Below are 57,671 nucleotides of genomic sequence, written 5' to 3'. Positions count from 1 at the left end.
CGCAGCGCCAGCGCCAGCCGCCGGCTGAAGCCGATGCCCGGCCGGCCGCCGCGCCAGTCGGCCCGGTCGAGCAGGTCGGTCTGGGTGACGATGCCGAGAATGCGCGCCTGATCGTCGGTGACCGGCAGCGCCTTGATGTGGTGGGCCCGCATCAGCGCATGTGCCTCGGACAGCGCCGTATCCGGCGCCACGGCGATGACATCGCGCGACATCACCTGGCCGCAGAGGATCTGCCCGCCGCGCCGGCGCAGCGCCTTCAGCTCCGTGCGGCGGAGGATGTTTTCCAGATCCTCGCGGTTGACGTCGAGGAACTGGCCGTAATCCTTCAGCGCCTGATCGAGATCGGCCGAGGTGAAGCCGACGCGGTCGAAGGCAGGCGGGTCTTCCGTGCGGTGCAGGCTGCGCGGCGCATGGGGATAGAGCCGGCCGGCCAGCCGGTTATAGGCAAGGGCTGCGCCTAGCAGCAGAAGCGAATTGCCCATGACCGGCCAGAGGACGAAGCCATAGCCGAGCCCGTGAACGGCCGGGCCGCCGAGCACGGCGGTGAGCGCCACCGCGCCGCTCGGCGGATGCAGGCAGCGCAGCACCATCATCGCCGCGATCGCCAGACCAATGGCGATTGCGGCCGCGGGGACGGGCGCGGGCAGCAGCGCGGCGAGGCTGACCCCGATCAGCGCCGCGACGAGATTGCCGGCCATGAGGTTCCACGGCTGGGCGAGCGGACTGGAAGGCACGGCGAAGAGCAGCACGGCCGAGGCGCCCATCGGCGGGATCAGCGCCGGTGGCAGCGGCGCCGGCAGAAGCCCGCCCAGCCCCTGCGCGAGGAGACCCGTCAAACCGATGCCGACGAGCGCGCCGAGGCCGGAGCGCAGAATTTCCGCACGCGCCGGCATGGCCCCGGCCGGGCCGAAGCCATGGAAAATCGTCCGGATGCCCTGTCGATCGCTCATGCCGCCTGATCCCGTGCTGATGGCCGGCGCAGGGAGTGGAAGCCTAAATTTTGCGCGACCTGCCCGGTTCTTGAGCGACTAGACCGGAAGACCTGAGTGCGCAAGGCGAAATGCTGCGCCTCACCGGAGCGATCGGGATGATCCTTTCTTGACAGGCGCGGCTTACCTTACCGCCTGCAGCGCGACCGCATCGGACCGACAGGCGGCTCCCGCGTTTCGGCTCGATGCTCCGGCGCGGGGGTCAGCCCATGCGCTCGGAGGCGTAGGAGCCCGGCGAGGCCGGGAAGACCACCGTGCGGTTGCCGTTGATGAAGGTGCGGCGATGGATATGGGCGTGGATGGCGCGCGCCAGCACCTGCGCCTCGACATCGCGACCGATCGAGACATAGTCATCAGCCGATTGCGCATGGGTGATGCGCGCCACGTCCTGCTCGATGATCGGACCCTCATCGAGATCCATCGTCACATAATGGGCCGTGGCGCCGATCAGCTTCACACCGCGCTCAAACGCCTGCTTGTAGGGGTTGGCGCCCTTGAAGCTCGGCAGGAAGGAATGGTGGATGTTGATGATGCGGCCCGACATGGCCCCGCAGAGCTTTTCCGAGAGCACCTGCATGTAGCGGGCGAGAACGATCAGCTCGGCCCCGCTCTGCTCCACCACCTCCATCAGCCGCGCTTCCGCCTCCGGCTTGTTCTCCTTGGTCACCTTGATGTGGTGGAAGGGGATGTCGTGATTGACCACCAGCTTCTGGTACTCATGATGGTTGGAGACAACGCCGACGATGTCGATCGGCAGCGCGCCGATCTTCCAGCGGTAGAGCAGGTCGTTCAGGCAATGGCCGAAGCGCGACACCATCAGCAGCACCTTCATGCGCCGGTCGGCATCGTGCAGCGCCCAGTCCATCGAGAACTCCTTGGCGATCGGCGCGAATCCGGCTTTCAGCGCCGCCTCGTCCGCCCCGTCTTCCGAGAGAACGCTGACGCGCATGAAGAAGGTGCCGGTGTCGAGATCGTCGAACTGCGAGCTGTCGACGATGTTGCAGCCCTGCCCCGCCAGATAGCCGGAGATCGAGGCGACGATGCCGCGCCGGGATGGACAGGATACTGTCAGCACATAGCTCTTGATGCTGGAATGGGTCTCGGTCTTCATCATCGTCATCGGTCGCCCTCGCCGTCTCCTCGGGCCTCTGCCCTGGTGTCGCGCAAGCTAGCCGGCTTGCCGTGTCCGCGTCATCCGGTTCGCGACATCCGCTTGCCCGCGCGTCACGCCACGTCAACGCCGATGATGGGCCATGCCGGCAAAGGACCTGGCAACGGCCATGCGCAGATGCCCGGAACGGTTCGCCGGCTTTTATGCTGGCGCAAAGCCATGCGGCAAAGCGTGGCCCGCACGCAAAACCATCCCGAAAGGCAGGCCCTGGCGGAATGCCATGCCTTGTTTGCCGTCGCCGGCCCCGGCATCATCCGTCCTGCTTGCGCCGCGCGCGCTTTTCCCGGCACGCAGCTCGCCAAAGAGGAACGGGTCGGGATTGACGCCGGAAACGCGCAAGGAGCAGCAGGAAACGATCTCAGGGGCTTGACCCCTCGGGCTCGGCATCACCAAGTCAGCCCGCAGGGGTGGTCCCGGAAAGAGACCGGCCATCCCGCCTTCAAAAAGACCTTTCGGCCATCGGCCACACACCCAGGGACCCCACCATGAGCCTTCGCATCAACGACATCGCCCCCGACTTCACCGCCGAGACGACGCAAGGCCCCTTGAGCTTCCATGACTGGATCGGCGACGGCTGGGCCGTGCTGTTCTCGCATCCGAAGAATTTCACGCCGGTCTGCACCACCGAACTGGGCGCCATGGCCGGGCTGCAGCACGAATTCGCCAATCGCGGCGTCAAGATCATCGGCATCTCGGTCGATCCCGTCGACAGCCACGCCAAGTGGAAGAACGACATCAAGACCGCGACCGGCTATGAGGTCGATTATCCCCTGATCGGCGACAAGAATCTCGAGGTCGCCAAGCTCTATGACATGCTGCCGGCCGGCGCCGGCGAGACCTCGGAAGGTCGCACGCCCGCCGACAATGCCACGGTCCGCTCGGTCTACATCATCGGGCCGGACAAGAAGATCAAGCTGATCCTCACCTACCCCATGACGACGGGCCGCAATTTCAACGAGATCCTGCGGGCGATCGACTCGATCCAGCTCACCGCCAGACACCAGGTGGCCACGCCCGCCAACTGGCAGCAGGGCGACGACGTCATCATCACCGCCGCCGTCTCCAACGAGGACGCCATCACCCGCTTCGGCTCCTTCGACACCGTGCTGCCCTATCTGCGCAAGACCAAGCAGCCGACCGCTTGAAAACAGAGCCACGAAGGCGCAAAGATCGACGCCCCGGCAGGTGCTGCCGGGGCGTTTTCTTTTGCGCATCGCCCGGCAATGGCCCCGGCAGGTCGCCATCGGTTTGAGCCACCAGGTAACCTGCCCATTTTTCAGCCTTTATGAAAATGAATTTCATTCAGCGACTTTTTTAAGCGATTGCTGTTGACTGACGTGAAAATTTGTCTCAGTCTCAAGAAAATAAATTACGTAAGTGGGAACATATCAGCCATGAAAGTGGGGATTATCGGGCTTGGATTCCGGCTCGGCTATCTGGGCTATGTCTTCAAGACCCTGAATGAAGATTTCGACATCGTCGGCTATTGCGATCCCGCGCCGGCCGGCCTGCCTGGACTGCAGGAGAAGGGCATTTCGGCCGGCAAGGCCTATGCTACGCCGCAGGACCTGATCGCGGGCGAAAAGCTCGATCTCCTGATGATCGGCTCGCCCAACCATTTCCATCTCGACCATATCCGCCTGGGCCTGGAAGCCGGTCTCAAGGTTTTCTGCGAAAAGCCGATTGTCACGACGATCGCCGACAGCATCGAACTGGCGCGTCTCATGGCGAAATTCGGCCATGAGCGGCTGATGGTCGGCCTCGTGCTGCGCTATTCCCCGCTTTACAAGGATCTCCTGGCCGCGCAGGCCAAGGGCACGCTGGGCAATGTCGTCTCGATCGAAGCGGCCGAGCACATCTATCCCTATCACGGCGCCTTTTTCATGCGCGACTGGCGCCGCTACGAGAAATATGCCGGCAGCTTCATGCTGGAGAAATGCTGCCACGACCTCGACCTCTATAATGGCGTGGTCGGCGCGCGGCCCGAGCGCGTGGCGAGCTTCGGCGGCCGGCGCACCTTCATTCCACAGAACGATCCACGCCTGTCCGGCGTCAACGACATGTCGATGTTCCACTCCAAGCCGTCGGGCTGGATGGGTACGGACAAGGTGTTCGACAGTGATGCCGACATCATCGACTATCAGGTCGCCATCGTCGAATATGCCAATGGCGTCGGCATGAACTTCCACACCAATCTCAACGTGCCGGACCAGTTCCGCCGCTTCGCCATCATGGGCACGCGGGCGACCGCCGAGGGCGATTTCGTCCGCGGCTATCTCGACGTGACGGAAGTCCTGTCCAACGAGAAGGTGATCGCCACGAAATACGAGGCGACCGAACTGTCGCAGCATTACGGCGCCGACGAGCAGATGGCCGCCGACATCATGGAGCATGTGAGGGGCGGCGTGCATCTGCCCGTCTCCACGCTCAATGCGCTGGAGGCCGGCATTCTCGCTCTGTCGATGGACGAGGCGCGCATCAAGAAGACCGTGGTCGATCTCCGGCCGATCTGGGACCGCTTCGACGAAGCGCTCCACGCCGCCAAGGCGGCTTGAGGGGGAGCGCGCAGATGAGTGTTCAGCGCAACGCCATCATCTTCGCCTGGATCCTCCTCCTGCCGGCCCTGCTCTATGTCACCGCCATCGTCGCCTATCCGCTGGTCGACACCTTCATCCTCTCCTTCACCGATGCCTCGCTGAAGAAGACGACGAACTGGGTCGGCTGGGCCAATTACGAGAAGATCTTCAACGAGACCTTCGCCGAGGTGATCATCCGCACCTTCGTGTGGACCTTCTTCTCGGTCTCGATCAAGATGATCATCGGCACCTTCGGCGCGGCCATGCTGAATGCCGCCGTGCCGGGCCGGGCGCTGTTCCGCGTGCTGACCATGCCGCCATGGATCGTGCCCATGGCCATCGGCATCTTCATGTGGGGCTGGATGTATAACGGCCAGTTCGGCATGATCTCGGGCATGCTCCAGCGCTTCGGCGTGGTGGATGGGCCAATCGCCTTCCTGGCGCAGGGCTCCACCGCCTTCTGGGCAACCGTGATCACCGATGTGTGGATCGGCGTTCCCATGGTGACGCTCTACATGCTGGCCGCCATGCAGGCGATCCCGCAGGATCTCTACGAGGCCGCCTGGACGGACGGGGCCGGACGCTTCTACCGCTTCCGCCGCATCACCCTGCCGCTCCTGGTGCCCTCGATGGTGACCATGTCGATGCTGTCGCTGATCTCGACCTTCAACTCGTTCGACATCATCTGGATCCTCACGCGCGGCGGCCCCTCGGGCGAAACCACCACGATGATCATCGACACCTACAAGACCGCGATCGGCTCCAACAAATATGGCGAGGGCGCCGCCCGCGCCGTGCTGATCTGCATCTTCCTGTCGATCTTCTGCCTTTGCTACTTCCGCGTCACCAGCCGCCTGTCCGGCGGCGACAAGCGATAGGGAGCCCGTGAGACCCATGAGAGAACCGCCGCAGCTGATCAACCGCTACAAGTGGTATGAAATCCTCGGGATCTATGCCGGCATCGCCGTGTTCCTGACCTTCGTGCTGGCACCCTTCGTCGAGGGCTTCCTGGTCTCGCTGAAGCCCCTGTCGCAGCTCTTCTCCTCGCCCTACCGCTTCATTCCGGAAAACGGTTCCTTCGAGGCCTATTACACGATGTGGGACCATGTGCCGGGCTTTGCCCGCTACATCGTCAATTCCTTCGTCATCTCGGGCGCTGCCACCGTCATCGTGCTGATCCTGGTGGTGCCGGCCGCCTATGCCTTCGCCCGCTTCGAATTTCGCGGGGCCGGCCTGCTGCTGGGTGCCTTCCTGGCGGTCAACATGTTCTCGGGCGCCGTGCTCCTGATCCCGCTGTTCCGGCTGATGCGCTCGCTCGGCGTGCTCAACACCTATTTCGCCATGATCGTGCCGGGCGTCGCCTTCCTGATCCCCTCGGCCATCTGGCTCCTGCGCACCTATATGATGCGCATCCCGCGCGAGCTGGACGAGGCGGCCTTCGTCGATGGCGCCAGCCATTTCTACACGCTGCGCCGGGTGATCCTGCCGATCGCCAAGCCGGGCATCGTCGTGGTGGCCATCACCACCTTCATCGGCGCCTATGCCCAGCAGTTCATCTATGCGCTCACCTTCAATTCCAAGACCGAATATGCGCCGCTGCCCGTCGGCCTCTTCGCCTATTTCGGTCGTCAGGAAGTGGTCTGGAACGAGCTGATGGCGGCCGCCTTCGTCGGCATAGCCCCCGCCATGATCGTGATCTTCTTCCTGCAACGCTATCTCGTCAGCGGCCTGACCGCCGGCGCGGTGAAACAATAAATAACCACCAGAGAATGGGAGTTTCTTCAGTGACCATCACCGTCAAGACCGGGCTTGCCGCGCTCGCCCTGCTGGGTACCACCGCGCTCGCCACCATGACTGCCGTGACGACGGCCCAGGCCGCCGACAAGGAAATCAGCTGGATCTATTGCGGCGACAAGATCGACCCGATCCACGAGAAGTACATCAAGGAATGGGAAGGCAAGAACGCCGGCTGGACGATCAAGCCCGAAGTGGTCGGCTGGGAGCAGTGCCAGGACAAGGCCACGACGCTGGCCGCCGCCGGCACGCCGGTCGGCATGGCCTATGTCGGCTCGCGCACGCTAAAGGAATTCGCCGAAAACGACCTCATCGTTCCGGTCCCGATGACCGACGAGGAGAAGAAGAGCTACTATCCCCACATCGTCGACACCGTCACCTTCGACGACAACCAGTGGGGCGTTCCGATCGCCTTCTCCACCAAGGCGCTCTACTGGAACAAGGACCTGTTCAAGCAGGCCGGCCTCGACCCGGAAACCCCGCCGAAGACCTGGGCTGAAGAAATCGCCTTCGCCAAGCAGATCAAGGAAAAGACCGGGATTGCCGGCTACGGCCTGCCCGCCAAGACCTTCGACAACACCATGCATCAGTTCATGCACTGGGTGTACACCAACAACGGCAAGATCATCGACGGCGACAAGGTCACGGCCGACAGCCCGGAAGTGCTGGCAGCCCTCCAGGCCTACAAGGACATCACGCCCTATTCCGTCGAAGGCGCAACCGCCTACGAACAGAACGAAATCCGCGCCATCTTCCTCGATGGCAAGGTCGGCATGATCCAGGCCGGCTCGGGCGCGGCCTCGCGCCTGAAGAAGACCAACATCCACTGGGGCATCACCACCCTGCCGCTCGGCCCCTCGGCCAAGGGCCCGGGCACGCTGCTCATCACCGACAGCCTGGCGATCTTCAAGGGCACGGGCGTGGAAGACAAGGCGATCGAATTCGCCAAGTTCATCACCTCGCCGGGTCCGCAGGGCGAATATGAGCTGCAGGGCGATGCCGGCCTGACGCCGCTGCGCCCCTCGCCGAAGGTCGACGAATTCGTCAAGGCCGACCCGTCCTGGAAGCCGCTGATCGACGGCATCGCCTATGGCGGTCCGGAGCCCCTGTTCAAGGATTACAAAGGCTTCCAGAACGTCATGATCGAAATGGTCCAGTCGGTCGTCACCGGCAAGGCCGAGCCGAAGGCAGCGCTGACCAAGGCCGCCGGCGAGCTGGAACAGTACAAGTAAGCCACGGCTTCAAACTGGGACCCGCGGGCCTTGTCCGGCCCGCGGCCTCCCGTTCCGATCCAAAGCCCGCGGCCCTTTCCGCCCCTGGCCTTCGCGCCTGCCGATATCCCGATCCCCGCATGGTCCTTCCGGGCAATGCATGTCCTCGATGGACGGGATCGCGCAAGGATGCCGGAAATGGGGTAACGTCCTGCCACGCTGACTGCGCCGCATCGACAGGCGCGCCGGCAGGCAAAGACACCAACGGGCCGCACCACCTGACGCCGCCGACCTTTCGCGGCCGGAGACTGATTTTGGGACAGCTTTATCTCAACAAGGTTCAGAAGTTCTACGGCGACTTCGAGGTCATCAAGGGCGTGCAGCTCGACGTGAAGGATGGCGAGTTCATCGTCTTCGTCGGCCCGTCCGGCTGTGGCAAGTCGACCCTTCTGCGCATGATCGCAGGCCTTGACGCCACCTCGGGCGGCGACATCGTCATCGACGGCATCAGGGTCAACGACCTGCCGCCGGTCAAGCGCGGCATCGCCATGGTGTTCCAGTCCTACGCGCTCTATCCGCATATGAGCGTGTTCGAGAACATCGCCTTCCCGCTGCGCGTGGAAAAGATGGCCGAGGACAAGATCAAGGCCAAGGTCGAGCATGCCGCCCGCATCCTGCATCTGGAGCAGCGGCTCGAGCAGAAGCCGGGCATGCTTTCCGGCGGCCAGCGCCAGCGCGTGGCCATCGGCCGGGCGATCGTGCGCGAACCGAAGATCTTCCTGTTCGACGAGCCGCTTTCCAACCTCGACGCCGCGCTGCGCGCCGACATGCGCATCGAGCTGGCCAAGCTACACCGTCAGCTCAAGGCCACGATGATCTATGTCACCCACGACCAGGTGGAGGCCATGACCATGGCCGACCGGATCGTGGTGCTCAATGGCGGCCATATCGCCCAGTGCGGCGCGCCGCTCGAGCTCTATCACAAGCCCGCCAACCTCTTCGTCGCCGGCTTCATCGGCAATCCGAAGATGAACATGCTGCCCGTGACCTGCAAGGGAACGAGCGCGGAGGGCGTGCTCATCGACTATCAGGGCCAGACCGCGACCCTGCCGGTCGATGGAACGCGCGCGAAGGCGGGTGAGACGCTGACGCTCGGCATCCGTCCCGAGCACCTGCTGCTCGACACCGGCGATCTCAACGTCACAGTCGTGCCGACCGTGATCGAGCGCCTCGGCGCGCAGACGGTGGCCTATGCCTCGCTTGACGGCAAGGCGGAGAACTTCTGCGCCATGCTGCCGGGCACCATCGGCATCCGCCCGGAACAGCCTCTGCCGCTCGGCATTAAGGCGGCCGACTGCCATCTGTTCGATGCTGACGGCCAGGCCTTCGAGCGCCGCGTCTCGCTGACCGACATCGACCTGAACCTGCTGGGCACCACGGCGGCCTGACGGACGACGGCTGCCGACTCCAGTTCATAGGAAAGGCCCGGATTTCAAAAGAGATCCGGGCCTTCTTGATGTCGGCGGCGACAATCGGAAATCTGGACGCGCTCATCCGCAAGGGGTGACGGACGACGTCGAGCCTGCCTTGTTTCCTCATCCTCGGCTCTGAGCCGAGAACCCATCTTTTCAAAGACTTCTGGCAGGAGCATGGATCGGGCCAGGCCAGACCATGGCTGCAGAAAGGTTTTCGCCCTGCCCTCTGCACTCTCTCCAGCGACGTTCTACGCCACGTCAGGCATGCCGTGCGGATTGTCCACCATCGGCCAGATGTCGCGCCGGGCGCGGCGGTAAGGCGTGCGGGCCGGATTGTTTGGATAGGGCGTGCCGGCCGAGCAATAGAGGATTTCGGCGGCGATCTTCGAGAAGGAAGCGTAGAAGTGGTTGGTCGACTTGATGACCAGGATCTTCTTCTGCGTGGGATCAATGCCCATGACCGAGAACAGGCTGGGATCGAAACTCTGCGCCCGGGTAGAGTTCAGGATGATGTCGATACCGTCGAGCACGATATGCGCGGCATCACCGAAGGGCGCGAAGCTCTCGCCGAAGCGCATCTCGGCATTCGCCACGAGCTTCACCACCTTGACGAAGCCGTCGATCGGCTGGCCCGTTCCCGGCGCGGATTTCGCACCGAAGCGCAAGGGGATTTCCGCGCCCTCACCGGCCGCCATGCAGATCTGCACCGCCATCGGGTCCCAGATCGTGCCCACGGCCGCGTCGCGCACCCCGCGCGCCAGAAGCTCGGAGAGCAGGACGGTGGCGTCGCCGGCCGTGCCGCCGCCGGGATTGTCCCACATGTCGGCGATTACCACCGGGCCATGCTCGGCAGCAATGGCGCGGTCCACCGCCTCGCGCTCGTCGATCTGCGGCATCAGGAAGGTGCCGCGCCGGGAAAACAGCTCCATGCCCAGCCGTCGGGCAAGCTCCGTGCCCTTCTCGGGCGCATTGTCCGTCACCACGACGATCTTCGTGCCCATGTCGGGCACATCGCCGGCCATGAAGCCGTGGACGACCGAGATCGACAGGATCTCTGCCTCCTGCGCCTCGATCGCCATGAGACGATCGACGAAGCTGCGCATCGGATCGCGCGAGGTCGGGAAGACGTCGATCATCCGGCAGTCGAACATCGACATGACGGGCCTGACCCGGCCTTCCAGCGTGTCCACGACGATGCGCCAGAGATCCTCGGCGCGATCGACGAAGTCCGTATGCGGGAACTCCTTGAAATAGACGAGGATGTCGGCGGCCGTGAAGCGCTTCTCCGTCAGATGGCTGTGCGGATCGAGCTCGGCGGCCACCAGCACGTCAGGGCCGACCAGCGCGCGCACGCGCGCCAGAAGGTCGCCCTCGGTATCCTCATAGCCATCGGCAACCATGGCGCCATGCAGGCCGAGCACCACGGCCTCGACCGGCATCGCCGCCTTGAGCTGATCGAGAATCTCGTCGCGCAGGCCCTCATAGGTCGCGCGCGAGACGAGACCCGCAGGGTCCGCCCAGCTGGCCGTCCCTTCGATAAGCGTCCAGCCCTTCTCGCGCGCCACGCGCCGCCCCACGGTGATCGGCGCGGTGCACAGCGTCGGCGTTTCCGGATGCGTGCCCGGCGGGGCATAGAGCGAGGCTTCGAAGGCCCGCTTGTCGATGCAGATCGGGGAGAAGGTGTTGGTCTCGGTGGCCAGCGCGGCCGTGAAGATACGCAAGGTTTCGCCTCTGCTGTTCAATGGCGCCGGACGGCCACGGCGCGCCCGGCGCCCGTTCGCCGAAGCTTAAACCTCCGGCGCATATAAGTAACGACCATCAGCCCATGGGATTGGGCAGATAGCCGGTGAAGCCGCTGATCTTCCACCGGCCCTGGTGCAGCCTGCAATAGTAAAGTGTCTGCCACTTCAGCACGTCGCGGCTGCCATCGGCCTTGAGGATCGAGCCGTCGAACATCTTGCGCGCCAGCGCGGTCTCGCCTGCGATTTCGATATCCTCGAGCGTCGTGGTGGTGAAGATCGCCGTGCGCGGATCCTCGGCGAATTGTTCGCCGGCAAAGTCCTGCGCCTGGCGCAGCCATTCCGCGCGGTAGGCCGCCAGATCCGGGAAGGTCAGCCGCCAGTCGGACGGGCTCGCCAGCTTGCGCCCGTCGATGCCGATGAAGCCATCCTCGACGAAGTCGTGCTCGACCATCGACCAGTCGGCGGCGAGGAAAGCGGTGATATCGCGCGCGACCAGCATCTCCCAGATGGCATGGCGGGCGGCGTCGGTGGCGGGGAAGGGATTGCGGAAAGGATCGCGAGAAAGCGTCATATTGAAATTCTTTTCATGAGGCGCGTTTTTCTCTGGTCAAAATCCGCCCAATATGATGACTTGTCAACGCATAACGAAAATAATTTGCAAGGACGCGACAATGTCGATCAAGCGTTATGGCACAGTCCAGACAGGTGCGGGCGGCAAGCCGCTGCCCTTCGCCCGGGCCGTGGAGGCCGATGGCTGGCTCTACGTCTCCGGCCAGGTCGCCATGGAAAATGGCGAGATCATCGAGGGCAACATCGTCGCCCAGACGCACAAAACCATCGCGAACATTATCGCCATTCTCGAGGAAGCCGGATACGGTCTCGAACATGTCGTGCGCTGTGGCGTGTGGCTTGATGATCCGCGTGATTTCTGGAGCTTCAACGCGGTCTATCAGAGCTATTTCGGCGAGCATCCGCCGGCGCGCGCCTGTGTGCAATCGTCGATGATGGTCGATTGCAAGGTCGAGATCGATTGCGTCGCCTACAAGCCGAAGCAAGGCTGAGAACCTCATGGCGATGCTGACATTGCAGGATGAGGGGGCAGACAAGGTGGATATGGACATTTTTGCCAATCTGCAGGACGAGAAGGCCAAGCTTTCGCAGTCCGAGGTCCGCATCGCCGACATCATCCTCAGCGATTTCGAATTCGCCGTGAATGCCTCGATCATCGAGCTGGCCGAGCGAGCCGAAGTGTCGCCGCCCACCGTCACGCGCTTCTGCCGAAGGCTCGGCTGCGACAGCTTTTCCGATTTCAAGATCCGGCTGGCGCGCACGGCCTATGTCGGCATGCGCTACCTTAAGCCCGAGCCCAAGAGCAGCGACGCCGCCGACGTGGCGCAGGATATCGTCGCCAAGGCGCAGAATGCGCTGTTCCTCCTGCACAGCCAGCTCGACATGCCGGCGCTCGAGCGGGCGGTGGACCGCATCACGGCCGGCGAGATGATCTATGCCTTCGGCTCCGGCGGCAATTCCTCGATGATCGCCAACGAGCTGCAGAACCGGCTTTTCCGCTTCGGCCTGAGGGTCACGGCCAGCTGCGATCATTCCATGCAGCTGATGCTGGCGGCCGCCTGCGGCCCGCGCGACGTGATCATCGGCTCATCGCTGTCGGGGCGCAACACCGAGCTCGTGCGCACGCTGAAGCTCGCGCGCGAACAGGAGGTGCCGACCATCGTGCTGACGCAGAGCGGCAGTCCGGTGGCCGCCGCGGCCGAGATCGTCCTGCCGGTCGATCTGGCGGAAGGCGTCAACATCTTCCGCCCCACCTCCACCCGCATCGCCTATCTGGCGCTCGTCGACATTCTCGCCAGCCTCGTCGCCTATCGCGTCCAGGGCCAGGCGGTGACGACGCTTCGGCGCATCAAGCAGCAGCTCGTCAAGCACCGAGACGGCGACGACCGCCAGCCGCTCGGCGACTGACCCGATCAACCGACAAGAGGACCAGACCCCGTGACCACCCTCGCCATCGTGACCGGTGCCGCCGGCGATATCGGGCGCGCGATCGCCGAAAGGCTCGCCGACAGCCATGACCTGATCCTGATGGTCGATATCGATGCCGCCGCCGCCGAAAAGGCCGCCGCCCTGCTGGGCGCTCCTGACCGTTTCATCGCGCATGCCGCCGATGTGACGGACGAAGCCTCGGTCGAAGCCATGGCTGAGGTCGCCGCCGGCCTCGGCGCGGTCAAGACGCTGGTCAACAATGCCGGCGCGGCGCGCGCGGTCAGCCTGCAGGCCACCAGCGCCGAGGACTGGCGAAAGGACATGGCGCTGAACTGCGAAGCCGCCTTTCTGACGCTGAAGGCATTGACCGAGCCGCTGAAGGCTGCGCGCGGCGCGATCGTCAACATCGCCTCGGTCAACGGCATGCAGATCTTCGGCCATCCGGCCTATAGCGCCGCCAAGGCGGCACTCTTGCATTTCACCCGCGCGACCGCGGTCGAATATGGCAAGTTCGGCATTCGCGCCAATGCGATCGCGCCCGGCACGGTGCGCACCCAGGCCTGGAATGCGCGGGCCGACGCCAATCCCAATGTCTTCGAGGAGGCCAAGCGCTGGTATCCGCTGCGCCGGGTGGTGGACCCTGCCGACGTGGCCCATGCCGTGGCCTTTCTGGCAAGCCCGATGGCAGCCGCGATCACTGGCGTCTGCCTGCCGGTCGATTGCGGCCTGACCGCCGGCCAGGCCGAGCTCGCCCGCACCTTTTCGCAATCCGACGACTACTGATCACGAGCCCCGGAACATCGCCGGGGCGCGACGGACGGCGTAATCGTGCGGACATAGGAAATGACGCCATCCGCCCGCAAGAGGCGGAGGCGCAGACAGGCTGCGGCAGCCAAGCGCGCCCAGGCCTGCGGCCTTTTCGGCCGACACAGCAAGCAGCACGAGAGGAACAGTCATGGCATCCGCACCCTATCGTCTCGACGCCAGCTGGAGTGCCGAGGGCGGCACCCACGGCGCCTTCACCTTTACTTTCACCAACCTGTCGGACGCCCCGCTCTCGGGCTTCAAACTGGCCTATACCTCGCTCTACCGGGTCATAGAGCCAGAGGCCTGCGACAATGCCGTCTTCCTGCGCCGCAACGCCAATTTCCATCAATATGCGCCACCGGAAGGTCTGACGCTGGCGCCGGGCGACAGCTGGCGCTTCACCGTCTCGGGCATTCACCGCCCGGCCCGCCACTGCACCGATGGCGCCAAGTCCGCCTATCTCACCCATGCCGACGGCACCCATGCCGATGTCGCCGTCTCCGACCTGCTGCTCTCGGGCCGGGTGAGCGAGCCGCCACCTGTGCTGTTGCCCGAGGGCAAGCTGGATCTGCCCTTCGCGCTGCAGCCCTGGCCCGCCCAGATCGATGCCGCCCCGGGCGAAGGCTTCCCGGTCGTGCTCTATCCGGCCGAAGGCACCAGCCTTGAGGAGATCCGCGCGGTCTCCGAGGTCACCGCGCTCACGCGCCGGCTGATGGAAAGCGCGCATGCGCCCTTCGCGCTGACGGCCGACCCGCAGGGCCGAGCGCTGCATTTCTCCGCCGAAGAGAGCCTCGGCGCGGAAGCCTATCGCCTTACCTTCTCCGCCGATGCCGTGCAGCTTGCCTATGGCGGTGCCGCCGGCCGGCAATATGGCCTGACCTCGCTCGCCCAGCTGCTGGAAGGCGCGCGCGTGCGGCCGCAGAGCTTCCGCTTTCCCGCCTCCGGCACGATCGAGGACGCGCCGCGCTATGGCTGGCGCGGCTGCCATCTCGACGTGTCGCGCCAGTTCTTTCCGGTGGCCGATGTCACCCGCCTCCTCGACATCATGGCCTGGCTGAAGCTCAATATCTTCCACTGGCACCTGACCGACGACGAAGCCTGGCGGCTGGAGATCAAGGCCTATCCGGCGCTCACCACCACGGGCGTCCTGCGCGGGCCGGACGAACCGCTGCTGCCGCAGCTCGGCAATGGCGCCGCCCCGGTCGGCGGCTTCTACGCCCAAGAAGATGTGCGCGCGATCGTCGCCCATGCGGCGGCGCTGTCGATCGACGTCGTGCCTGAAATCGACATTCCCGGCCACAATGCCGCGACGCTGGTCGCCCTTCCCGATCTGGTCGACGGTCAGGAGGCGCCCGACAGCTACCATTCGGTCCAGGGCTATCCCAACAATGCGCTGAACCCGGCGATCGAGGCGACCTATGGCTTCCTGGAGGCCGTGATCGACGAGATGGTCACGCTGTTTCCAAGCGATTACATCCATATCGGCGGCGACGAGGTGGCTCATGGCGCCTGGATGGCCTCGCCGCTGGCCAAGGCGCTGATGGAGAAGGAAGGCCTTGACGGCACCTTCGCGCTGCAGAGCTACTTCCTCAAGCGCGTCAAGGCGATGCTGGATGCGCGCGGCAAGAAGCTCGCCGGCTGGAACGAGGTCGCCCATGGCGGCGGCGTCGCGCCGGAAAATTCGCTGCTGATGGCCTGGGAAAATCCCGCCGTCGGCATCAAGCTGGCCGAGGAAGGCTATGACGTGGTGATGACGCCGGGCCAGGCCTATTATCTCGACATGGTCCAGGCCGAGGCCTTCCAGGAGCCCGGCGCCAGCTGGGCCGGCACCGTGCCGCCCGCCCATACCTATGCTTACGAGGCGGAGGGTGAGTTCCCGCAAGCGCTGAAGGACAGGATGAAGGGCGTGCAGGCCTGCATCTGGACCGAGCACTTCCTCTCGCGCGGCTATTTCAACCGGCTGGTCTTCCCGCGTCTGCCGGCGATCGCCGAAGCCGCCTGGACGCCGAAGGCCCAGAAGAACTGGGACCGCTTCGCCGCCATCGTTTCCCTCTGCCCGCAATTGTGAAGGACCAGACCCCATGAAACGGGTTGCCGTTGGCGGTATCCATACCGAATGCTCCACCTATTCCCCTGTGCTGATGCAGCCGGAGGATTTCAGGGTCATGCGGGGCGAGGACCTGCTCGCCGCCGATTATTTCAGCTTCCTGGCGACCGAGGGCATTGCCGCGCTGCCGCTGCTCCATGCCCGCGCCGTGCCGGGCGGCCCGGTGGCGCGCGCCACCTATGAGGGCTTCAAGGCGGAGTTTCTGGAGCGGCTGAAGGCCGCCCTGCCGCTGGACGGGCTCTATCTCGCCATGCATGGCGCGATGAATGTCGAGGGCATGGACGATGCCGAGGGCGACTGGATCTCGGCCGCCTGCGCGCTCGTCGGCCCGGACTGCGTGGTGGCGACGAGCTACGACCTGCACGGCAATGTCAGCCAGAGGATCATCGACCAGATCGACATCTTCGCCGCCTATCGCACGGCCCCGCATATCGACACGCATGAGACGCGCCTACGCGCCTGGTCCATGCTGGTCGAGGCCCTGAAGACGGGCGTGAAGCCGGGCGTCGCCTGGGCGAAGGTGCCAGTGCTGCTGCCGGGCGAGCGCACCTCCACGGAGGACGAGCCGACCGCGAGCCTCTATGCCGCCCTGCCGGGCTACGATGCCCGGCCCGGCATTCTCGATGCCAATCTGATGATCGGCTATGTCTGGGCCGACGAGCCGCGCGCCACCGCCTGCGCCGTCGTCACTGCCAGCGACAAGGCAGCGGCCGAAGCGGTCGCCCGGGAGATCGCCGAAAGCTACTGGAACGCCCGCGAGGATTTCCGCTTCGGCCCCGTAACCGGCCCGCTCGCAGAGATGCTCGACATTGCCGAGAAGACCGAGACGCGGCCGATCATTCTGGCCGACTCAGGCGACAACCCGACCGGCGGTGGGGTGGGAGACCGGGCGGATGTGCTCGCCGCCCTGATCGAACGCGGCTTTCGCGATGTGATCATGGCCGGCATCACCGACCGGCCGGCGGTCGAGGCCTGCTTTACCGCGGGCGAAGGGGCCGAGATCTCGCTTTCGATCGGCGCCACGCTCGATCCGGCAAGCCGCCCGGTCTCCGTCTCGGCCAAGGTGATCCGGCTGCAAAAAGGCGCGACGCCGGCGGACCATCAGGCCGTGGTCGCCATCGGCGGCATCACGCTCGTGCTCGCGGCCAAGCGCCGGCCCTATCACGATATCGCCGATTTCACGCTGCTCGGGCTGGATCCGAAGGTGGCGCGGCTCGTCGTGGTCAAGTCGGGCTATCTCTCGCCGGAGCTGGCGCCGATCGCCAATCCCAATCTGATGGCGCTCACCGATGGCGTGGTGAACCAGGACATTCCCGCCCTTTCCAGCCATCGCCGGCAACGTCCCGCCTTCCCCTTCGACCGGGATTTCGGCTATAGTCCCGACGTCGCCTTCTCAGCCCGCTGGGCATAACAGGAAGGCGTCCCCTTTTCGCTTCAACCCTTCAGCGGCGTGCTCTTCTCAAGCCCCTCCGCACGCCGCGAGGTCTTATCCTATGTCATTGCGCATTCCTGACGCCTACCGCAATCCGACGGTGCGCACCACCATGCTCGCCATCTTCGCCTTCGGCTTTTCCGGCGCGGCCACCGGGCCCTATATGTCCGTGGTCGGCATTCGTGAGCTAAGGCTGACGGATACGCAATTCTCCCTGCTGATGGGGACAGCCTCGGCGGTCAATGTCGTCATCAGCATCCTGGTCGGCAATATTGCCGACCGGCTGGGCGACTACAGGCGGATGATGCTGTCCGTTGGCCTGTTCGGCATTGCCGGCTATGGCGCGATCTATCTCCTGCCGGCCAAGAGCACCTTCATCCTCTCCGGCCTCCTGCTGCTGCCGGCCTATGGCGCGCTGAATTCCCTGCTCTTCGCCAATGCGCGGGCGGCGACCAACCGGATGAAGCGCGAGGATGTGGCCAGCGTCAATGCCGGCGTCAGGGCGATGATCTCGCTCTCCTGGGTGCTGGTTCCCGGCATTACCGGCGTGCTGCTCACGGGCTCGGCCAGCATGCTGCCGGCCTATCTCTTCTCCACCCTTGCGGCCATCGCCTGCCTGGGCCTCATCATCGCCTTCCTGCCCAAGGTGGCGCCCAATGACGCCCTCGTCATCAACCATTTGAGCTACTGGGCGGCGCTGGCCCATGTCGCCACGCCGCGCATTCTCCTGCGCGTCCTCGGCGTCTCGCTCGTCACCTCCATGCTGCATGTGAACGGGGCCGTGCTCTCGCTGATCGTCACCGGCCCGGTCAAGGGCGGCGTGGCCGATATCGGCATCGTCATCGGCATCGTCGCGCTGCTGGAGGTGGTCTTCATCATCGCGCTTGCGCCCCTTATCCGCCGCATCGGCGCCATGGCGACGCTGGCGCTCGGCACCGGCCTCTATGTCGCCTATCTCGCGCTGCTCGGCCTGTCGAATGCGGTCTGGCAGGTCTATGCGCTCAGCCTGATCTCGGGCGCGGGCGCCGCCGCGCTGATCAGCATTCCCATCACCTATCTGCAGGACCTGATCGCCGACCGGCCGGGCCTCGGCAGCGCGCTGATCTCGGTCAACATGTTCCTGGGCGCGGGCCTCGGCGCGCTGATCTTCGGTGTGGGAACCTCCCTCTCGGGCTATTCCGGCACGGCGATCCTCAGCGCCGTTGCCGGCGGTGGCGGCATCCTGCTGCTTCTCGCGCTGGACGGGCTGAAAAGCCGGACACCCGCGCATCAGGCCTCCTGAGCGCGCCGGCTGCCTTGCGGACCACGCAGGCACATGATCTTTCCGCAGATCAACCCGCTCTGCGCAGGCGTGGCGGTGGAGAAAAGGCTCTCGCGCCCGAAGATTGCAGGCTGGCCGGAACAAGGCACCGGCCAGCCAGGCCGTATCATACGGTTTCCGGTTGATCAGACCGCTTCTTCGGTCGAGGGCTTTTCCCAGAGATTGACGCCGCCTTCGACGGCATGGACGTCGATCGCCTTCAGCTCTTCCTCCGAGAAGGAGAGATTGGAGAAGGCGCCGAGATTTTCGGCCACCTGCTCCGGCGAGCTGGCGCCGATCAGTGCGGAGGTCACGCGCTTGTCGCGCAGCACCCAGGCGATCGCCATCTGGGCGAGGCTCTGGCCGCGCGCCTTGGCGATCTCGTTCAGGGCGCGGGCGCGCGCGATGTTCTCGTCCTTCAGATGCTCCGGCCGCAGGAAGTCGCCGCCCGGCCGGTTGACGCGCGCGTCCTCGGGGATGCCGTTCAGATACTTGCCCGTCAGGAGCCCCTGGGCGAGCGGGGTGAAGGCGATGACGCCGGCGCCGACCTCGTCGCAGGCGGCGAGCAGGTCGCCTTCCACCCAGCGGTTGAAGAGGTTGTAGGAGGGCTGGTTCAGCAACAGCGGCACGCGGCGCTCGGCCAGAAGGGCTGCGATTTCCCGGGTCTTGCGGCCGGAATAGGAGGAAATGCCGACATACAGCGCCTTGCCCTGCTGCACGGCGCTGGCCAGCGCATCGGCGGTTTCTTCCAAGGGCGTCGTCGCGTCATAGCGGTGCGAGTAGAAGATATCGACATAGTCGAGACCCATGCGCGACAGGCTCTGGTCGAGGCTGGACAGGAGCGCCTTGCGCCCGCCGCCGCCGCGTCCGTAAGGACCGGGCCACATATCCCAGCCGGCCTTGGTTGAGATGATCAGCTCGTCGCGATAGGCCTTGAGATCCTCCTTCAGCACGCGGCCGAAATTGATCTCGGCGCTGCCGGCGGGCGGGCCGTAATTGTTGGCGAGATCGAAATGGGTGATGCCCAGATCGAAGGCCTTGAACAGAATCTGGCGCTGGCGATCGAGCGTCGTCGTATCGCCGAAATTGTGCCAGAGGCCGAAGGAGATCAGCGGCAGGTCCAGACCGCTGCGGCCGGCGCGGCGAAATTGCCCGACCTCGTAGCGGTCGGCGGCAGGCGTATAATGCGTCATGCGGAAACATTCCCGTGAAAACTGTCGACGCCGCCTTTGTCGGCATTTTCTCCGCGGGCATCAACGCAGGATTTTTCGCCTTTCCCGGGTTTCGCGGAATGGCGATCCTTCCGGGCGGCGATCAGCCCTTGGCGTAACAGATGATCGAGAGATAGCGCGCCGGCAGCGTCACCAGTTCCTCTGGCCCATGCGGCGCATCGGCATCGAAGAACAACGCGTCGCCGGCCTCCATCCGGTAGAGGCTGTCTCCATGCCGGTAGACCACCTCGCCCTCCAGCATATAGAGGAACTCCATGCCCTCGTGCTGGAAGGTCGGAAACACGTCGGATTCGGCATTGAGCGTGATCAGATAGGGCTCCACCTCCACGCCGGTGGAATTGTTGGCGATGTGGCCGAGCAGGCTGTACTGATGGCCCGCCCGCGTTCCGCGCCGCTCGATGTTCACCCCCTGCCCCGCCTTGACGAAGCTGGCGCTGTGCGGCTCCTCATAGCCGCGAAAGAAGGCCGTGATCGGCATGGCCAGCGCCTCGGAGAGCGACTGCAGCGTGCCGAGCGAGGCCGAGATATTGCCGTTCTCGATCTTGGAGAGCATGCCGACCGAGATCCCCGTGGCGGCCGAAAGATCGGCGACGGTAATCCCGAGCTTCTTGCGCTGGGTGCGCACCTCATGGCCGATTGCAAGCTCCAGGTTCTTGGCGCGCGGCTCGCGCACGGCATGCGGATTCTGCGTCAGCGCCGCCTTGGCCGCCTTGGTCTTTGCCGGCTCCTCAGCCATGGTTTCACGCCCTCCGTTTGTCGCTTATCCCATCCGTTCCGACGCATAGGAGCCGGGGCTAGGCGGGAAGACGACGGTGCGGTTGCCATTGATGAAGGTGCGGTGATGGATATGGGCGTGGATGGCGCGCGCCAGCACCTGCGCCTCGACATCGCGACCGATCGAGACGTAATCTTCGGCCGACTGTGCATGGGTGATGCGCGCCACGTCCTGCTCGATGATCGGCCCTTCGTCGAGATCGGCGGTGACGTAATGCGCCGTCGCGCCGATCAGCTTCACCCCGCGCTCATAGGCCTGCTTGTAGGGATTGGCGCCCTTGAAGCTCGGCAGGAAGGAATGGTGGATGTTGATGATGCGGCCCGACATGGTCCGGCACATCGCGTCGGAGAGCACCTGCATGTAGCGCGCCAGCACCACCAGCTCCGTGCCGGTGGCCTGGACGATGTCCATCAGCTGCGCTTCCGCCTTCGGCTTGTTCTCCTTGGTTACCTTGATGTGGTGGAAGGGAATATCGTGGTTCACCACCAGCTTCTGGTAATCGAAATGGTTGGAGACGACGCCGACGATGTCGATCGGCAGCGCGCCGATCTTCCAGCGATAGAGCAGATCGTTCAGGCAATGGCCGAAGCGCGAGACCATCAGCAGCACCTTGGTGCGGTCGCTGCCGTGATAGAGATGCGCCTCCATGGCGAACTGGCTGGCGACCTCCGCCATAAACCCCTCGCGGATCGCAGCGGCGCCTGCCCCCTCTTCGGAGAGAAACGAGACGCGCATGAAGAAGCGGCCGGTCTGGAGATCGTCGAATTGGGCGCTGTCGACGATGTTGCAACCCATCTTGGCCAGGTAACCGGAAATGGCGGCCACGATGCCGCGGGTCGACTGGCAGGCAACGGTCAAGACGAAGTGCGACATGCGGCACATTCCTTCAATTTTCGTCAGGTGTCAGCAGGGAAACCCCGGCAAGCCCATAGGCTGCGGACAGGCTGTACGCAACCGCTTTTCAAATGCGGTCCGCACCGGCTCTGCGCCACGCCAAAGGACCCCGCGCCGAAGCGCGAGGGAAGCGGCCGCCCTGGACACGGCCGGGGAAAGGATCAGATGTCGAGCGTGGTCTGGCGTTCCCACTCGGTGAACTGGGCGCAATGCGCGTTCCACTCGTCATGCTTGAGCTTGAGATAGGCGGCGGAAAACTCCGTGCCGAGGGCTTCCTGCAGCACGGTGTCGCGCTCATATTCGCGCAGCGCGTCGAGCAGGTTCAAAGGCAGGCGCGGCGCGTCGGTGACCGTGTGGCCCTCGCGATACATGTCGATGTCGTAATGGCGGCCGGGATCGGCATTGGTCCGCAGGCCGGAGAGGCCGGCGGCGATGATGATCGCCTGCAGGAGATAGGGGTTCACCGCGCCATCCGGCAGGCGCAGCTCGAAGCGGCCGGGGCCGGGCACGCGCACCATGTGGGTGCGGTTGTTGCCGGTCCAGGTCACCGTGTTCGGCGCCCAGGTCGCGCCCGAGATCGTGCGCGGCGCATTGATGCGCTTGTAGGAATTGACCGTGGGATTGGTGACGGCGGCCAGCGCTGAGGCGTGTTTCATGATGCCGCCGAGGAAGGTCTTGCCTTTGGCCGAAAGACCGAAGGGCATGGTCTTGTCGGCGAAGGCATTGACCTTGCCCTCGAGATCCCAGACCGAGATATGGGCATGGCAGCCATTGCCCGTCAGCCCCTTGAACGGCTTGGGCATGAAGGTGGCGCGAAGCCCGTGCTTCTCGGCCACCGACTTGACCATGAACTTGAAGAAGGAATGCTTGTCGGCCGTCTTCAGGGCGTCGTCATATTCCCAGTTCATCTCGAACTGGCCGTTCGCGTCCTCATGGTCGTTCTGATAGGGCTTCCAGCCGAGCTCCAGCATATGGTCGCAGATCTCGGCGATCACGTCATAGCGGCGCAACAGCGCCTGCTGGTCGTAGCAGGGCTTTTCCGCGGTATCATAGGGGTCGGAGATCTTCGAGCCATCGGGCGCGATCAGGAAGAATTCCGGCTCGACGCCGGTCTTGACCCGCAGGCCTTCGGTGGCGGCTTCGTCCACCAGCCGCTTCAGCACCGTGCGCGGCGCCTGACCGACCGGCTTGTCCTCCATCACGCAGTCGGCGGCCACCCAGGCCACCTCCTTCTTCCAGGGCAGCTGGATGACGGAGGCGGCATCCGGCACGGCGAAGAGATCGGGATGGGCGGGGGTGAGGTCGAGCCAGGTGGCGAAGCCGGCAAAGCCCGCCCCGTCGGCCTGCATGTCGGCGATCGCCTGGGTCGGCACCAGCTTGGCGCGCTGGCCGCCAAACAGGTCGGTATAGCTGATCATGAAGTATTTGATGCCGCGCTCGGCGGCGAATGCGGAGAGGTCATGTGTCACGGTATTCCCCTTTATCGTTTGTCTTGCAGACAGATGAAAAGGACGCGGCGATCTCTGGAGCATCGGATTTTTCCGAAAGCCGGTTCCAAGCTTTCGGTCCGGTGCTCCATGGCCGTCTTTCGCACCCTCTCATCCAGACCGCCTGCGGCACTCCCACGCCGCAGACGCCTTCCCGGCGCACCCTCCCTTGCGCGCCGGCTTTCTCTTCGCGGTCAGAAACCGCCCTTGCCGGGATACCAACTGGTGCCGGCCAGCGGCACCTGCGCCATGGCGGCAGCCTCCATGGTCAGCGCCACGAGGTCTTCCGGCTCCAGATTGTGCAGATGGTTCTTGCCGCAGGCCCGGGCGATGGTCTGGGCTTCCAGCGTCATCACCTTGAGATAATTGGCGAGCCGGCGACCGGCGGCGACCGGGTCGAGGCGGGCAGCCAGCTCCGGGTCCTGCGTGGTGATGCCGGCGGGGTCCCGGCCCTCGTGCCAGTCGTCATAAGCGCCGGCGGTCGTGCCGAGCTTGTTGTATTCCTCTTCCCATTTCGAGTCGTTGTCGCCGATGGCGACCAGCGCCGCCGTGCCGATGGCCACGGCATCGGCGCCAAGCGCCAGTGCCTTGGCCACGTCGGCGCCCGAGCGGATGCCGCCGGAGACGATCAGCTGCACCTTGCGGTGCATGCCCAGATCCTGCAACGCCTGCACGGCCGGACGGATGCAGGCGAGCGTCGGCATGCCGACATGCTCGATGAACACGTCCTGCGTGGCCGCCGTGCCGCCCTGCATGCCGTCGAGCACGACGACATCGGCGCCGGCCTTCACCGCCAGCGCGGTATCGTAATAGGGCCGGGAGCCGCCGACCTTGATATAGATCGGCTTTTCCCAGTCGGTGATCTCGCGCAGCTCGAGGATCTTGATCTCGAGGTCGTCGGGGCCGGTCCAGTCGGGATGGCGGCAGGCCGAGCGCTGGTCGATGCCCTTGGGCAGGTTGCGCATATTGGCCACGCGGTCGGAAATCTTCTGGCCGAGCAGCATGCCGCCGCCGCCGGGCTTGGCGCCCTGGCCGACGACGATCTCGATGGCATCGGCGCGGCGCAGGTCCTTCGGGTTCATGCCATAGCGCGAGGGCAGATATTGATAGACGAGCGTCTGCGAATGGCCGCGCTCCTCATCCGTCATGCCGCCATCGCCCGTGGTGGTGGAGGTCCCGGCGATGGTCGCGCCCCGACCGAGCGCTTCCTTGGCATTACCGGACAGCGCGCCAAAGCTCATGCCGGCAATGGTGATCGGCGTCTTCAGCGTGATCGGCTTCTTGGCGAAGCGGGTGCCGAGCGTGACCGTGGTGTCGCACTTCTCGCGATAGCCTTCGAGCGGGTAGCGCGAGATCGAGGCACCGAGGAACAGGAGATCGTCGAAATGCGGCACCTTGCGCTTGGTGCCGGCGCCGCGAATGTCATAGATGCCAGTGGCGGCGGCGCGGCGGATTTCGGCGAGCGTGTGATCGTCGAAGGTCGCCGATTTGCGCGGCGGCGTGTGGGGGTTGTGATAGCTCATCGTCTTGGCCTCTCGTCCCGGGCAATTTGAGGAGGAATGCGAGCGCAGACGCGCGCGCATCGGAGCATCGGACAATCCGAAAACCGGCAGCCAGTTCTCGGTGCGATGCTTAAAGCCGGCTCAGTAGGCGTCGGCGTTGTCGATGTTGAAGTTATAGAGCTTGCGGGCAGAGCCGTAGCGCTTGAACTCCTCGGGCCTGGCATGGGGCACGCCGGCCTTCTCCAGAAGCGCGGCGAGCTTCTCCAGATGCTCGGGGCGCATCTCCTTCTCGATGCAGTCGGCGCCGAGGCTCTTCACCGAACCGCGCACGAAGAGCTTCGCCTCGTAAAGCGAATCCCCCAGCGCATCGCCGGCATCGCCGCAGACGACGAGATGGCCGGATTGCCCCATGAAGGCGGACATATGGCCGATAGAGCCATGGACGACGATGTCGATGCCCTTCATCGAAATGCCGCAGCGCGAGGCGGCATTGCCCTTGATGACCAGGAGGCCCCCGCGCCCGGTGGCGCCGGCATATTGCGAGGCGTCGCCCTCGATGACGACGGTGCCGGACATCATGTTCTCGGCTACGCCCGGCCCCGCCGAGCCATGGACGGTGACGGTGCCGCCATCATTCATGCCGGCGCAATAATAGCCGACCGAGCCGCGCACATCGACGGTGACGGGGCTGTCGATCCCGACGGCCACGGCATGATGCCCGCGCGGATTGACCACCTCGAATTCCGTATCGTTGGCGCCGGTGGACAGGCCGTGCAGCGCGCCGTTCAGCGCGCGCAGCGGCGTATTGGACAGATCGAAAACAGGCATCGAATCCCCTCTTGAAGGATGCCGGCGTGGATTGACCCCATGCGCCGGGCTTGAATTGGTCCGGCGCGCCTCAGGCGGCCTTTTCGTGATCCCAGAAATAGACGGTGGCCGGCTCAGGCTCCCAGACTCGCGCCTCCTCGATGCCCGGCAGATTGACCAGCGCCCGATATTCCGAGCCGAAGGCGACGTAACGGTCGGTCTCGGCCATCACGGCCGGCTTGCAGGCGATGGGATCGCGCACCACGCCGAAGCCGGAGCGGGTGCCGACGACGAAGGTGAAGAAGCCGTCGAGATCGTCGAGCGCGCCGGTCAGCGCCTCGCCCAGATCCTTGCCCTTGGCCATTTCGGCGGTGAGATAGGCGGCGGCGACTTCGGAGTCGTTCTGCGTCTCGAAACGCATGCCCTCGCGCACCAGCTCGCGGCGCAGATTGTTATGGTTCGACAGCGAGCCATTGTGCACCAGGCACTGGTCCGCCCCGGTGGAGAACGGGTGGGCGCCCAGCGTAGTCACGGCACTTTCGGTCGCCATGCGGGTATGGCCGATGCCATGCGTGCCGGACATGGAGCGCACGTCGAAGCGCGAGACGACATCCTTCGGCAGCCCGGTTTCCTTGTAGATCTCGACGCTCTCGCCCGAGCCCATGACGCGCACATCGGGCCGGAGCTTCGTCAGCGCCTCGCGGACGGCACCCAGCGCATCGGCCGCGCAGGCGATCACCGCATGGGTGCTCTTGACCGTCAGGCTGACCGGCAGGCCGGCCTGTGTCAGCGCGGCTTCCAGCCCGTCGAAATCCGCCTCGGGCCTGGCAGACTGAACCGTTATCTTTGCCTTACCATTTGACGCCCCGCCATAGATGGCGATCCCGGCCGAATCCGGCCCGCGATCGGTCATGGTGATCAGCATGTCCGAGAGCAGCGCACCGAGCTCAGGCTCAAGGCTCGGATCCTTCAGGAACAGTCCAACAATGCCGCACATGGCAGGGCACCTCCATTCGTTTCTGAAGAAAGGCCTATCACAGGGCACGCTGAATAATCAACTATCAGGAATAAAATTTTCTTCTTAAGGCGTCACCTTTCCTGTCCCTCATGACGCAGAGCATGGGGCGTCATTCCGTAGGCCTCTGAAAACGCACGGGAAAAATGGCCAGCACTTGAAAAGCCGGTGGCGAAGGCGATTTCGGCGACCGACAAAGGGCTCTGCTCGACCAGACGGCGGCCATGGGCAAGGCGGATGGATCGATAGGTCTCGAGAAAGCCTCTTGCCATGTGCCGGGCGAAGAGCCGGTCGAGATGGCGGGGGCTGATGCCTGCGAGCCGCGCCATGGCCTGACGGTCGAGCGGCTGCTCGATCGTCGCCTCCATCTTTTCCAGCACGGTCAGGAGGGCCGGATGGTGCGTGCCGAAGCGCTCGGCCGCCGTGCTGCGCTGGGCGGCTTCCGGCTGGGCAAGCCCGGTGTGCAGATACCAGTCACTGACCCGCCGGGCGAAATCGGCGCCCATGCGCGCGCTGATCAGCGCATGCATCATATCGAGCGGTGCGACACCGCCGGCGCAGGTGATCCGGTCGCCATCCAGGACGAAGCGCGCCTGGCGGGGGCTGAGATGCGGGAACGTCTCCTTCAGCAGGAGCGCATGCTCCCAGTGGAGGGTAAAATCCCGCCCTTCCAGCAAGCCGCAGGCCGCCAATACGAAAGCGCCGCTGGAAATCCCGCCGATGCGCACGCCCAGGCGCGCCAGCCGGCGCAGCTGTGGGAAGGCCGGCTCGGCCGCGCGCCAGTCCTGCGGCCCGCCGCCGGCACAAACGAACAGGGTGTGACAACCCTCCCCGCCCTCCGCAAGCGACCGGCAGGGCATGGAAAGACCGGAGGAAGAGGCAACCGTGCCGCCATCAGCGGAAAACAGCGACACCGTGTAAAGCTCCGTTCCGGCCAGAAGATTGGCCGCGCGCAGCGGCTCGCTCGCGGAGGCAAAGGACATCAGCGCGAAATTCGGCAGGAGCAGGAAGCCGATGGTCTGCGCATGGCGCGGATCGAGACGGTCGGGGAGAGCAGACATGTCCCGATTTTATCTCTTAAGGTCTCTTTTCTGCAATAGGGCGCGCTGTTCTTACGCTAGACTTCAAGCCCGGTTCGATCGCCTGGAGCATCGAACTCTTCAAAAGACCGGTTCCCATTTTTGGCCCGATGCCAAAGGACGAAGCGCATGCGCTATTCCGCCCTGTCCATTCTCAAGAACGGCCTGTTCGGCAACAAGGGCTGGAAGCCGGCCTGGCGCACGCCCGCGCCCAAGCCGCATTACGATGTGGTGATCGTCGGCGGCGGCGGGCACGGGCTTGCGACCGCCTATTATCTCGCCAAGGAATTCGGCATCACCAATGTCGCGGTAGTGGAGAAAGGCTATGTCGGCTCCGGCAATGTCGGCCGCAACACCACGATCATCCGCTCCAACTATCTGCTCCAAGGCAACAACCCGTTCTACGAGCTGTCGATGAAGCTCTGGGAAGGGCTGGAGCAGGATTTCAACTTCAACGCCATGGTCTCCCAGCGCGGCGTTCTCAATCTCTATCACTCCGACGCCCAGCGCGACGCCTATACACGGCGCGGCAATGCCATGCGGCTGCATGGCGTGGATGCCGATCTCCTGGACCGCGAGGCGGTGCGCGCCATACTGCCCTTCCTCGATTTCGACAATGCCCGCTTCCCGATCCAGGGCGGGCTCCTGCAGAAGCGCGGTGGCACGGTGCGCCATGATGCGGTGGCCTGGGGCTATGCCCGCGGGGCCGATTTGCGCGGCGTCGATATCCTGCAGAATTGCGAGGTCACGGGCATCCGCCAGTCCCAGGGCCGCGTTCTCGGCGTCGAGACCACGCGCGGCTTCATCGGCTGCAACAAGCTGGCGCTGGCGGCGGCCGGCAATTCCTCCCGCGTGGCGGAGATGGCCGGGCTGAAGCTGCCGATGGAAAGCCATGTGCTGCAGGCCTTCGTCTCCGAAGGGCTGAAGCCCTTCATCGACGGCGTCGTCACCTTCGGGGCCGGCCATTTCTACGTCTCGCAATCCGACAAGGGCGGGCTGGTCTTCGGCGGCGATATCGATGGCTATAATTCCTACGCCCAGCGCGGCAATCTGGCGACGGTGGAACATGTGGCGGAAGCCGGCAAGGCGATGATCCCGGCGCTCTCCCGTATCAGGGTGCTCAGATCCTGGGGCGGGGTGATGGACATGTCGATGGACGGCTCGCCGATCATTGACCGCACGCCGATCGACAATCTCTATCTCAATGCCGGCTGGTGCTATGGCGGCTTCAAGGCGACGCCGGCCTCCGGCTTCTGCTTCGCCCATCTGATCGCGCGCGACCTGCCGCAGACGACCGCCAGCGCCTTCCGGCTCGACCGGTTCGAACGCGGCTATCTGCTCGACGAAAAGGGCCAGGGCGCCCAGCCGAATCTGCATTGATCGCGGAGAATCGGTTCGATGATCCAGAGTTTTGTTTTCACGCAGTCCGCACGCAAATCCGCTGACGCATTGTTGCCGGACGTGCTCGCGCAAGGACGACCGACATGGCAAGCCTGATTGCCTGCCCGCATTGCGGCAGGAGACCGAAGGAAGAATTCACCGTGAAAGGTGCCGCACTTGCCCGCCCCGAGCCGCAGGCCGGCGCGGATGCCTGGTTCGACCATGTCTATCTGCGCGACAATCCGCGCGGGCCTTACCAGGAATTCTGGCACCACACTTCAGGCTGCCGCCGCTGGCTGGTCGTCACCCGCGACACGGCCACGCATGAGGTCGAGGAGGCCCGCGACGCCGCGCTCTGGAACAGGGAGACTGCCCGATGACGAGCTATCGCCTGAGCCAGGGCGGCCTGATCGACCGCGCGCGCCCTCTCTCCTTCTCCTTCGACGGCAAGCCCATGTCCGGCTTTGCCGGCGACAGCCTGGCCTCGGCGCTGCTCGCCAATGGCCAGCGCCTGATGGGCCGCTCCTTCAAATATCATCGCCCGCGCGGCGTGCTGACCGCGGGCGCGGCCGAGCCCAACGCTCTGATGACGATTGGTAAAGGTGGACGCACGGAACCCAACACCCGCGCGACCCTGCAGGAGCTCTATGACGGCCTGACCGCCCGCAGCCAGAACCGCTGGCCCTCGCTCGATTTCGACATCGGTGCGCTGAACGGTCTGCTCTCGCCCTTCTTGAGCGCCGGCTTCTACTACAAGACCTTCATGTGGCCGGCGGCCTTCTGGGAAAAACTCTATGAGCCTTTCATCCGCAAGGCGGCGGGCCTGGGAGAGGCGGCGAAGGAAAGCGATCCCGACAGCTTCGAGAAGTGCTGGGCCCATTGCGATCTCCTCGTCATCGGCGCCGGCGCCACTGGCCTTGCGGCCGCGCTGACGGCGGGGCGTGCGGGCGCCCGGGTGATCCTGGTGGACGAGCAGGCCGAGCTCGGGGGCAGCCTTCTGTCGGAGACCGCCACGATCGGCGGCGTGCCGGCCGCGCAATTCGCGCGGGAAGCCACGGCCGAACTCGAAGCCCTGCCCAATGTCCGCACGCTCGCGCGCACCACGGCCTTCGGCCGGTATGACGGCAACGTCTTCGGCGCGGTCGAGCGCGTGCAGAAGCATGTGGCGACACCGCAGGTGGGCCGCCCGGTGGAGCGGCTCTGGCGCATCGTCGCCGGCCGCGCACTTCTGGCCACCGGCGCGGAAGAGCGCCCGCTGGTGTTCGGCGGCAACGACATTCCCGGCGTGATGATGGCCGGAGCCGCGCGCAGCTATCTCAACCGCACTGCCGTCGCGCCCGCCCGGCAGATGGCGATCTTCACCACCAATGACAGCGGCTATGCGCTGGCCCGCGACCTTGAAGCCTGCGGCGTGGCGCTGACCGCCATCATCGACAGCCGGCCCGAAGGCGCCGCACCCGGTCTTTACAAGGGCCAGGCCCGCATCCTCACCGATGCGCTGGTGCGCGACGCCCATGGCGGCAAGTCGCTCTCCGCCATCACCATCGCGCGCCAGGGGCGCACGGAAACGCTGCGGCTCGATGGTCTCGCCGTCTCGGGCGGCTTCAGCCCCGTCATCCATCTCGCCTGCCATCGCGGCGACAAGCCGGTCTGGTCGGATGCGCAGGGCGCCTTTCTCGCCGAGGATCGCAAGGGCCTCGCGCTTGCCGGCGCGGCCGCCGGCCTGTCAGGCCTTGCCGCCTGCTATGAGGCCGGCGCCCGCAAGGCCGTCGCCCTCCTCGATCAGCTCGGCATCGCCGCAACCGCCGGGAGCGTCCCCACCGTCGAGGGCGATATCGTCGCGCCGGCCACCAAGCCGCTCTGGTCGATCCCCGGCATCAGGGGCAAGGCCTTCATCGACTTCCAGAACGACGTGCACCGTGCCGATCTCGCGCTGGCCGTGCGCGAGGGCTATGCCCATGTGGAACTGGCCAAGCGCTACACCACCAATGGCATGGCGACCGACCAGGGCAAGCTGTCCAATGTCAATGCTATCGGCCTGCTGGCCGAGGCGCGCGGGGTCTCGCCGGCCGAGGTCGGCACCACCACCTTCCGCCCCTTCTACACGCCGGTCTCCTTCGGCGCGCTGGCAGGCTCCTCCCATGGCAAGCACTTCCAGCCGGTGCGCCAGTCGCCGCTGCATGGCTGGGCGAAGAAGAACGGCGCCCGCTTCGTCGAGACCGGCCTCTGGTATCGCTCCGCCTGGTTCCCCCGCACGGGCGAGACCACATGGCGCGAGAGCGTGGACCGAGAAGTGCGCACCGTGCGCGAGGCGGCGGGCCTCTGCGACGTCTCCATGCTCGGCAAGATCGAGATAACAGGCAAGGATGCGGCCCTCTTCCTCGACCGCGTCTATTGCAACGGCTTCGCCAACCTGCCCGTCGGCAAGGCGCGCTATGGCCTGATGCTGCGTGAGGACGGCTTCATCTATGATGACGGCACCACCAGCCGGCTGGCCGAAGACCGCTTCTTCATGACCACGACGACGGCCTATGCCGCCGGCGTGCTCAACCATCTGGAATTCTGCGCCCAGGCGCTCTGGCCGGAACTCGACGTGCGGCTCGCCTCCGTCACCGACCAATGGGCGCAGATGGCGATTGCCGGTCCGCTCGCCCGCACGATCCTGCAGGAGATCGTCGACGAGGACATCTCCAACGAGGCCTTCCCATTCCTCGGCGCGCGCGCGGTCTCGCTCTTCAACGGCGCGCTGAAGGGCCGGCTGTTCCGCATCTCCTTCTCAGGCGAGCTCGCCTATGAGCTGGCGGTGCCGGCCGGCTATGGCGAAAGCGTCGCCGACGCGCTGATGGAGATCGGCAAGCCCAAAGGTCTCTGTGCCTATGGTGTCGAGGCGCTGTCGGTGCTGCGCATCGAGAAGGGCCACGTCACCCATAACGAGATCAACGGTACCGTTGTGCCGGCCGATCTCGGCTTCGGCCGGATGGTCTCGGCCAAGAAAGCGGATTTCATCGGCAAGCACATGCTGGCGCGCGAGGGGCTGACGGCGGGCAATCGCCATCAACTCGTCGGCGTCGTCCCGCTCGATCCGGCGGCAAGCTTCCGCACGGGTGCGCATATCCTGGCGAAAGGGGCGGCCGCGACCTTGGAAAACAGCCTCGGCCATGTCAGCTCCAGCTGTTACTCCCCGCATGTCGGCTCCACCATCGGCCTGGCGCTGGTGCGCGCCGGCTCCAGCCGCCATGGCGAGGAGGTGATGATCTGGAACGGGTTGCGCGGGGAATACACGCCCGGCCGCCTCTGCGATCCGGTCTTCATCGATCCCGAAAACGCCAAGCTGAAGATCTGAGGTCCGCCATGTCCATGACGCTTCGACACCATCCGGTTCTGGGCGGCAAGGCCGCGCTCCGGCTCAAGGACGTGACGCTGGAGGCCCTGCCTGAAGGCCATGTGCTCCAGCTTCTCGCCGCCGCGCCTGAGGCCGGACCCGGCTTGCGCGAGAGGATCGGCGACAGCGATCTGCGCCCGCTCGCCCCCGGCCAATGGCTGCTGATCGGCAATGCGCCGCTGACGCCCGAAGACCTGACCGGTCTGGAAGAGCGGCTGAAGCCTGTGGCCGACATTGTCGATCAGAGCCACGGCCGGGTGCGTATCGCGCTGTCGGGCCCGGCCGCGCGGGCGGTGCTGGCCAAGGGAACAGCCGTGAATCTCGACGCCGCCGCCTTTCCCGTGGGCCATGCGGCGCAGACGCTGATCGGCCATATCGGCGCCCATCTCGCCCGCACCGGAGAGGACAGTTTCGAGCTGACGGTGCTGCGCGGCTTTGCCGAAAGCCTCTGGGACGATCTCGCGCAGATGGCGGCAGAGTTCGCCTGACCGTCGAGCGCCGTCCAGCCAACGCTTTCATTCCTCGCCTTGCATCAGGCCGCCCGCGATCCGCTATTCCCCGTTCAGCAGGTTGATCGGCGCGTTCAGCGTCGCGCCGATCGTGTCGAGCACGAAGGCGCCGGGGCCGCGGGTCAGGCCCGGGGGCTGTGCCTCGACCGGCACGAGGATCGGCGCCAGCGAGGAGACCTGGGCGAAGCGATTGTGGTTGAAGCTGTCGCCGGACGAGAGCGACGAGATGTCGATGATCTGGACATGGCCGACCTGCGCCGCCTCCTGGACGCGCGGATCCTTGACATCCAGCGCGCCGATGCGCCCGCGCTGGCCGGCCAGCAGACGCGAGGCCGCCAGCGCCCGGTCGTCCTTCGACACCAGCACGGTCATCGGCGGGGACAAGGGGCCGATCACCGAGAGCTGCGCCTTGAACAGCTGGGCGTCGATGTCAGGCGCGGCGAGAAACACGGTGAGCTTGGAGAAGATCGCCGTCTTGCGCGACAGGCGCAGCTGGCGCAACGCTTCGGCCGAGAGCCAGCCGCCCATGCTATGGCCGATCAGCGTCACCTTGTTGACCGCCCGGTTGCGGCCCAGCGTGTCGAGCAGCTCCGTCAGCCCGTCGCGCGAGGCGGTCGCTGCATCCTTGTCGGCCAGATAGCCGGTGATGCTTGCCTGCGAAGGCCAGGAAAACAGCACGGGCGTGCGGCTGCCATCGTCGGAATCGGCATTGATCTGCGCCTGACGGAACAGCGCTTCCTCGAAATTGGTGTTGAAGCCATGGACGAAGACCCCGACATGCGACGGCTTGCCCCCCGGCGGCTTTCGGGAAACGGCCTTGTAGAAGCTGTCCCTGTCGAGCACCTGCTGCGCCACCATGACGAAATTCGTCTTGGGATCGACCGCATCCTTCTTCGGCCACTCGATCTCGCCGGCCTTGTGCTTGGGCGGGATGGAGATGGTGAAAGAGGCATAGTTGAGCGTATCGGACGGTTCGTTGGTGAAGATATTGCTGTTCGGCTTGGCCCGTTCGCGCATGGTCGCGACGTAGACCGTGACCGTGCGCGCGCCCGGCGGGCGGGTGTTGATCCGCTGCACCGCGAGCACATCGGGCCCCGGGCGGCTGGCGCAGGCGGCCAGCATGAGCATCATGGCGAAACACAGGAAAAACCTGCTGATCATGGAAGGGCTCATGGTCTCGTGCCTTTTGCGCGGAAGCGCGCTTGACGGGAAGATCGGACCGGAAGCGGAAACCGGCTTTCTGTCCGATGCGATGCACAAACGAAAATCCCAAGGCACCGAGCCGTTCTGCTTTTGGCCCGGTGCTCTTACGAACAGGCTTTCGCGCAAGGCGAAAGTGGCGGTGCCCCTGCTCCCCAAGCTCGGGACAGGAGCCAGCTCAGCTCTCAATGCGGCTTGCAATAGTCCCAGTAGCCGCGGGTCTGAAAACTGTTCGACCAGTACCAGCAGACTTGCGGGCTCGGCGCCGGCGGAACGCTGGAGGCGACGATCACCGTGCCGAGGACCACGCCGGCAACCACCGCGCCGTAATAGGGACGGTGAACCCAGGGCCGCACCGGCCGGACCACGACCACGGTGCCGCCGTGATGATGGTGATGACGGGTGTGGTGATGGCGCGGTACGGGCTGGGTATGGGGCGGGCGATGGTGGCGATGGACCACCACGGCATCGGCGAGGCAGGTGCCGGGCAGGCAGAGGGCAGCGGCCTGCGAAGCCCTTTGCTGCGGCGCAATATCAGCAGGTGCCGCGGCCCATGCCGGCGCCGCCAGAGCCTGGGCAAAAGCGAGCCCGCACACGAGCGCGCGCGTCGCAAACCATGTCTTCTTCCTCATCGTCTTTCCTTTCTGCACGCCGCCGGAATGTCTTGGCGGATGCGGTTCATGCTGCCTCGTCGGCAGGCGGCGGCTCGTTGAGAAGCGGCTTTGGCACGGCCTGGATGCCGTTCTCGCGGAAGCCCTTCTGCACGGCGGCGAGCACGGCGCGGCGGATCATCCATTGGCGGCCCGGCCGGGCCTTGAACTTGCCGCGGATGATCAGCGTACCGTCTTCCACCTGGGCGATGCCCTGGCTCTTGAAGGGCTCGATCAGATCGGCCGCGATGGCGGGATCGGCGGAAATCTCCTGTCCGATCTTCTTGAACAGCCGCCGCACCTTCTCGACATCGGTGTCGAAGGCGACGCGGAAGATCAGCTTCTCGATCATCCAGTCGCGGCTGTAATTCTGCACCTTGTCGATCTGGCCATAGGGGATCGTCGCCAGTGCGCCGCGATGGTGACGCAGCGAGACGGAGCGGATCGAGATCTTCTCCACGGCGCCCTTTGCACCTGATATTTCGATATATTCCCCGAAGCGGAACGCATCGTCGATCAGGAAGAACAGGCCGGAGACGATGTCCTTGACCAGTGCCTGCGAGCCGAAGCCGATGGCGAGGCCGAAAACCGAGAAGCCGGTGATCAGCGGCCAGACATTGACGCCGAGCGACAGGAGCACCGACAGGGCGGCCAGCACGCAGATGACGGCGCGGGCCAGACCGCTGAGGAGCGGGACCAGCGTGGCGAGCCGCGTGCGTGGCGCGGCCAGCCCCTCCTCCTCGTCCCCGCCCTGCGCATGGCCGACGGCACGCGCGGCAAAGCTGCCGGTCAGGTTCCAGAGATAGGCGGCCAGGAGCGCGATCAGCACGGTCTGCACGGCATCGGCGGCCACGCTGCGCGTCTCCACGCCAAGGCTTGCGGCAAGCGGCGCGACCCACAGGGTGCCGATCATGGCCAGCGCCACGATTACGACGGTGAAACGCAGCGTCTCCCGCGCCGCCACCGCGGGGATCGACACGCGCGTGGACAGCACGCCATGGCGGGCCCATTCGCCCATCAGCGCATCGAGATGCGGGGTTGCGACAAAGATGATCGAGGTCAGCAGCACGGCCGGGCCCGGCAGCGGCGCGCCGACGGTCAGCGCCGTCTGCGTGCTGATCAGCGCGGTCAGCAGGAAGCCGATGACGGTGCCCGGCCAGCGGCGCGCCAGATGCGCGCGCAGCGCGGAGCGCGGGTGCGGCCCCGCCACAGCCAGCGCCAGCGCACGGCGATGGCGCCAGGCCACCAGCGAAAACAGGAGGACGCTGGGCAGCGAGACCATGAGGGTGACCAGGCTGTCAGTGAGCGCCGGCCCGGCCTGCCACAAGCGAAGCACCATCTGCAGCACCGTGCCCATCAGCGGCCAAGCGAGGCTGATGACCAGATCACGCCGCAGCCGCCGCACCCGCGGGGACGGCCGCCTGCCGGGATTGACCAGGCCGGCCGTCATGATGTGGCGCAGCAGCGTGACGACCAGGCACCCGACGGCGGCGATCACGGCACCCTGTCGCACCGTCTGCTGCAGCGTACCATCGGAGGTCAGCAGCGCAGCGGCGGCCAGCCCGGCGCCGGTGGCAAGCAGCGTGGCCAGGAGCAGCCGGCCGATCAGGCCCATCCAGCGCAGGCGCGCCTTGACGAGCACGAAGACCGCAACGGCCAACGCAACGACGAAGACGAGAAGAAGCACCATCATCGTCACGGAGGTGCCGGCTGCGCGAATGCTCCCGGCCAGCGCATCGGCCTGCGCGGGAATGCGCGCGATCGCCTCGATGCGGACCCAGAAGCCTGAGACCACGCGGTTGGTGATCGTCTCCGCCGCCGAGATCAGCGCGGTGAGATCCGGCGGCGGCGGCGGTGGCACGGCGGGGACGGAGGAAGTGGGGGCAGCCATCGACTTATCTTTCCAAGGTCATCGCCGCCGCGGGGCGCACCACGCAGCGAAAGCCGACATGGCCGGTGGTGGTGTCGATGGCCTGGGCCAGGCGCGCGGCGGGGCGGTAACGCTGGCAATAATTGGGGGCGCAGAGATAGGAGCCGCCCTTGAGCACCTTGCGCGGGATGGCGAGCTCCAGCATATCGGGATCGACGCTGCTTTCCATGGCGCCGCCACGCGGATTGTCGATGGTGCAGCAGGACTTGGCAGCTGGCCGATGCGGCCCGAACCAGTCCTCCGTCCATTCCCAGACATTGCCGGCCATGTCGTAAAGACCATAGCCATTGGCCGGAAAGCTGCCGACCGGCGATGTGCGGGCGAAGCCGTCCTCGAGCAGATTCTCCCAGGGGAAATGCCCTTGCCAGGTATTGGCCTGGTGCACGCCGCCGGGCGAAAACTCGTCGCCCCAGACATAATCCGCGCCATCGAGCCCGCCGCGCGCGGCAAATTCCCATTCGGCCTCGGTCGGCAAAGACTTACCGGCCCAGATCGCATAGGCAAGCGCATCCTCATAGGCGACATGCACCACGGGATGATCCTCGCGCCCGTCGAGGTGGCTTTCGGGGCCCTCCGGATGATGCCAGTCCGCACCCGGCACATAATGCCACCATTGATAGGCGTTGCCACGGTCGAGCGCTGCCGGCGGCGGATGAAACACCGCCGAGGCAGGTGCCAGCGCTTCGGCCGGCACATCGGGATAAAGCTCGGCCGGCGCCGGCCGTTCGGCCAGCGTGACATAGCCCGTGGCCGTCACGAAGCCGGCAAAGGCCCGGTTCGTGACGGCGGTCGCATCCATGAGGAACGGGCCGACGGACACGCGGCGCACAGGCGCCTCCTCCGGATAGAAATGATCCGATCCCATGAGGAAGGTGCCCCCGGGAATGGGGATCATCGTTTCCAGCCTGTCCATGCGCACGGCCCGAACCTCCGCTCAGTCGTCAGCGTCGAACAGCTTTGCCGGGTCGGCCGACTTCGGCGGTGCGCCAAAGGTCAGCTTGATCGCTTCGCCGAGCAGCAGCGGCGGGGCCATCTCCTTCGCCAGCTCGCGAATGCGCTCCTGAAGCTTGCGGACGATGCGCGGATAGCGCTCGGCAAGGTTGGTGGTCTCGCCCTTGTCCTTGGCCAGATCGTAAAGCTCGACCTTGCCCGGCAGCGCCGCGGTCCAGATCAGCTTCATGTCGCCTTCGCGGATGGCGCCGGACATGAGATCGACGTTGTAGACCATCTCATGGCGCGGCGAAGGCTTGCCCTCGCTGATCGTCTTCCAGGCATTCACGCCGTCGAGCGGCTTGTTGCGGCCGAGCTTGATGCCGGCGACCGAGGCCAGCGTCGGATACATGTCGGTGACATGGATCACGCCATCGACCTTCTCCGCCGCGATCTTGCCGGGCCAGTTGGCCACGGCGGCAACGCGGGTGCCGCCTTCATAGAGCGTGCCCTTGCCGTCGCGATAGGGGCCGTTCTGGGCCGGCAGCTCACCGGTGACCTTGGACTCGCCGGCGAACATGGCCGAGCGCACGCCGCCATTGTCGCTCTGGAAGATGATGATCGTGTCCTCGCGCATGCCGCGCTTGGCCAGCGTTTCGACCAGGGCGCCGACTCCGTCATCGACCACGGACATCATCGCCGCATAGGCGCGACGCTGCGGATCGGCGATCGAGGAATATTTGTCGAGATACTCCTGCGGGGCCTGCAGCGGCGTGTGCGGCGCCGTATAGGCCAGGTACAGGAACAGCGGCTTGTTCGCATCATGCCCTTGGACGATCTTGATCGCCTCCTGATTGAACAGGAGGTTGTCAAAGCCTTCCTCTTCGAGCGGCTCATTGTCGCGATACCAGTCGCGCACGCCGTGCGAGGCATGCTTGAAATGGTCGATCTCACCGACCAGCGCGCCATAGAAGCTCTCGAAGCCGCGCTGCATCGGCCAATATTCCTTGCTGGCATGGCCGAGATGCCACTTGCCGACCATGGCGGTGCGGTAGCCGGCATCCTTCAGCATCTGCGGCAGGATATATTCGTCGGTCGCCAGGCCATAGCTGCCGCCGCTGGGAATGACGCCAACCTGAAGGCCGTAGCGCAGCGGATAGCGGCCGGTCATCAGCGCCGCACGGGTGGGCGTGCACATCGGCTGGGCGTAGAACTGCTCCAGCCGGGCGCCATTGGCGGCCAGGGCGTCGATATTCGGCGTGCGGATATCCGAACCGTGATAGCCGACATCCTTCCAGCCGAGGTCATCGACCATGACATAGACGATGTGGGGCGGCTTGGCCGCGGGCTGCGCGCTGGCCTCAGTCCCGATCCCGAGCGCGGCGAGTGCGGACGCCGGGGCGGCGCCACCGACGGCAAGACGGCTGATGGCGAGGGCTGCGCCGCTCAGCAGCGCCTGGCGGCGGGTCATGCCCTCATCGCCTGCCTCGGAGACGATCCCATTCGTCCCGGTCGTGTTCGGCATATCGGTCATTGCGTGTTCCTCTTGCTGGACAGCAGGCGGCAGGCAGCCGAAAGCAGGCGGCAAAAAGCCGCCAGCCGCTGCGAAACGCCTCGGATGTGATGGTTCGATGTTTGGAGCGGCAACGGCGCCATTGGTTCGCCACGACGAACAATAGATACCGTCACACGCTGAAGCGCCTCGGGCGAAACTGCCCTCGCCCAAAACGCTCTTTTGAATTTTCAAGCACGTCCGGACGCAACACCAAGCGGCATCCTGACGGAATTGCTTTCAAGCCGCCGCAGCCCGTCGCCGTTGCACCCGGCTAAGCCGTGATGCCGTCGCGGCCTGTGACCTGCGACGCAAGCCATGGCCTGACTGAAGCATCGCCGACATTGTGGGAGCAATCGGGCCGGGTCCCGTGTCGCGGCAGTCCGGACAAGGACCGCCGCACCTGGAAGCGGACCCGCCTCCAATCCCTCTTGCGTCGGCACGAAGCGTGTCGGCGCGGCTTTTCTTCAAGATGCTCAGCCCCAGAAGCTCGAAATCACCACGCCGCCGGGACGATCTGCGCCAAGCCCGGCCGCCCCCTCCTCCCCACCGGCATCGGATGACGCCGAGCGAAGGAGATGCCAGAGCGACGCGGGCCACCTCTTTCCGCCTCAAACGGCCTGCGAGACGAAACGCTCAGTGGCCTGCAACGGCCAGCGGCATGGTCAGCGTCAGAAACACGCTGTCCCCCTCAAGCCGGTTCTTTGCGTCGAACTCGTGATAGTATTTCACGCGGGTCATGATCGGAACTTCGCCCGCCTGGAACGTATAGCCGATGGTGGCGCCGATGGCCGCCACGCGCCCCTCGAAACCGCCAAGCACCTTGGGCACGCCATCGCCCTTGTCCGGGCTGATCTGGTCGTAATAATAGCCGACCAGACCGGCATCGAAGGCCTTGCTGAAATGCTGGATCGCAGCGCCTTCAAAGTGGAATTCCGTGCCGTTCTTATAGTCGGTGGCGTTGTCTTCACCGTTGAAGGTGATGCCCATCGCACCCGACAGCTCGAAGCCGGTATTCGGGTTCAGCCAGGTGCCCGACGTGTAGAGATCGGCCGCCCAGTGGTGGAAGGAGAGATTGGCGATCTCGCCTTCCTGATAGTCGCCGATCGGCACGTTGACGCTGGTGCCGACCTGCCAGTGGAAATCGCCCTCATGCCAGCCGATGAAGCTGCCGAGAACGGGATCGCCGATCGTCGTCACGCTGTCGGAAACCGACCGGCCGCCGCGACCCAGCGTACCGGTGATGTCGGGACCGCCGATCGGCACGGTTGCCGAAAAAGCCAGATTGCCGCCCGCCACATCGACCGGGGTGACCCAGAGCAGCGTCGTCAGGTTGATGACGGCACTGGCATCGAGATCGGCGATCAGGCGGCCGCCGAGATCGAAGCTGATCGTTTTCTGGGCGGAGCCCTGGTAATAATAGAGGTCGTTCTGGACATAGACCCCGGGCGGCGGCGTGAAGCCGGCCATCGGCCCGCGCAAGCCCAGGAGATAGAAGCTCGTGCCGCCCTCGGCCGCGCTGGCCGTCGAGGCACAACCCAGCCCTGCCGCGATCATGGCGCCTGCCGCCAGCGAAATGGTTTTGATGGTCGCTTTCATGCCTTTGCCTGTATCCTCGGGTCGCCTTGAGCCGTGATCCATTTGAGCCTCGACGAACATGCATGCAAAATCTCTCTGCCACCTGTGCCGTAGCGAGCTTTGGGTATTTACGAATTAAAGCTCATTTGAAAATATCCACTTTGCGCAAAAGTGCGCGGCATCGCGGTCTTGCCTCTTTAGACCGCTCGGCGCAGATGAGGGGACGATGCCGCAGGGTAGAAAGCCTTTTAGCCGCCAAGCTTATCTCACAACCGACCAGTTGTGCGACGTCGCTTCTGGAACGAGTCTTCAGGTCGACTGTCTCGCCCCGGCCGGGAGTCTCTCCCATATTCGCCAGATCGGTCATCCCGGCCTATGGGGCTATGATTCACTGGAACTGGCGGCGAATGTGCGGGCCGACGGCAGGATGGAAGAGCGCATGGCCGCCCTGATCTTCATCGAGCGCTCGCAAGGATCGAGCATCGCGGGCCGGCCGCTCGGCGATCATATGGTGCTGAGCCTGCCCGCCGGCGGCGAGGTCAAGGCCAGCATGCGCGAAGGCGCCGTCTATCGCGGGCTCGTCGTTCCGGTCGACCAGTGGCTGGCCATCCAGCAACAGGCAGTCGGTTTCGTGCAGGACGACCATGACGCGCCCGCCATCATGACGCTCGACACCGCGACAGCCTCCGCCCTGTTCGAGGAAACGGTCCGGCTGGGAGACCGGCTCGATGAACATCTGGCGCGCGATACGGGGGACGGCGAGGCCGGCCGCCGACTGCCTCTGGCGATGGTCGACTGCCTGGCGCATCTTGCAGACCTTCAGGCACGGGCCCGCGGCAGCCATGAGGCGATCAACCGCTCCGTGGATGCGCGGCTGCGGCAGGCCTTGCGCGCCAAGGACTTCATTCTCGCCCATCTGGCGGACGACATTTCCGTCGAGCGACTCTGTGCCGTCGTCAATGTCAGCCGCCGCCAGCTTGAATATGCGTTTCGCACCACGTTCGACTGCAGCCCCTATGACTTCATTCAGTCGGTGCGCCTGAACGAGATCCGCCGGCAGCTTCAGCTGGGCGACGGTCGGACGGTAACCGAGATCGCCCTGGAAAACGGCATCCAGCACCTCGGACGCTTCTCGGCCGCTTACCGCGCGCTCTTCGGCGAATTGCCGAAAGAAACGGTGCGGCAGGCCATTGCCGGGCGAAGCCGCAATGATCGAGGTGGCGCACGCCGCCGGTAGAGCATGATCCGGCCAGAGGGTCGGACTAAAATCACAGGCGGTCTGATGCTCTGGGATTTTGTTTTCACATCGGATTTTTGCGAAAACCGGGAAGCGGCTTTCAGGACGGGTCGATGCAGCAACAAAAGCTTGAACCAGAGGGCGCAAAGACGGACGCCGCTGTTCTGCGAGAGTTCATGCGTCTGACGCCACCCAAATCGGCAGGACGTGCGGGCACAGATCACGCCAACACCGATGCCCCGGTTGGCCCGGTTTTTCTCGCTTATGCGCAAATCGGCTAGCGGCGACACCGCGGAACGGCCGATGAAGTCGATCCGTGCGCGGAAAGAGGCCCTTGGCCTTCGCGCGCACGGATGCAGGCGTGGCCTGGCCGACAGCACCGGCCGGCCCTCCTGCCACGCAAAATCGCTCCAGGAGATTTCCATGAAAGTCCGTACCCTTCTTGCAGGCGCGTTGCTTGGCATCGCGCTTAGCGGCGCCGTTGACGCACAGGCACAGGTGACCTTCGACATGAACCGCGTCACCTGCGCGGACTACAATGCCATGGCCACCGATGGCCAGCGCGACCTCGCGGCATGGATGAGCGGCTGGTTCAAGCAGAAGGCCGGCCAGACCGAGGTGAACTTCAAGATCTATGCCGCCAATTTCGAGAAGGTTCACAAGTGGTGCGCCGCCAATCCCCATGCGCGCCTGCTGAGCACGATCGAGCATCTGACATCCAAGCCGCAGAAGACGGCGCCGGGCGCCGGCGCGATCGATGTCACGAAGATGAGCTGCCAGGACTTCCTAGGCGCGGATCTGGATGCGCAATATCTGCTGCAGGCCTGGATGATCGGCTATCTGCATTCGGAGAAGAAGGCGACCCGGATCGACGTCAAATCCCTGCTCGTCAACCAGGAGCGCGCGCATCTCGCCTGCGCCAAGACGCCGAAGGACAATTTCGGCGCAACGGTCCGCAAGGCCTGGAACTGACAGGGGCTTGAGAGAGGCATCCCCCGTGTGACTGTAAGGCACATGCGGGATGCCCATCTGGCAGGGGCCCGCGCAAAAAGGCGCCGGTTTTAGAGCATCGGACCGAAAATCGGGAACCGGCTTTCGAAGAAAGCCGCTGCAGACGCGAAAAGCTCGATCATCGGATCGCGTATGATTTCCAGTCCGATGCTCCAAGATGATGACATGCGACAAAACAGAGATTTAAAGCGCGCAGGGAGAATCCGAAAGGTCACGACGCTTTTCGCATTTTTTGTCAGACGGGACGGCCATACCGGTCGAAGAGCATGGCCGTCTCGAGGGTCGCCGCTCGCCTCCTGCCTCGATTGGGGGCTCGGTTGTCTGAACAGTTTCGCGCGTTTCACTCAGTGGATTTCCGCCGCGATTATGCCACCGCCATCGGTGCCAGCGCGTTGAAGCAGACCTGTTGCGGCGTCTGCCAATCAACGAAGACCTTGCCCCGCCACGCACGCACCCTTGCCATTCACCGAGATGGCGGTCTCCGCCTTTTTCCGGCAGGGCGGTGAAGTCCATGGCGGTGCGCTGCGAGCCTCGATCCTTATTGAATATGTCGGATGCGGCCGGTAACCCACACTCCTGCTGTGACTGAAAGCTGGGGAACGATATTCTATCAAAAGGGTAGAATTAGAATGACCGGTCTTCCTACCGTCTCCCAAGCCCTCTAGAACGCTATTTCATTGTCCGATCCTCGAGAATTTTCCGCCATCGCGTGGAGGCCAGCCAGTTCATGTCTCGCTACGTCATCATCGGCGCTGGCGCTGTCGGCGCCAGCCTGGCGGCGCAATTCGCCTTGTCGGGCATTGATTATGTTCTCATTGGGCGGGGCGCGCAAATCGGCCATATCAAGGCGCATGGCCTGACGTTCCGCAGACCTCGCGGGGTGCGCCGGATCGACCTTTCGGCCTTCGATGTCACTGAGCCTGCGGAACTGCGACGGGACGACATTTTACTGCTGACGGTGAAATCCCAGGATGCCGCCGATGCGCTGGCCTTCTGGTCGTGGCGCAACGTCATCGATTCAGGCGCACCCGCAGCCCTGTCTTTGCCGGTCGTCACCTTCCAGAATGGTCTCGCCACGGAAGCGGCGGCGCTGCGGACCTTCGCCAGAGTCTATGGGGCGAGCATCCTGACGCCCGCGCGCTTTATCGAAACGGGCACAGTCACCGTTGCGGCAGAGCCGCAGCTCGGAATCGTGACCGTTGGACGCTTTCCGACCGGGAACGACGAGACGAGCGCGCGGATTGCCGCCGATCTCGCCAAGGCAGGTTACCTTGCGGAAACCACGAGCGATATTCGCCGATGGAAAGCGGCCAAGCTGCTCCACAATGTGCGCAACGTTCTGGAACTGTTCGATGGCCCGGCGCACCTGCGCGACGAGATCAGCGCAGCGATCGTCCAGGAAGCCACGCAGGTGCTTGAGGCTGCGGGATACAGCATCGCCTCCCCGTCGGAGCGCGGCATCGATATTTCCAACTGGCGCGTGGTCCCCGAGGGCGATGTCACGCACGGGCGGCAATCCACCTGGCAGAGCTTTACCAGAGGCGCATCGAGCGAAGTGGATTTTCTCAACGGCGAAGTCGTTCTTCTCGGCCGTCTTCACGGCGTCGCCACGCCTTATAACGAAGCCGTTCAGAGACTTGCCGGGGAGCTTGCCCAGAAAGGCGCGTTCACCGAGCCGCTTCGACTGGAGGCAATCCTCGCTTTGCCGGATGGAGAACAAAACGGTCTTCCCGCTGATCGCGCTGTGGCGACATGACGAGAGCAGCGGACCCGTTATTTCGACTTGCCTCTGATTTCGATTTGAAGCGTGACGCGGTGCCATGAGAGAAGCCATATCAGACCATATACTTGCCGCTGCCGGCAGCCTTTTTTATCGGGAAGGCATCCGGGCCGTCGGGATCGATCGCATCATCGAGGAAGCCAAGGTTGCCAAGGCAACGCTCTATCGGCATTTCCCCTCGAAGGAGCACCTCGTCGCTGCCTATCTGGAGGCGCGGCACGAGCGCGTCATTCAATCACTGCATGACGTCCTGTCTTCGGCTTCACCTCCCCGAGAGCAGATCAGATCGATCTTCGAGCGTCTCTACGAGAAGGCAGACAGCCCGGACTTCCGCGGCTGCGCCTTTGCCCTGGCCGTTGCCGAGCATGGGGATTCTGAAAAGGTCTCCGCCGCCGCCCGCACGCACAAGGCAATGGTCAGAGAGATTTTCACCACCGTTCTATCCAAGGCAGGCGCCACCGCGGGTCTTGCCGCCGCTCATCTGTCTCTGCTGTACGAGGGTGCCCTGGCGACGGTTGCGGTCGGGCGAGATCCTGGCGCGGTTCTCATCGCGCGCGACTGCGCTCTGTCCGTTTTCGATGCGGCATCGCCCCTCTGTCAATCCAATTGAAAGCAAGCCCATATGACGAAGACGATCGACTATTTCTTCAGCATCGGTTCGCCCTGGGCGTTCATCGGGCTGGAGGCCTTCGCCGCACTGGCGGCCCGGCAGGGCGCGGCCATACGCCCGCACGTCATTCCGTTGATCGAGGAAAATGGCGGCATCTATTCGCGCAACCGGCCCGAAGCGCGTCGCGCCTATTGGATAAAGGATCTGAAGCGCTGGGCCGCCTTGCGCGGCAAGGTGCTGAGCTTCGACAATCGTGCGAGCCTCTGCGATCCCGCACCGGCAGGCGCGCTCGTGGCGGCGGCGATAGAGGCCGGGCAGGATTGGCTCGCCTTGACGCTGGCGCTTCAGGAGGCGTTCTGGGTGCGCGGCGAAGATATCGGCAAGGCGGACATCCGCCGCGCGATTGCCGATGCCGCGGGCTTTGACGGCGCAGCCCTGGACGAGCGCGGCCAAAGCGAGGCGATCACGGCGTTTCGCACGGCAAGCTACGAGACGGCAAAGGCGGCCGGCGTCTTCGGCGTGCCGACCTATCGCTACGAGGATGAACTCTATTGGGGCCAGGACAGCCTGCCCTTTCTCGAGCGTCATCTCAAGGGGGAGCGGCTCGCCGCCTGACCCACAGACAAGAGGCGGCAGGCTGCGCTTCGCCTGCCGCATGACCGCGAATTTCTCCGCATGCCGCCTCCCGAAGACGCGCCGCGCGGCTCTCTCGGAAAGCACTCCATGGCTCCCCTCACCTCCGCCCTGACACACTCCCTCCAGAGCCTTTTTGGCGAGCGATACGCGACCTCCCTCGCCTTGCGAGAGCAGCACGGACGCGGAGAGGCGCACCACGCCGCAGCGATTCCTGATGCTGTGATCTTCGCGCAGACGACGGCGGAAGTCTCGCAGATCGTCCGGCTCTGCGCCGCCGAGAATGTGCCGGTCATCGCATTCGGCGCCGGCACCTCGCTGGAGGGACACCTGTCAGCCGTTCAGGGCGGTGTGTCCATCGACCTGTCGCGGATGTCGACGGTGACGCGCGTCAGCCCGCAAGACCTGGATTGCACGGTCGAGGCCGGGGTCACGCGCGAGCAGCTGAACACGCATCTGCGGGACATGGGCTTGTTTTTCCCCATCGATCCCGGTGCGAACGCGACGCTCGGCGGCATGGCCGCAACCCGCGCCTCGGGCACGAATGCGGTGCGCTACGGCACCATGCGGGAGAATGTGCTCGGCCTGACGGTTGTCCTCCCCAGCGGCCAGATCATCAAAACCGGCGGCCGGGCGCGAAAATCCTCGGCCGGCTACGATCTGACCCGCCTGTTCGTCGGCTCCGAAGGCACGCTTGGCATCATCACCGAAGTGACGTTGCGCCTGTATGGACTTCCGGAAATCATCTCGGCCGCGCTCTGCTCCTTTGAGAGCGTCGAACAGGCCGTCGCCGCGGCCATCCAGGTCGTTCAGCTGGGCATCCCCGTTGCCCGTATGGAGTTGATGGATCGGGGCCTGATCCGGGCCGTCAATGCCTATTCCGGATTGGAGCTGAAGATCGAGGACACGCTGGCCTTTGAATTTCACGGTTCTCCCGCAGGCGTGCAGGAGCAGGTCGAGATGGTCTCGGCCATTGTCGAGGAAAATGGCGGCAGGAACTTCGAATGGGCGAATGCACCGGAGGAGCGCAACCGCCTGTGGAAGGCCCGTCATAACGCGTTTTATGCGGTGGTTTCACAAAGGCCGAACGCCCGGGGATGGTCATCCGATGTCTGCGTGCCAGTCTCCAGGCTTGGCGATTGCATTCTGGAGACGCGCGCGCTCCTGAAAGATTGCAGCGTTCCAGCCGCGATCCTCGGCCATGTCGGCGACGGCAATTATCATGTGGTCTTCGCCGTCGATCCGAGCAATGCGGCAGAGCTGGCGGAGGTCGCCGCCATCAACAAGAAGATGGTTCGCTATGCGATATCGGTGGGTGGCACTTCCACCGGCGAGCATGGCGTGGGGACCGGCAAGATCGCCTATCTTCGCGAAGAGCACGGCGATGCCGTGGATCTGATGATGGCCATCAAGCAGGCGGTGGATCCCGCCGGCATCATGAACCCGGGAAAGATCCTGCCATGAGGACTGGAGCCCGGGCCTGAAAATCATACGCGGTACGATGCGCTAGAAGTCTGTTTTTGCGTCGGATTTTTCCGAAAGCCGATTGCAGCTTTTCGGTCAGATGCTTAAGCCTCAAATGTCCTCCCACGGCGAGGACTATGATGAAGTCCTTTAAATCCCACAGCTCCACCGAGGCGCGTTTTCCAGTCGCATGAACGACCGCGGATTGGAAACACAGGCAGATTGCCAGGGTCGAGGTCGAACGCTATCTGGCCGACCCACCCAAGCTCACCGTTTTCGAGGGCATGACGTTTGCGCCGCGCGGCGACGCTTGACCATTCGTCATCAAGGTCTTTCCCGACACGCGGATGTCGGCCCGCACGAGGGCTGAAACACCAATCCAACCCACGGCGGAAATCGCGGCAAATTAACCCACTAAAACTATAGAAAAAGAACAACCAGTCTTTCTATCGGCCGCTCACGCAGTAGACTGATGATGAGACAGACATCTCGCAGCAAGGGATTGCGTCATGATCGCATTATGTCGAAGCGGGCACGCTTCAGGGCCTGGCAAGCGCCGATAGGGCCATTCCGGCGGCACGAGCGCGCCGATCACCAAGGTGAAGGCATTTGACAGCTCGCCGTCTCAGACGGCGGGACCGGATGCCTGCGTGCGCCTCTCTGCTGCTCCTTCAAGCCAAAACAATCTCAAGAACTCCGTTTATCATTCAGGATCGCATTATGATCACACGTCTATCGGCCCTCTCCTTCTCCAGACGCACGCTGCTTCTTGCCGCTTCGATCGCAGTCTCGGGCGCCCTCTTCACGTCGACCGTTGTCCCCCTTCCGGTTCAGGCAGCCGATGGCTCGCGGGAGGGCGGCGAGATCACCTTCCTGATCGATTCCCTCGGCGATACCTGGATTCCCAACAACAGCGCCATATCCAGCTTCCAGGGCCACATCTGGGGCCATGTTGCGGACAAGCTCATTTACGTGGATGCCGACGGCAAAGTCAGTCCGTGGATTGCTGAAAAATGGGAGCAGAACGACACGGCCACCGAGTTCACGCTGCATCTGAAAAGCGGGGTGACCTTCTCCGACGGCGAGCCACTGGATGCGAAGGCGGTCGTTGCCAATCTGAACATCTGGTATGCAGGCCGAAAGAACGAAGGCATCAACCCGATCGGGCTCTTTCCCAAAACCTATGACCGCGCCGAGGCGATCGACGCCAGCACAGTCAAGGTCTTCTTCAAGAAGCCGACGCTCGGCTTCATTCCGACGCTCGGCTATCACGGCTCCATCCTCATCTCCCCCAAGACGATTGCCCAGCCCGCGAACGTGCAGGCCGATCTCGGCAAGACGTCCGGAAGCGGTCCCTATGTTGTGGAAAGCTGGAAGGAAGGCGACCACGTCACGCTGGTGAAACGCAAGGATTACAATTGGGGGCCGGCGGCCGTTGGACAGACGGGTCCGGCCCATCTCGACAGCATAACCTATAAGATCGTCTCCGAGCCCTCGCTCCGCGTGGCCTCCGTGCAATCCGGTCAGGCGGATGTGGCCTACAACGCCTCTCCCCAGGAGCTGAAATCGCTCAAGGAAGAGGGCTTCACCGTTGCCACGCCGCGCTATCTCGGCTTCGTCAATGGCTGGGCGGTGAACACGAAGCTGCCGCCCTATGACGATGTGAAAGTCCGCCAGGCCCTTCAAGCGGGCATCAATCGTCAGGAGATCATCGACACCGTCTATACCCCGGACTGGAAGCTCGCGACCTCCTTCATCCAGAGCAATGTTCCCGGAGCCACCGATCACAGCGATCTGCTCGCCTATAATCCGGAAAAGGCAGAGAAGCTGCTCGACGAAGCGGGCTGGGTGAAGGGGGCCGATGGCATCCGCGTCAAGGACGGCAAGCCTTTGGAGCTGGCGCTTCATTCCAATCCCTATCTCGCCACGTCGAAATCGGTCGATGAGTTGATCGCCCAGCAGCTGGGCAAGATTGGATGGAAGGTCACGATCCGCGCCTATGACGTCGTCACCTTCGGTGAGAAGGTCAAGTTCGGCGGTCCTGCGATCCCTGCTTACGAAGTCACGCGCAGCTTTATCGATGCGGGCACGGTCGCGAGCATCCTGACCAACGCCAACAATGGCGAGAACTGGTTTGCGCTGGACGAGCGCGACACCACGCTGAACGCGCTGCGCGACAAGATCGCCGGCGCCGGCACAGTGGAGGAGCGCAAGCCACTTCTGGATAATCTGCAGAAATACGTGCTGGACCAGGGCTATTTCATTCCACGCACCCAGATCGTTCAACGCATCTACGTGCAGTCTCCGAACCTCAAGGGCGAGGTCTATAACGGCGTGGCCTATGCCAGCTACTACACAGCCTATCTGGCAAAGTGACATGCCGAGCAGAAGCCCCCTCAAGGAGATGACGGCATGAGCAATGCCTACCTAACCTATGCCGGAAAACGGCTCGGCCAGGCGGTCATCGTCATCCTTCTGGCTTACATCTTCACCTTCGTGGTCGTCAGCATTCTGCCTGGCGACCCGATCACCAGCGTGCTGCGCAATCCGCAGAACGGCTTCAGCGAACAGGAGATTGCGGAGATCATCGCCGCGCAGGGGCTGGACCAGCCCGTCCTGGTGCAGCTCTGGCATTCGCTATCGGCCTTTCTGACGGGCGATCTCGGCATGTCGATGCGGTCCAACCGGCCCGTTGCGACACTGATCGCCGAGGTGCTGTCATCAACCTTGATCCTGGCAAGTTCGGGGCTTGCGGTCGCGCTCTTCCTGGCATTCACCGTCGCCTATGGGACGCAAGTCGTGCCGAAGAAATACGGACAAGGCCTGCTCCGCGCCTTCCCGTCGCTTTTCCTGTCGACACCGAACTTCGTGATCGGCCTCTTTCTGATCCACCTCTTCGGGTTTCAGCTGAGACTGTTCCGCGTCATCGAGCCGGACGGTTTCTGGGCGACCTTCTTTGCCGCCATCACCATCGGCATTCCCTTCTCGGCCCAGATTGCCGAGGTGCTGATCGCCAATCTCGACCACGAGGCCGAGCAGGATTACGCAGCTGTGGCGCGCAGCCGCGGCATCGCGCCGAGACGTCTTTTCGCCACCCATCTTCTGAAGCCTGCCGCACTTCCCGTGGTCACGGTCATCGCGCTGACGGTGGGCGAACTCCTCGGAAACTCCCTGATCACCGAGACGGTCTTCGGCCGCACCGGAATAGGCAGCCTGGTGCAGCGCTCCGTGAGCACGCAGGATCTGCCGGTGCTTCAGGCGATCGTGTCGCTCGGCGCCGTCATCTTCGTCCTGGTCAATCTTATCGCCGATCTTCTCTATCCGCTGCTCGACCCGCGGGTGAAGATCGTCGTGGGCCGGAAACGCCGGCACGCGGCCGCCGATGACGCAGCGCTTGGACTGGAAGCAGGAGCAAAGCCATGAGCCTCGTCTCCGAGAACATCCCCGGTTTGAGCCCGCTGGAAAAGCTCAGATCCCTGAACATCACGCCCACGGTCGCGCTGTCCTTTCTGGTCATCGCCATCGTCATTGCCTGGTCGCTCGCGCCACAGCTCTTTTCCGGTCACAGCCCTGTCAACGGCGTGCCGGCCGACAAGCTGTCGGCGCCGAGCCTGGAGCACTGGTTCGGTACGGATCATCTGGGACGCGACCTCTATACCCGCGTCGTTTATGGTGCCGCATCGTCGGTCTCCAGCGCACTCGTGGCTGTCGTCATCGGTGTGGTCATCGGCGGGTTGATCGGTCTGCTATCAGGATTTTTCGGCGGCTGGGTGGATGTCGTTTTCGCCCGCTTTGTCGATGTCCTGCTGGCGATCCCGAAATTTCTGCTTGCGGTGATCGTGGTCACGGCGCTTGGCTTCGAGACGATCAACGCCGCCATCGCGACCGGCATTTCGACCATCGCGTTTTTCGCCCGTGTCGCCCGCTCCGAAGTCATCAAGACGCGCCGCGCGACCTTCGTCGAGGCGTCGTTTCTGCTGGGGGGCTCGCGTGGGTTCATCCTGCTCCGCCACGTCCTTCCCAATGCGTCGCGGTCGATGCTGCCGCTGGCCGTGCTGCAATTCGGCGAGTCCATCCTCGTCATCGCAGGCCTGGCCTTCCTCGGCTATGGCGACCCGCCTCCCTCCTCCGACTGGGGCCTGCTGATTTCGATCGGCAAGGACTACCTCAAATGGCCCTGGCTCGTTTATGCGCCCGCGCTCGTCACGATCGTCACCGTCCTCTCTGTCAACAGGATCAGCCGATGGCTTCGCAAATCGCACTGAACACAGCGCCTCCCCGGACCGACTTCAAGGGCCCTGCGCTCGTACAGGCCAGGCCGCTTCTGAAAGTCAGGAACCTCTCCATCTCCTATGGCCGGCAGCAGGTCGTCCATGATGTCGGCTTCGACATTGGCCATGGCGAGAGCCTCGCACTGATCGGCGAATCCGGCTCCGGCAAATCGACCATAGCCAAAGCCGTGCTGCGGCTGCTGCCGAATGGCGCGACGGCATCCGGTCAGGTCGTCTTCGACGAGCAGGATATCCTGAGCCTTTCCGAGCGGCGTTTCAGACCGCTTCGCGGCCGGGACATCGGCTTCGTCCCGCAGGATCCGGGCAACGCTCTCAATCCCGTCCGCACCATCGGTTCGCAGGCGCTGGAGGCCGCGGCCTTGACCGACGAGCGCCATCCGGCGGCGCGAAAAGCCCTCATTCTCGAAACCTTTGCCAAGGTCGGCCTCGACAACCCGCAGCGCGTCTATGAGTCCTACCCTCACCAGCTGTCCGGCGGGATGCTGCAACGCGTTCTGATCGCGCTCGCCATTCTGCCGCGACCCTCGCTGCTGGTGGCGGACGAGCCGACCTCGGCGCTCGACGTGACCATTCAAAAGCGCATTCTGGAGCTGCTTTCCCGGCTGCAGGAAGAGCTGGATATCAGTCTGCTGCTCATCACCCATGATCTCGCCATTGCGGGGGAGCGGGCCGGAAGCCTGGTCGTGCTCAAAGGCGGGGTCGTCCAGGAAGCCGGACGAACCTCCGCGGTCTTTTCGTCTCCCACCTCGCCTTATGCCCGAAAGCTCCACGCCGACGTGCCCGCGCTCAATCCGGATCGATACGCCAAGCTTCGCGATCCCGGATTCGCGCGTCTGGCCGATGACAGACAAGCGAAAATCTCGGTCGAAGGCGTGACCAAGCGCTTTTCCGTCGATGGCAAGGTTCTGACGGCGGTCGATGACCTTTCCTTCTCGGTTGCCGCCGGCACCACGCACGCCCTCGTCGGAGAGTCCGGCTCGGGCAAGACCACGACGATCCGCCTGCTCTTAGCCCTTGAGGAGCCGGAATCCGGCTCGATCCGCGTTTCCCACGACACGGTGACCAGCCCGGGCGTTTCCTCGCTGCGCTCCGTCTGGCGGCATCTCCAGCTGGTCTATCAAAACCCCTTCACCTCCCTCGACCCCTCCTGGAAGGTCGAGCAGCTCATTCGCGAGCCGCTTGACCGTTTCAGGATCGGCTCGGCAGCCGAGCGGTCCGCCGCGGTGCAGGAAGCGCTGGCAAATGTCGGCTTGAGCGCGGATTTGCTGCAGCGCAAGCCGTCCGCGCTGTCGGGCGGGCAGCGCCAGCGCGTGGCGATCGCGCGGGCGCTCGTTCTCAAGCCGGATGTCATCGTGCTGGATGAACCCACATCGGCTCTCGATGTCAGCGTTCAGGCGGATATTGTCGAGGTGTTGTTGTCACTGCAGGCAAAACTTGGACTGACCTACGTCTTCGTCTCTCACGATCTCGCCCTCGTCCGGCAGCTTGCACATACCGTCTCCGTCATGCAGCGCGGACGCATCGTGGAGCATGGGACAGTCCACGAGATCTTCGGCAAACCGAAACACGACTATACCCTGTCTCTGCTGAGCTCGATCCCGTCAGTCAGAGGCGAAAAGGTCAGCGCCCCGGCGGTGCGACGCGTGGCACAGAAGGAGCTTGCGCTGTGAACATCGCGGCCCCTTCCCCCAACCTCTCGACCGCTTTTCGGCCGAAGCAGCGGCTCGGCTTCAACACGCGTGTCTCGTTCAACGATGATGACGGTCCGGCAGAGGGACTGCGCCAGGGCATAGACTTGTTCAGGCAGGCGGAAAGGCTGGGCTATCAATCGGGCTGGGCCTATCAGCGTCACTTCGATCACTACCTCTCCTCTCCCCTGCCATTCTTTGCGGCGGCCGGTCAGCACACGCGGCGCATCACGCTTGGTTCCGCCGTCATCCCGATGCGCTATCAGGATCCCATCCTGCTCGCCGAGGCGGCCGGGACGACGGATCTTCTGATCGGCGGCCGGCTGGAGCTTGCGCTGTCGACAGGCGCAAACAGTGCCTTCGACGCCGTCTTCGGCGCGGTTGAAACGGATGCGCGAACGGAGGGAAAGCGGCGCCAGGCGCGCTTCCTCTCCGCCATCGCCGGAGATGTTCTGCATAGGGTGACCGAACAGGACAAAGAGGCGCCGACAGGCGAGAGCCTGCGCGTCACGCCGCACAGCCCGGGCTTGCGGAGCCGTATCCGGCAGGGATCCGCCAGCACCGAATCCGCCATCCAGGCCGCCGAGCTTGGGATCGGCCTGATTTCCGGAACAGTGCTTCACGATCAGGCCGAGGGTGAGACCTTCGGTCAGTACCAGGCGCGGATCATCGACATCTATCGCACCCACTGGCTTCGCATCTGGAACACGACGCCGCCGCCGGTCGCCGTTGCCGCGTCCATTCTCGTCGGCACCACTGCGGAGTTGCGCACTGTCTATGCGGCCTACGACCTCGAGCGCCGCACCGCCGGAATTGCCGCCTCACGCCCGAAAGGCGCGCTGGCGCCTGCCGCCACGCCAGCCGGAGCGATCATCTCGCCCGTCTTTCAGGGGGAACCGGACGACGTGCTGGACGCGGTCCTGAACGATCCGGGGCTCGCGGCGGCAGACGAGCTGGTGCTGTTTCTTCCTCCCGCCTTCGGACTGTCCGAGAACCTGAGACTGCTCTCGGATTTTGCGACCACCGTGGCCCCATCGCTTGGATGGCGGCCTGCTTCGGACGAGGACGGGTCGAAGCAGCCGGCCTTATGAGGTTTCAGAGCATCGGATCGAAAGGGCGGAACCGATTTTCGCAAAAGTCCGATGCAAAACAACAGGCTGGAACACCGGAGCGAGGATTGTTGCCCGTTCGGTGTTCTGGAAGCGCCATGGCGGCCTGGCATGATTTTCTACAATTTCTATAGAAATAGAAAGACCTGTCTTCCTTGCCCGCGGCCATGCCTCTAGCCTCAAGACAGGATCGAAAGAGAGATCAAGGAGTTTCCGATGACAGCCGAATTCATCAGCGTCAGCTTTCCCAATGCGTCGAATGACCTGAATCCCATTCCCGATGCCCCTGTCGATCCATTGTTTCTGCAACGCTATGCCCGTGCGCTGGATGATTACGGTTTCAACTATACGCTGATCCCCTATGCGTCCTCGTCATTCGACCCTTTCACCTTGGGGGCGACGGTGCTGGCGCATACCAAGCAGATCAAGATCATCGTCGCGCTCAGGCCGAACACGGTTTATCCGACCGTCGCGGCAAAATCGCTGGCGACGCTCGATCAGCTGAGCGGCGGACGCGTCGTGGTCCACTTCATTGCCGGCGGCAGCGACGATGAGCAGGCGCGAGAGGGTGATTTCCTCAACAAGGAGGAACGTTACGAGCGCCAGGAAGAATATATCCGCATTCTTCGCCTGGCATGGTCTTCGACCGAGCCCTTCGATTTCGACGGAAAATACTATCAGTTCAAGCAGTTCCGCAGCGCTGTGCGCCCGACCAAAGGCCTGATCCCGATCTCGCTTGGCGGCTCTTCAGACGCTGCCTATCGCATCGGCGGTTCGCTCTGCGATATTTTCGGCCTCTGGGGTGAGCCGCTCAAGGAGACCAAGGAGCAGATCGACCGTATCTATGCCGAAGCGGCAAAGGCAGGCCGGCCGGATCGGCCGCGCATCTGGGTGACCTTCCGCCCAATCGTTGCCCAAACCGACGATCTGGCCTGGGAGAAGGCGCATCGGGTGCTCGACCAGCTGAATGCAAACCGTCAGAAGGGCCTGTCCCGTGCGCCCCTCAATGCGGCAGCACCCGCCAATGTCGGTTCCCAGCGGCTTCTCGATATTGCGAAGCGTGGCGATGTTCACGACCGCGCACTCTGGTACCCGACGGTGACCGCGACGAATGCAAGCGGCGCGACGACGGCACTCGTCGGATCGCCCCGCACCATTGCCGACTCCATCCTCGACTATATCGATCTCGGTTGCGACCTGATCTCGATCCGAGGCTATGACAATTTCAACGACGCTGTCGATTACGGTCGCTACGTGCTGCCGCTCGTGCGCGAGGGCATCCGTGAACGCGAAGAGGCGAAGAACAAGGCCGCAGCCTGATCCTCACAGGCTGGTCTTCAAGCCGGACAGTCTCTCGGTCGGAAAAGACAAAGAGACTGCTCCGCCATCAGGAAGGTCGCAACCGCATGTCCTATGATCCCACTGCCCTTGAAGCCGCTGTCCGCATCGTTGCGGAGGCTGCGCCAGAGGCGGATCAGACCGGTCAATTTCCCTGGGCCGGCATTCGCGCCGTTCACAAGGCCGGTCTTCTCGAAAGCACCGTTGCGACCCGCTATGGCGGCCCGGGCGGAACACTGAGCACGGCCGGCCATATTCTCGCAGCGCTCGGGCGCGGAGATCCGTCGGTCGCGCTCATCAGCGCCATGACGATCTTCAATCACCTGGGCCAGGCCACCAAAGGACACTGGCCGGAGGATCTCTATCGGGACCTTCTCTCACAGGCTCGGACCCGGCCGCTGCTTTTGAACGCGGCGCGCGTGGAGCCGGAGCTGGGTTCGCCCGCTCGCGGTGGCCTGCCGTCGACGCGCGCGCGGCGCACCGCAAACGGCTGGGCGCTTTCGGGTCGCAAGCGGTTCGTCACCGGAGCGCATGGCCTGACGCATTTCCTGGTCTGGGCGCATACGGATGAAGTCCTGTCGCGCGTGGGCACCTTCGTCGTTCCAAACGGTTTGCCGGGCATTACCGTGATCGAGAACTGGAAGAGCCTCGGCATGCGGGCGACAGGGTCGCATGACGTGGAGTTCACGGATGTCGAGATCCCCACTGAGCATGTGCTGGAACTGGTCGACCCCTCTGTCGCCCAGCAGGACAATCGCGGCCATGCGGCCATCACCCTTGCCCTGACGGCGCTCTACCTCGGTGTCGCAGAAGCGGCGCAAGAGAGGTTCATCCGCTTTGCTCATGAACGGGTGCCCGGAAATCTCGGCCGTCCCGTCGCCGAAACAGACCGTTTCGTCGCGCTGTCTGGCGAAATCGATCTGCTTGTGTCCGGTGCGCGACAGATCATTTTCGGGGCGCTCGACGGTGACTTGCGCGATGCGGAGCGGGTGATCCGGGCAAGGCTTCTTGCGGGACGGCAGATCCGCGAGGCCGTCCAGATTGCCGTGCGGGGCATCGGCAATCCCGGCCTCAACGCCGATCTGGGCCTTGAGCGCCATTTCCGCGACGTGCAGTCCGTCCTCGTGCATGCGCCGCAGGAAGATACGTCCGTGGCCATTCTCGGTCGCGCAGCCTTCGAGCGATGGAACAGGACGGAAAGCGAAGCGGCGCAGACCCCCAGTCGCGCCATTCGCAAGACCGCCTGAAGCGCCAATCGCCCGATCGACACGCCCAAGAGGAAAGCTTCGGCATTCGCCCGCGACCACAATTGTCCCCCGGCCATACCGGTCGGGGCTCTTGTATCGCTGCGGCTGCAGCGGCTTTGCCGGCGAAAGTCCTTCAGGCACGGAACCGGAGCGACTGGTTCCTCGCCAGGATTTCGGCGTCTGGGATGCCCTTCGCATCACGACGCGCGCCATCTCGCTCCTGACCGGCACAGCTTTTCATCGCAAGAGCTCGCGGCAGAAGGATCACGCCGCAGGAGCGCCGGAAAATAGAATATTGAATCTCTAAGGCCGAAGCGGACAGGCGGGTGATCGCGCTGCTGGCGCAGGTCTGCCTTTCGCAGCCGGAACTGCGGGCCCGGCAATATCCGCATGAACTGTCGGCGGCATGAAGCAGCGTGTGCTGATCGCCATCGCCATCGCCCTCAAACCCGCCCTCATCATCGCCGACGAACCGACCTCGGCGCTCGACGTGACCGTGCAGCGGCGCATCCTCGACCTGATCGATCAGCTGCGGCGCCAAGACGGGACATCGCTTCTTCTGGTAACCCACGATCTCGGCGTGGCGGCCGACCGTTCGGACCGGCTGGTGGTGCTGCAGAACGGCCGCATTCTGACGGACTCTACCAAATTCTGGAGGAAGTTCAGGGGCTCAGGTCAAGATCGCCGAACTGGGGGCGCAGTTCAATGCGGAGAACACCGAAACGCATCGGCTTTTTTCCGGCATCCCAAACGCAAAA

At 64.3% G+C, this 57,671-nt stretch carries 48 protein-coding genes and 1 pseudogene (1 of these 49 running past the window's edge); 31 read left to right on the top strand and 18 right to left on the bottom strand.

The annotated features are described in order from the left end of the window. Positions 1-932: the 5' portion of an HPP family protein gene (locus BJF92_RS01820; protein WP_425356439.1), read on the bottom strand. Its footprint begins 217 nt before the window's first position; the window shows 932 of its 1,149 coding nt (coding positions 1-932); it begins with the start codon at positions 930-932; the stop codon falls past the left edge of the window. A 259-nt stretch (positions 933-1,191) separates the two neighbouring features. After that, positions 1,192-2,076, bottom strand: coding sequence for a formyltetrahydrofolate deformylase (gene purU, locus BJF92_RS01815; protein ID WP_075633140.1), 885 nt, complete (start codon positions 2,074-2,076; stop codon positions 1,192-1,194). Positions 2,077-2,645: 569 nt separating this feature from the next. Here purU (BJF92_RS01815) and BJF92_RS01805 point away from each other — a divergent pair. The 6 genes from BJF92_RS01805 (at position 2,646) to BJF92_RS01780 (ending at position 9,189) form a co-directional block, all read left to right on the top strand. Further along, positions 2,646-3,305: a peroxiredoxin gene (locus BJF92_RS01805; RefSeq protein ID WP_075633063.1), complete on the top strand. Its 660-nt coding sequence runs from the start codon at positions 2,646-2,648 to the stop codon at positions 3,303-3,305. A 249-nt stretch (positions 3,306-3,554) separates the two neighbouring features. Further along, positions 3,555-4,715 (top strand): Gfo/Idh/MocA family protein, encoded by a 1,161-nt coding sequence (locus BJF92_RS01800; RefSeq protein ID WP_075633062.1) that lies wholly within the window; start codon positions 3,555-3,557, stop codon positions 4,713-4,715. A 14-nt stretch (positions 4,716-4,729) separates the two neighbouring features. Next, positions 4,730-5,614: a carbohydrate ABC transporter permease gene (locus BJF92_RS01795; RefSeq protein WP_075633061.1), complete on the top strand. Its 885-nt coding sequence runs from the start codon at positions 4,730-4,732 to the stop codon at positions 5,612-5,614. A 16-nt stretch (positions 5,615-5,630) separates the two neighbouring features. Next, positions 5,631-6,491, top strand: coding sequence for a carbohydrate ABC transporter permease (locus BJF92_RS01790; RefSeq protein ID WP_075633060.1), 861 nt, complete (start codon positions 5,631-5,633; stop codon positions 6,489-6,491). A 95-nt stretch (positions 6,492-6,586) separates the two neighbouring features. After that, a complete protein-coding gene (locus BJF92_RS01785) occupies positions 6,587-7,762 on the top strand; it encodes an extracellular solute-binding protein (RefSeq protein ID WP_245294639.1) in 1,176 nt (391 codons plus the stop codon). A 293-nt stretch (positions 7,763-8,055) separates the two neighbouring features. Next, a complete protein-coding gene (locus BJF92_RS01780; RefSeq protein WP_075633058.1) occupies positions 8,056-9,189 on the top strand; it encodes an ABC transporter ATP-binding protein in 1,134 nt (377 codons plus the stop codon). A gap of 275 nt (positions 9,190-9,464) precedes the next feature. Here the strand turns inward: BJF92_RS01780 and BJF92_RS01775 are convergent, their stop codons facing one another. Then, a complete protein-coding gene (locus BJF92_RS01775) occupies positions 9,465-10,937 on the bottom strand; it encodes a M81 family metallopeptidase (RefSeq protein WP_075633057.1) in 1,473 nt (490 codons plus the stop codon). A gap of 97 nt (positions 10,938-11,034) precedes the next feature. Beyond that, positions 11,035-11,529: a hypothetical protein gene (locus tag BJF92_RS01770; protein WP_075633056.1), complete on the bottom strand. Its 495-nt coding sequence runs from the start codon at positions 11,527-11,529 to the stop codon at positions 11,035-11,037. 100 nt (positions 11,530-11,629) lie between these two features. Here BJF92_RS01770 and BJF92_RS01765 point away from each other — a divergent pair, with 100 nt between their 5' ends. The 6 genes from BJF92_RS01765 to BJF92_RS01740 all read left to right on the top strand — a co-directional run bounded on the left by BJF92_RS01765 (position 11,630) and on the right by BJF92_RS01740 (position 18,584). Further along, positions 11,630-12,019 carry a RidA family protein gene (locus tag BJF92_RS01765; RefSeq protein WP_075633055.1) on the top strand — a complete coding sequence of 130 codons (390 nt, stop codon included), beginning with the start codon at positions 11,630-11,632 and terminating at the stop codon, positions 12,017-12,019. Positions 12,020-12,071: 52 nt separating this feature from the next. Further along, positions 12,072-12,935 (top strand): MurR/RpiR family transcriptional regulator, encoded by an 864-nt coding sequence (locus BJF92_RS01760; protein ID WP_075633139.1) that lies wholly within the window; start codon positions 12,072-12,074, stop codon positions 12,933-12,935. Positions 12,936-12,965: 30 nt separating this feature from the next. After that, positions 12,966-13,739 carry an SDR family oxidoreductase gene (locus BJF92_RS01755; protein ID WP_075633054.1) on the top strand — a complete coding sequence of 258 codons (774 nt, stop codon included), beginning with the start codon at positions 12,966-12,968 and terminating at the stop codon, positions 13,737-13,739. 172 nt (positions 13,740-13,911) lie between these two features. Further along, positions 13,912-15,831, top strand: coding sequence for a beta-N-acetylhexosaminidase (locus tag BJF92_RS01750; protein WP_075633053.1), 1,920 nt, complete (start codon positions 13,912-13,914; stop codon positions 15,829-15,831). A 13-nt stretch (positions 15,832-15,844) separates the two neighbouring features. Beyond that, positions 15,845-17,281 carry a M81 family metallopeptidase gene (locus BJF92_RS01745; RefSeq protein WP_075633052.1) on the top strand — a complete coding sequence of 479 codons (1,437 nt, stop codon included), beginning with the start codon at positions 15,845-15,847 and terminating at the stop codon, positions 17,279-17,281. A gap of 82 nt (positions 17,282-17,363) precedes the next feature. Further along, positions 17,364-18,584 carry an MFS transporter gene (locus tag BJF92_RS01740; protein WP_075633051.1) on the top strand — a complete coding sequence of 407 codons (1,221 nt, stop codon included), beginning with the start codon at positions 17,364-17,366 and terminating at the stop codon, positions 18,582-18,584. Between the two features lie 164 nt (positions 18,585-18,748). Here the strand turns inward: BJF92_RS01740 and mgrA are convergent, their stop codons facing one another. From mgrA to BJF92_RS01700, 8 genes are all read right to left on the bottom strand, one after another. Next, complete coding sequence (mgrA, locus tag BJF92_RS01735) at positions 18,749-19,795, bottom strand: L-glyceraldehyde 3-phosphate reductase (RefSeq protein ID WP_075633050.1); 1,047 nt, start codon at positions 19,793-19,795, stop codon at positions 18,749-18,751. Positions 19,796-19,916: 121 nt separating this feature from the next. Further along, on the bottom strand, positions 19,917-20,570 hold the full coding sequence (locus BJF92_RS01730; RefSeq protein ID WP_075633049.1) for a helix-turn-helix domain-containing protein: 654 nt from the start codon (positions 20,568-20,570) through the stop codon (positions 19,917-19,919). 24 nt (positions 20,571-20,594) lie between these two features. Further along, positions 20,595-21,482: a formyltetrahydrofolate deformylase gene (gene purU, locus BJF92_RS01725; RefSeq protein WP_075633048.1), complete on the bottom strand. Its 888-nt coding sequence runs from the start codon at positions 21,480-21,482 to the stop codon at positions 20,595-20,597. A 182-nt stretch (positions 21,483-21,664) separates the two neighbouring features. Next, complete coding sequence (gene glnT / locus BJF92_RS01720; protein ID WP_075633047.1) at positions 21,665-22,972, bottom strand: type III glutamate--ammonia ligase; 1,308 nt, start codon at positions 22,970-22,972, stop codon at positions 21,665-21,667. A 212-nt stretch (positions 22,973-23,184) separates the two neighbouring features. Then, entirely contained in the window at positions 23,185-24,513 is a 1,329-nt protein-coding gene (locus BJF92_RS01715; RefSeq protein WP_075633046.1) for an FMN-binding glutamate synthase family protein, read from the bottom strand. A gap of 120 nt (positions 24,514-24,633) precedes the next feature. Then, the gene (locus BJF92_RS01710) at positions 24,634-25,320 is read right to left on the bottom strand and encodes a GltB/FmdC/FwdC-like GXGXG domain-containing protein (RefSeq protein ID WP_075633045.1); all 687 of its coding nucleotides are present in this window, start codon (positions 25,318-25,320) and stop codon (positions 24,634-24,636) included. A 70-nt stretch (positions 25,321-25,390) separates the two neighbouring features. Next, positions 25,391-26,296, bottom strand: a complete 906-nt coding sequence (locus BJF92_RS01705; RefSeq protein WP_075633044.1) for a class II glutamine amidotransferase — start codon at positions 26,294-26,296, stop codon at positions 25,391-25,393. 92 nt (positions 26,297-26,388) lie between these two features. Then, positions 26,389-27,375 carry a GlxA family transcriptional regulator gene (locus tag BJF92_RS01700; protein WP_075633043.1) on the bottom strand — a complete coding sequence of 329 codons (987 nt, stop codon included), beginning with the start codon at positions 27,373-27,375 and terminating at the stop codon, positions 26,389-26,391. A gap of 147 nt (positions 27,376-27,522) precedes the next feature. Between BJF92_RS01700 and BJF92_RS01695 the strand changes: the two genes are divergently transcribed. The 4 genes from BJF92_RS01695 to BJF92_RS01680 all read left to right on the top strand — a co-directional run bounded on the left by BJF92_RS01695 (position 27,523) and on the right by BJF92_RS01680 (position 32,643). Beyond that, positions 27,523-28,773 (top strand): sarcosine oxidase subunit beta family protein, encoded by a 1,251-nt coding sequence (locus BJF92_RS01695; RefSeq protein WP_075633042.1) that lies wholly within the window; start codon positions 27,523-27,525, stop codon positions 28,771-28,773. Between the two features lie 104 nt (positions 28,774-28,877). Next, positions 28,878-29,153 carry a sarcosine oxidase subunit delta gene (locus BJF92_RS01690; protein WP_075633041.1) on the top strand — a complete coding sequence of 92 codons (276 nt, stop codon included), beginning with the start codon at positions 28,878-28,880 and terminating at the stop codon, positions 29,151-29,153. Further along, a complete protein-coding gene (locus tag BJF92_RS01685; protein WP_075633040.1) occupies positions 29,150-32,116 on the top strand; it encodes a sarcosine oxidase subunit alpha family protein in 2,967 nt (988 codons plus the stop codon). Before BJF92_RS01690 ends, BJF92_RS01685 begins: the two co-directional genes overlap by 4 nt. Before the next feature lie 8 nt (positions 32,117-32,124). After that, positions 32,125-32,643, top strand: a complete 519-nt coding sequence (locus BJF92_RS01680; protein ID WP_075633039.1) for a sarcosine oxidase subunit gamma family protein — start codon at positions 32,125-32,127, stop codon at positions 32,641-32,643. A gap of 63 nt (positions 32,644-32,706) precedes the next feature. On the opposite strand, the gene BJF92_RS01675 is transcribed toward BJF92_RS01680, so the two are convergent. From BJF92_RS01675 to BJF92_RS01650, 6 genes are all read right to left on the bottom strand, one after another. After that, positions 32,707-33,825, bottom strand: coding sequence for an alpha/beta hydrolase (locus tag BJF92_RS01675; protein ID WP_075633038.1), 1,119 nt, complete (start codon positions 33,823-33,825; stop codon positions 32,707-32,709). Positions 33,826-34,049: 224 nt separating this feature from the next. Then, on the bottom strand, positions 34,050-34,496 hold the full coding sequence (locus tag BJF92_RS24625; RefSeq protein ID WP_078057791.1) for a hypothetical protein: 447 nt from the start codon (positions 34,494-34,496) through the stop codon (positions 34,050-34,052). 46 nt (positions 34,497-34,542) lie between these two features. Beyond that, entirely contained in the window at positions 34,543-36,405 is a 1,863-nt protein-coding gene (locus tag BJF92_RS01665) for a mechanosensitive ion channel family protein (RefSeq protein WP_075633037.1), read from the bottom strand. Between the two features lie 4 nt (positions 36,406-36,409). Beyond that, complete coding sequence (locus BJF92_RS01660; RefSeq protein ID WP_245294638.1) at positions 36,410-37,357, bottom strand: formylglycine-generating enzyme family protein; 948 nt, start codon at positions 37,355-37,357, stop codon at positions 36,410-36,412. 21 nt (positions 37,358-37,378) lie between these two features. Continuing rightward, on the bottom strand, positions 37,379-38,908 hold the full coding sequence (locus tag BJF92_RS01655) for an arylsulfatase B (protein ID WP_245294631.1): 1,530 nt from the start codon (positions 38,906-38,908) through the stop codon (positions 37,379-37,381). A gap of 654 nt (positions 38,909-39,562) precedes the next feature. Continuing rightward, positions 39,563-40,525: a SphA family protein gene (locus BJF92_RS01650; RefSeq protein ID WP_075633036.1), complete on the bottom strand. Its 963-nt coding sequence runs from the start codon at positions 40,523-40,525 to the stop codon at positions 39,563-39,565. Positions 40,526-40,943: 418 nt separating this feature from the next. On the opposite strand from BJF92_RS01650, the gene BJF92_RS01645 reads away from it, so the two are divergent. The 15 genes and pseudogenes from BJF92_RS01645 to BJF92_RS01580 all read left to right on the top strand — a co-directional run. Further along, positions 40,944-41,741, top strand: coding sequence for an AraC family transcriptional regulator (locus BJF92_RS01645; RefSeq protein ID WP_075633035.1), 798 nt, complete (start codon positions 40,944-40,946; stop codon positions 41,739-41,741). 113 nt (positions 41,742-41,854) lie between these two features. Beyond that, positions 41,855-42,022: a hypothetical protein gene (locus BJF92_RS25445; RefSeq protein WP_158032176.1), complete on the top strand. Its 168-nt coding sequence runs from the start codon at positions 41,855-41,857 to the stop codon at positions 42,020-42,022. 142 nt (positions 42,023-42,164) lie between these two features. Beyond that, positions 42,165-42,713 carry an HdeA/HdeB family chaperone gene (locus tag BJF92_RS01640; RefSeq protein WP_158032175.1) on the top strand — a complete coding sequence of 183 codons (549 nt, stop codon included), beginning with the start codon at positions 42,165-42,167 and terminating at the stop codon, positions 42,711-42,713. Between the two features lie 766 nt (positions 42,714-43,479). Beyond that, positions 43,480-44,508, top strand: a complete 1,029-nt coding sequence (locus tag BJF92_RS01635) for a ketopantoate reductase family protein (RefSeq protein WP_075633033.1) — start codon at positions 43,480-43,482, stop codon at positions 44,506-44,508. Between the two features lie 64 nt (positions 44,509-44,572). Beyond that, complete coding sequence (locus BJF92_RS01630) at positions 44,573-45,142, top strand: TetR/AcrR family transcriptional regulator (protein WP_075633032.1); 570 nt, start codon at positions 44,573-44,575, stop codon at positions 45,140-45,142. Positions 45,143-45,154: 12 nt separating this feature from the next. Next, positions 45,155-45,757, top strand: a complete 603-nt coding sequence (locus BJF92_RS01625) for a DsbA family protein (protein ID WP_075633031.1) — start codon at positions 45,155-45,157, stop codon at positions 45,755-45,757. Between the two features lie 108 nt (positions 45,758-45,865). Further along, on the top strand, positions 45,866-47,239 hold the full coding sequence (locus BJF92_RS01620; RefSeq protein WP_075633030.1) for an FAD-binding oxidoreductase: 1,374 nt from the start codon (positions 45,866-45,868) through the stop codon (positions 47,237-47,239). A gap of 720 nt (positions 47,240-47,959) precedes the next feature. After that, positions 47,960-49,615 (top strand): ABC transporter substrate-binding protein, encoded by a 1,656-nt coding sequence (locus tag BJF92_RS01615; RefSeq protein WP_075633029.1) that lies wholly within the window; start codon positions 47,960-47,962, stop codon positions 49,613-49,615. Between the two features lie 36 nt (positions 49,616-49,651). Beyond that, positions 49,652-50,662, top strand: a complete 1,011-nt coding sequence (locus BJF92_RS01610) for an ABC transporter permease (protein ID WP_075633028.1) — start codon at positions 49,652-49,654, stop codon at positions 50,660-50,662. Continuing rightward, complete coding sequence (locus BJF92_RS01605; RefSeq protein ID WP_075633027.1) at positions 50,659-51,504, top strand: ABC transporter permease; 846 nt, start codon at positions 50,659-50,661, stop codon at positions 51,502-51,504. The genes BJF92_RS01610 and BJF92_RS01605 overlap by 4 nt, the downstream gene beginning before the upstream one ends. Next, entirely contained in the window at positions 51,483-53,201 is a 1,719-nt protein-coding gene (locus BJF92_RS01600; protein WP_075633026.1) for a dipeptide ABC transporter ATP-binding protein, read from the top strand. Before BJF92_RS01605 ends, BJF92_RS01600 begins: the two co-directional genes overlap by 22 nt. After that, the gene (locus BJF92_RS01595; RefSeq protein ID WP_075633025.1) at positions 53,198-54,310 is read left to right on the top strand and encodes an LLM class flavin-dependent oxidoreductase; all 1,113 of its coding nucleotides are present in this window, start codon (positions 53,198-53,200) and stop codon (positions 54,308-54,310) included. Before BJF92_RS01600 ends, BJF92_RS01595 begins: the two co-directional genes overlap by 4 nt. A 234-nt stretch (positions 54,311-54,544) precedes the next feature. Beyond that, complete coding sequence (locus tag BJF92_RS01590; protein WP_075633024.1) at positions 54,545-55,648, top strand: LLM class flavin-dependent oxidoreductase; 1,104 nt, start codon at positions 54,545-54,547, stop codon at positions 55,646-55,648. Positions 55,649-55,734: 86 nt separating this feature from the next. Further along, positions 55,735-56,913, top strand: coding sequence for an acyl-CoA dehydrogenase family protein (locus BJF92_RS01585; protein ID WP_075633023.1), 1,179 nt, complete (start codon positions 55,735-55,737; stop codon positions 56,911-56,913). Between the two features lie 323 nt (positions 56,914-57,236). Further along, a pseudogene (locus BJF92_RS01580) lies at positions 57,237-57,544 on the top strand (ATP-binding cassette domain-containing protein); the annotation flags it as partial. Between the last annotated feature and the right edge of the window lie 127 nt (positions 57,545-57,671).

Origin of the sequence: Xaviernesmea rhizosphaerae (assembly GCF_001938945.1) — a bacterium.
Taxonomy (GTDB): domain Bacteria; phylum Pseudomonadota; class Alphaproteobacteria; order Rhizobiales; family Rhizobiaceae; genus Xaviernesmea; species Xaviernesmea rhizosphaerae.
This window is presented reverse-complemented; position numbering and strand designations above follow the sequence as displayed.

Excerpts from the sequence above, each read along its gene's own strand:
- purU (WP_075633048.1), bottom strand. The coding sequence starts at position 21,482 with ATGTCGCACTTCGTCTTGACCGTTGCCTGCCAGTCGACCCGCGGCATC.
- BJF92_RS01640 (WP_158032175.1), top strand. The coding sequence starts at position 42,165 with ATGAAAGTCCGTACCCTTCTTGCAGGCGCGTTGCTTGGCATCGCGCTT.
- BJF92_RS01745 (WP_075633052.1), top strand. The coding sequence starts at position 15,845 with ATGAAACGGGTTGCCGTTGGCGGTATCCATACCGAATGCTCCACCTAT.
- BJF92_RS01695 (WP_075633042.1), top strand. The coding sequence starts at position 27,523 with ATGCGCTATTCCGCCCTGTCCATTCTCAAGAACGGCCTGTTCGGCAAC.
- BJF92_RS01730 (WP_075633049.1), bottom strand. The coding sequence starts at position 20,570 with ATGGCTGAGGAGCCGGCAAAGACCAAGGCGGCCAAGGCGGCGCTGACG.
- BJF92_RS01585 (WP_075633023.1), top strand. The coding sequence starts at position 55,735 with ATGTCCTATGATCCCACTGCCCTTGAAGCCGCTGTCCGCATCGTTGCG.
- BJF92_RS01635 (WP_075633033.1), top strand. The coding sequence starts at position 43,480 with ATGTCTCGCTACGTCATCATCGGCGCTGGCGCTGTCGGCGCCAGCCTG.
- BJF92_RS01645 (WP_075633035.1), top strand. The coding sequence starts at position 40,944 with ATGGCCGCCCTGATCTTCATCGAGCGCTCGCAAGGATCGAGCATCGCG.
- BJF92_RS01785 (WP_245294639.1), top strand. The coding sequence starts at position 6,587 with ATGACTGCCGTGACGACGGCCCAGGCCGCCGACAAGGAAATCAGCTGG.
- BJF92_RS01700 (WP_075633043.1), bottom strand. The coding sequence starts at position 27,375 with ATGTCTGCTCTCCCCGACCGTCTCGATCCGCGCCATGCGCAGACCATC.
- BJF92_RS01600 (WP_075633026.1), top strand. The coding sequence starts at position 51,483 with ATGGCTTCGCAAATCGCACTGAACACAGCGCCTCCCCGGACCGACTTC.
- BJF92_RS01750 (WP_075633053.1), top strand. The coding sequence starts at position 13,912 with ATGGCATCCGCACCCTATCGTCTCGACGCCAGCTGGAGTGCCGAGGGC.
- BJF92_RS01760 (WP_075633139.1), top strand. The coding sequence starts at position 12,072 with ATGGACATTTTTGCCAATCTGCAGGACGAGAAGGCCAAGCTTTCGCAG.
- BJF92_RS01690 (WP_075633041.1), top strand. The coding sequence starts at position 28,878 with ATGGCAAGCCTGATTGCCTGCCCGCATTGCGGCAGGAGACCGAAGGAA.
- BJF92_RS01685 (WP_075633040.1), top strand. The coding sequence starts at position 29,150 with ATGACGAGCTATCGCCTGAGCCAGGGCGGCCTGATCGACCGCGCGCGC.
- BJF92_RS01665 (WP_075633037.1), bottom strand. The coding sequence starts at position 36,405 with ATGGCTGCCCCCACTTCCTCCGTCCCCGCCGTGCCACCGCCGCCGCCG.
- BJF92_RS01625 (WP_075633031.1), top strand. The coding sequence starts at position 45,155 with ATGACGAAGACGATCGACTATTTCTTCAGCATCGGTTCGCCCTGGGCG.
- BJF92_RS01610 (WP_075633028.1), top strand. The coding sequence starts at position 49,652 with ATGAGCAATGCCTACCTAACCTATGCCGGAAAACGGCTCGGCCAGGCG.
- BJF92_RS01675 (WP_075633038.1), bottom strand. The coding sequence starts at position 33,825 with ATGATCAGCAGGTTTTTCCTGTGTTTCGCCATGATGCTCATGCTGGCC.
- BJF92_RS01605 (WP_075633027.1), top strand. The coding sequence starts at position 50,659 with ATGAGCCTCGTCTCCGAGAACATCCCCGGTTTGAGCCCGCTGGAAAAG.
- BJF92_RS01740 (WP_075633051.1), top strand. The coding sequence starts at position 17,364 with ATGTCATTGCGCATTCCTGACGCCTACCGCAATCCGACGGTGCGCACC.
- BJF92_RS01660 (WP_245294638.1), bottom strand. The coding sequence starts at position 37,357 with ATGGACAGGCTGGAAACGATGATCCCCATTCCCGGGGGCACCTTCCTC.
- BJF92_RS01770 (WP_075633056.1), bottom strand. The coding sequence starts at position 11,529 with ATGACGCTTTCTCGCGATCCTTTCCGCAATCCCTTCCCCGCCACCGAC.
- BJF92_RS01800 (WP_075633062.1), top strand. The coding sequence starts at position 3,555 with ATGAAAGTGGGGATTATCGGGCTTGGATTCCGGCTCGGCTATCTGGGC.
- BJF92_RS01630 (WP_075633032.1), top strand. The coding sequence starts at position 44,573 with ATGAGAGAAGCCATATCAGACCATATACTTGCCGCTGCCGGCAGCCTT.
- BJF92_RS24625 (WP_078057791.1), bottom strand. The coding sequence starts at position 34,496 with ATGAGGAAGAAGACATGGTTTGCGACGCGCGCGCTCGTGTGCGGGCTC.
- BJF92_RS01620 (WP_075633030.1), top strand. The coding sequence starts at position 45,866 with ATGGCTCCCCTCACCTCCGCCCTGACACACTCCCTCCAGAGCCTTTTT.
- BJF92_RS01650 (WP_075633036.1), bottom strand. The coding sequence starts at position 40,525 with ATGAAAGCGACCATCAAAACCATTTCGCTGGCGGCAGGCGCCATGATC.
- BJF92_RS01790 (WP_075633060.1), top strand. The coding sequence starts at position 5,631 with ATGAGAGAACCGCCGCAGCTGATCAACCGCTACAAGTGGTATGAAATC.
- BJF92_RS01680 (WP_075633039.1), top strand. The coding sequence starts at position 32,125 with ATGTCCATGACGCTTCGACACCATCCGGTTCTGGGCGGCAAGGCCGCG.
- BJF92_RS01765 (WP_075633055.1), top strand. The coding sequence starts at position 11,630 with ATGTCGATCAAGCGTTATGGCACAGTCCAGACAGGTGCGGGCGGCAAG.
- BJF92_RS01590 (WP_075633024.1), top strand. The coding sequence starts at position 54,545 with ATGACAGCCGAATTCATCAGCGTCAGCTTTCCCAATGCGTCGAATGAC.
- BJF92_RS25445 (WP_158032176.1), top strand. The coding sequence starts at position 41,855 with ATGCAGCAACAAAAGCTTGAACCAGAGGGCGCAAAGACGGACGCCGCT.
- BJF92_RS01615 (WP_075633029.1), top strand. The coding sequence starts at position 47,960 with ATGATCACACGTCTATCGGCCCTCTCCTTCTCCAGACGCACGCTGCTT.
- BJF92_RS01710 (WP_075633045.1), bottom strand. The coding sequence starts at position 25,320 with ATGCCTGTTTTCGATCTGTCCAATACGCCGCTGCGCGCGCTGAACGGC.
- BJF92_RS01705 (WP_075633044.1), bottom strand. The coding sequence starts at position 26,296 with ATGTGCGGCATTGTTGGACTGTTCCTGAAGGATCCGAGCCTTGAGCCT.
- mgrA (WP_075633050.1), bottom strand. The coding sequence starts at position 19,795 with ATGACGCATTATACGCCTGCCGCCGACCGCTACGAGGTCGGGCAATTT.
- BJF92_RS01805 (WP_075633063.1), top strand. The coding sequence starts at position 2,646 with ATGAGCCTTCGCATCAACGACATCGCCCCCGACTTCACCGCCGAGACG.
- BJF92_RS01655 (WP_245294631.1), bottom strand. The coding sequence starts at position 38,908 with ATGACCGATATGCCGAACACGACCGGGACGAATGGGATCGTCTCCGAG.
- BJF92_RS01795 (WP_075633061.1), top strand. The coding sequence starts at position 4,730 with ATGAGTGTTCAGCGCAACGCCATCATCTTCGCCTGGATCCTCCTCCTG.
- BJF92_RS01715 (WP_075633046.1), bottom strand. The coding sequence starts at position 24,513 with ATGAGCTATCACAACCCCCACACGCCGCCGCGCAAATCGGCGACCTTC.